Annotated in this window: 52 protein-coding genes and 1 tRNA gene (1 of these 53 cut by a window edge); 27 read left to right on the top strand and 26 right to left on the bottom strand. The window is 55.4% G+C overall.

All coding sequences use genetic code 11. From position 1 onward, the window contains the following. The 8 genes from accC to PCAR_RS18670 all read left to right on the top strand — a co-directional run. Positions 1-1,026, top strand: the 3' portion of a protein-coding gene (gene accC, locus PCAR_RS11680; protein WP_011341879.1) for an acetyl-CoA carboxylase biotin carboxylase subunit. Its footprint begins 312 nt before the window's first position; 1,026 of the gene's 1,338 nt are visible here — the last part of the coding sequence; its start codon lies off the left edge, out of view; the stop codon is at positions 1,024-1,026. A gap of 109 nt (positions 1,027-1,135) precedes the next feature. Further along, positions 1,136-2,647, top strand: a complete 1,512-nt coding sequence (locus PCAR_RS11675; protein WP_158447423.1) for a TolC family protein — start codon at positions 1,136-1,138, stop codon at positions 2,645-2,647. Further along, on the top strand, positions 2,644-3,471 hold the full coding sequence (locus PCAR_RS11670) for a menaquinone biosynthetic enzyme MqnA/MqnD family protein (RefSeq protein WP_011341877.1): 828 nt from the start codon (positions 2,644-2,646) through the stop codon (positions 3,469-3,471). Before PCAR_RS11675 ends, PCAR_RS11670 begins: the two co-directional genes overlap by 4 nt. A gap of 51 nt (positions 3,472-3,522) precedes the next feature. Beyond that, a tRNA-Leu gene (locus tag PCAR_RS11665) sits at positions 3,523-3,609 on the top strand. A gap of 245 nt (positions 3,610-3,854) precedes the next feature. Beyond that, on the top strand, positions 3,855-4,139 hold the full coding sequence (locus tag PCAR_RS11660) for a transposase (protein ID WP_011341876.1): 285 nt from the start codon (positions 3,855-3,857) through the stop codon (positions 4,137-4,139). 31 nt (positions 4,140-4,170) lie between these two features. After that, positions 4,171-4,356, top strand: coding sequence for a hypothetical protein (locus PCAR_RS11655; protein WP_041531365.1), 186 nt, complete (start codon positions 4,171-4,173; stop codon positions 4,354-4,356). Between the two features lie 124 nt (positions 4,357-4,480). Continuing rightward, positions 4,481-5,587, top strand: coding sequence for a Fic family protein (locus tag PCAR_RS11650; protein WP_011341875.1), 1,107 nt, complete (start codon positions 4,481-4,483; stop codon positions 5,585-5,587). 112 nt (positions 5,588-5,699) lie between these two features. Continuing rightward, positions 5,700-5,954: a hypothetical protein gene (locus tag PCAR_RS18670; protein ID WP_148204339.1), complete on the top strand. Its 255-nt coding sequence runs from the start codon at positions 5,700-5,702 to the stop codon at positions 5,952-5,954. A gap of 35 nt (positions 5,955-5,989) precedes the next feature. Here PCAR_RS18670 and PCAR_RS11640 read toward each other — a convergent pair whose 3' ends face one another. After that, positions 5,990-6,544: a site-specific integrase gene (locus PCAR_RS11640; RefSeq protein ID WP_052643413.1), complete on the bottom strand. Its 555-nt coding sequence runs from the start codon at positions 6,542-6,544 to the stop codon at positions 5,990-5,992. 514 nt (positions 6,545-7,058) lie between these two features. On the opposite strand from PCAR_RS11640, the gene PCAR_RS11635 reads away from it, so the two are divergent. After that, positions 7,059-8,228 (top strand): ATP-grasp domain-containing protein, encoded by a 1,170-nt coding sequence (locus PCAR_RS11635; RefSeq protein WP_011341873.1) that lies wholly within the window; start codon positions 7,059-7,061, stop codon positions 8,226-8,228. A gap of 89 nt (positions 8,229-8,317) precedes the next feature. Here PCAR_RS11635 and PCAR_RS11630 read toward each other — a convergent pair whose 3' ends face one another. Both PCAR_RS11630 and PCAR_RS11625 read right to left on the bottom strand, forming a co-directional pair. Then, entirely contained in the window at positions 8,318-9,679 is a 1,362-nt protein-coding gene (locus tag PCAR_RS11630) for a PFL family protein (protein WP_011341872.1), read from the bottom strand. A gap of 11 nt (positions 9,680-9,690) precedes the next feature. Then, positions 9,691-9,969, bottom strand: coding sequence for an ACT domain-containing protein (locus tag PCAR_RS11625; protein WP_011341871.1), 279 nt, complete (start codon positions 9,967-9,969; stop codon positions 9,691-9,693). 414 nt (positions 9,970-10,383) lie between these two features. Here PCAR_RS11625 and PCAR_RS11615 point away from each other — a divergent pair, with 414 nt between their 5' ends. The 4 genes from PCAR_RS11615 to PCAR_RS11600 all read left to right on the top strand — a co-directional run bounded on the left by PCAR_RS11615 (position 10,384) and on the right by PCAR_RS11600 (position 15,148). Next, on the top strand, positions 10,384-12,225 hold the full coding sequence (locus PCAR_RS11615; RefSeq protein ID WP_011341870.1) for a thiamine pyrophosphate-dependent enzyme: 1,842 nt from the start codon (positions 10,384-10,386) through the stop codon (positions 12,223-12,225). After that, on the top strand, positions 12,222-12,728 hold the full coding sequence (locus PCAR_RS11610) for an indolepyruvate oxidoreductase subunit beta (protein WP_011341869.1): 507 nt from the start codon (positions 12,222-12,224) through the stop codon (positions 12,726-12,728). The genes PCAR_RS11615 and PCAR_RS11610 overlap by 4 nt, the downstream gene beginning before the upstream one ends. A gap of 63 nt (positions 12,729-12,791) precedes the next feature. After that, positions 12,792-14,099 (top strand): phenylacetate--CoA ligase family protein, encoded by a 1,308-nt coding sequence (locus PCAR_RS11605; protein ID WP_011341868.1) that lies wholly within the window; start codon positions 12,792-12,794, stop codon positions 14,097-14,099. Positions 14,100-14,389: 290 nt separating this feature from the next. Continuing rightward, positions 14,390-15,148, top strand: a complete 759-nt coding sequence (locus PCAR_RS11600) for a hypothetical protein (protein ID WP_148204338.1) — start codon at positions 14,390-14,392, stop codon at positions 15,146-15,148. A gap of 61 nt (positions 15,149-15,209) precedes the next feature. Here PCAR_RS11600 and PCAR_RS11595 read toward each other — a convergent pair whose 3' ends face one another. From PCAR_RS11595 to PCAR_RS11485, 23 genes are all read right to left on the bottom strand, one after another. Continuing rightward, the gene (locus PCAR_RS11595; RefSeq protein ID WP_052643412.1) at positions 15,210-16,772 is read right to left on the bottom strand and encodes a phospholipase D family protein; all 1,563 of its coding nucleotides are present in this window, start codon (positions 16,770-16,772) and stop codon (positions 15,210-15,212) included. A 53-nt stretch (positions 16,773-16,825) separates the two neighbouring features. After that, positions 16,826-17,668: a GNAT family N-acetyltransferase gene (locus tag PCAR_RS11590; RefSeq protein ID WP_011341865.1), complete on the bottom strand. Its 843-nt coding sequence runs from the start codon at positions 17,666-17,668 to the stop codon at positions 16,826-16,828. Between the two features lie 44 nt (positions 17,669-17,712). After that, entirely contained in the window at positions 17,713-18,222 is a 510-nt protein-coding gene (locus tag PCAR_RS11585; protein WP_011341864.1) for a ferritin-like domain-containing protein, read from the bottom strand. 108 nt (positions 18,223-18,330) lie between these two features. Continuing rightward, the gene (gene nifV / locus PCAR_RS11580; RefSeq protein ID WP_011341863.1) at positions 18,331-19,533 is read right to left on the bottom strand and encodes a homocitrate synthase; all 1,203 of its coding nucleotides are present in this window, start codon (positions 19,531-19,533) and stop codon (positions 18,331-18,333) included. A gap of 386 nt (positions 19,534-19,919) precedes the next feature. Further along, positions 19,920-20,975, bottom strand: a complete 1,056-nt coding sequence (modC, locus tag PCAR_RS11575) for a molybdenum ABC transporter ATP-binding protein (RefSeq protein ID WP_011341862.1) — start codon at positions 20,973-20,975, stop codon at positions 19,920-19,922. Beyond that, positions 20,972-21,661: a molybdate ABC transporter permease subunit gene (modB, locus tag PCAR_RS11570; RefSeq protein ID WP_011341861.1), complete on the bottom strand. Its 690-nt coding sequence runs from the start codon at positions 21,659-21,661 to the stop codon at positions 20,972-20,974. The genes modC and modB overlap by 4 nt, the downstream gene beginning before the upstream one ends. A 26-nt stretch (positions 21,662-21,687) precedes the next feature. Next, positions 21,688-22,581 carry a radical SAM protein gene (locus tag PCAR_RS11565; protein WP_011341860.1) on the bottom strand — a complete coding sequence of 298 codons (894 nt, stop codon included), beginning with the start codon at positions 22,579-22,581 and terminating at the stop codon, positions 21,688-21,690. A gap of 453 nt (positions 22,582-23,034) precedes the next feature. Next, the gene (locus PCAR_RS11560; RefSeq protein WP_011341859.1) at positions 23,035-24,090 is read right to left on the bottom strand and encodes an ATP-binding cassette domain-containing protein; all 1,056 of its coding nucleotides are present in this window, start codon (positions 24,088-24,090) and stop codon (positions 23,035-23,037) included. Then, positions 24,087-24,773, bottom strand: a complete 687-nt coding sequence (locus tag PCAR_RS11555; RefSeq protein WP_011341858.1) for a GTP-binding protein — start codon at positions 24,771-24,773, stop codon at positions 24,087-24,089. Before PCAR_RS11555 ends, PCAR_RS11560 begins: the two co-directional genes overlap by 4 nt. Then, positions 24,770-25,999, bottom strand: coding sequence for an ABC transporter substrate-binding protein (locus tag PCAR_RS11550; protein WP_011341857.1), 1,230 nt, complete (start codon positions 25,997-25,999; stop codon positions 24,770-24,772). The genes PCAR_RS11555 and PCAR_RS11550 overlap by 4 nt, the downstream gene beginning before the upstream one ends. A 169-nt stretch (positions 26,000-26,168) precedes the next feature. Next, positions 26,169-26,516: a NifB/NifX family molybdenum-iron cluster-binding protein gene (locus tag PCAR_RS11545; RefSeq protein WP_011341856.1), complete on the bottom strand. Its 348-nt coding sequence runs from the start codon at positions 26,514-26,516 to the stop codon at positions 26,169-26,171. Positions 26,517-26,759: 243 nt separating this feature from the next. After that, positions 26,760-27,023 carry a ferredoxin III, nif-specific gene (gene fdxB / locus PCAR_RS11540; protein ID WP_011341855.1) on the bottom strand — a complete coding sequence of 88 codons (264 nt, stop codon included), beginning with the start codon at positions 27,021-27,023 and terminating at the stop codon, positions 26,760-26,762. A gap of 87 nt (positions 27,024-27,110) precedes the next feature. Further along, complete coding sequence (gene nifX / locus PCAR_RS11535; RefSeq protein WP_011341854.1) at positions 27,111-27,470, bottom strand: nitrogen fixation protein NifX; 360 nt, start codon at positions 27,468-27,470, stop codon at positions 27,111-27,113. Between the two features lie 130 nt (positions 27,471-27,600). Continuing rightward, entirely contained in the window at positions 27,601-29,064 is a 1,464-nt protein-coding gene (gene nifK, locus PCAR_RS11530) for a nitrogenase molybdenum-iron protein subunit beta (protein WP_011341853.1), read from the bottom strand. A gap of 104 nt (positions 29,065-29,168) precedes the next feature. Then, complete coding sequence (gene nifD, locus PCAR_RS11525; RefSeq protein ID WP_011341852.1) at positions 29,169-30,629, bottom strand: nitrogenase molybdenum-iron protein alpha chain; 1,461 nt, start codon at positions 30,627-30,629, stop codon at positions 29,169-29,171. A 76-nt stretch (positions 30,630-30,705) separates the two neighbouring features. Then, the gene (nifH, locus tag PCAR_RS11520) at positions 30,706-31,572 is read right to left on the bottom strand and encodes a nitrogenase iron protein (RefSeq protein WP_041531819.1); all 867 of its coding nucleotides are present in this window, start codon (positions 31,570-31,572) and stop codon (positions 30,706-30,708) included. A gap of 531 nt (positions 31,573-32,103) precedes the next feature. Continuing rightward, positions 32,104-34,014, bottom strand: a complete 1,911-nt coding sequence (gene speA, locus PCAR_RS11515) for a biosynthetic arginine decarboxylase (RefSeq protein ID WP_011341849.1) — start codon at positions 34,012-34,014, stop codon at positions 32,104-32,106. Between the two features lie 89 nt (positions 34,015-34,103). After that, on the bottom strand, positions 34,104-35,258 hold the full coding sequence (nspC, locus tag PCAR_RS11510; protein WP_011341848.1) for a carboxynorspermidine decarboxylase: 1,155 nt from the start codon (positions 35,256-35,258) through the stop codon (positions 34,104-34,106). A gap of 378 nt (positions 35,259-35,636) precedes the next feature. Next, positions 35,637-36,836 carry a saccharopine dehydrogenase family protein gene (locus tag PCAR_RS11505; RefSeq protein ID WP_011341847.1) on the bottom strand — a complete coding sequence of 400 codons (1,200 nt, stop codon included), beginning with the start codon at positions 36,834-36,836 and terminating at the stop codon, positions 35,637-35,639. A 119-nt stretch (positions 36,837-36,955) separates the two neighbouring features. Further along, positions 36,956-37,510 carry a helix-turn-helix domain-containing protein gene (locus PCAR_RS11500; protein WP_011341846.1) on the bottom strand — a complete coding sequence of 185 codons (555 nt, stop codon included), beginning with the start codon at positions 37,508-37,510 and terminating at the stop codon, positions 36,956-36,958. 330 nt (positions 37,511-37,840) lie between these two features. Next, positions 37,841-38,764 carry an ADP-ribosyl-[dinitrogen reductase] hydrolase gene (draG, locus tag PCAR_RS11495; protein ID WP_011341845.1) on the bottom strand — a complete coding sequence of 308 codons (924 nt, stop codon included), beginning with the start codon at positions 38,762-38,764 and terminating at the stop codon, positions 37,841-37,843. Continuing rightward, positions 38,761-39,561 (bottom strand): NAD(+)--dinitrogen-reductase ADP-D-ribosyltransferase, encoded by an 801-nt coding sequence (locus PCAR_RS11490; RefSeq protein ID WP_011341844.1) that lies wholly within the window; start codon positions 39,559-39,561, stop codon positions 38,761-38,763. Before PCAR_RS11490 ends, draG begins: the two co-directional genes overlap by 4 nt. An 8-nt stretch (positions 39,562-39,569) precedes the next feature. Further along, positions 39,570-40,133, bottom strand: coding sequence for an ANTAR domain-containing response regulator (locus PCAR_RS11485; RefSeq protein WP_011341843.1), 564 nt, complete (start codon positions 40,131-40,133; stop codon positions 39,570-39,572). Between the two features lie 481 nt (positions 40,134-40,614). Between PCAR_RS11485 and PCAR_RS11480 the strand changes: the two genes are divergently transcribed. The 14 genes from PCAR_RS11480 to PCAR_RS11415 all read left to right on the top strand — a co-directional run bounded on the left by PCAR_RS11480 (position 40,615) and on the right by PCAR_RS11415 (position 57,572). Further along, the gene (locus tag PCAR_RS11480; RefSeq protein WP_011341842.1) at positions 40,615-41,331 is read left to right on the top strand and encodes a TVP38/TMEM64 family protein; all 717 of its coding nucleotides are present in this window, start codon (positions 40,615-40,617) and stop codon (positions 41,329-41,331) included. Positions 41,332-41,365: 34 nt separating this feature from the next. Next, a complete protein-coding gene (locus PCAR_RS11475; protein WP_011341841.1) occupies positions 41,366-44,410 on the top strand; it encodes a DUF5714 domain-containing protein in 3,045 nt (1,014 codons plus the stop codon). A gap of 75 nt (positions 44,411-44,485) precedes the next feature. Next, positions 44,486-44,965, top strand: a complete 480-nt coding sequence (gene tsaA / locus PCAR_RS11470; protein ID WP_041531817.1) for a tRNA (N6-threonylcarbamoyladenosine(37)-N6)-methyltransferase TrmO — start codon at positions 44,486-44,488, stop codon at positions 44,963-44,965. A 293-nt stretch (positions 44,966-45,258) separates the two neighbouring features. Then, complete coding sequence (wtpA, locus tag PCAR_RS11465; RefSeq protein ID WP_011341839.1) at positions 45,259-46,242, top strand: tungstate ABC transporter substrate-binding protein WtpA; 984 nt, start codon at positions 45,259-45,261, stop codon at positions 46,240-46,242. Between the two features lie 6 nt (positions 46,243-46,248). Beyond that, the gene (locus tag PCAR_RS11460) at positions 46,249-47,097 is read left to right on the top strand and encodes an ABC transporter permease (protein WP_011341838.1); all 849 of its coding nucleotides are present in this window, start codon (positions 46,249-46,251) and stop codon (positions 47,095-47,097) included. Then, positions 47,094-48,131 (top strand): ABC transporter ATP-binding protein, encoded by a 1,038-nt coding sequence (locus PCAR_RS11455; RefSeq protein WP_011341837.1) that lies wholly within the window; start codon positions 47,094-47,096, stop codon positions 48,129-48,131. The genes PCAR_RS11460 and PCAR_RS11455 overlap by 4 nt, the downstream gene beginning before the upstream one ends. Positions 48,132-48,192: 61 nt before the next feature. Further along, complete coding sequence (wtpA, locus tag PCAR_RS11450) at positions 48,193-49,176, top strand: tungstate ABC transporter substrate-binding protein WtpA (protein WP_011341836.1); 984 nt, start codon at positions 48,193-48,195, stop codon at positions 49,174-49,176. 326 nt (positions 49,177-49,502) lie between these two features. Then, positions 49,503-50,879, top strand: a complete 1,377-nt coding sequence (locus PCAR_RS11445; RefSeq protein ID WP_011341835.1) for an aspartate aminotransferase family protein — start codon at positions 49,503-49,505, stop codon at positions 50,877-50,879. A 2-nt stretch (positions 50,880-50,881) separates the two neighbouring features. Beyond that, positions 50,882-53,563, top strand: coding sequence for an MMPL family transporter (locus PCAR_RS11440; RefSeq protein ID WP_011341834.1), 2,682 nt, complete (start codon positions 50,882-50,884; stop codon positions 53,561-53,563). A gap of 3 nt (positions 53,564-53,566) precedes the next feature. Further along, the gene (locus PCAR_RS11435; protein WP_011341833.1) at positions 53,567-54,379 is read left to right on the top strand and encodes a PhnD/SsuA/transferrin family substrate-binding protein; all 813 of its coding nucleotides are present in this window, start codon (positions 53,567-53,569) and stop codon (positions 54,377-54,379) included. Beyond that, complete coding sequence (locus PCAR_RS11430; RefSeq protein ID WP_011341832.1) at positions 54,376-55,119, top strand: hypothetical protein; 744 nt, start codon at positions 54,376-54,378, stop codon at positions 55,117-55,119. The genes PCAR_RS11435 and PCAR_RS11430 overlap by 4 nt, the downstream gene beginning before the upstream one ends. 172 nt (positions 55,120-55,291) lie before the next feature. Next, positions 55,292-56,302 carry an adenosyl-hopene transferase HpnH gene (gene hpnH, locus PCAR_RS11425; protein ID WP_011341831.1) on the top strand — a complete coding sequence of 337 codons (1,011 nt, stop codon included), beginning with the start codon at positions 55,292-55,294 and terminating at the stop codon, positions 56,300-56,302. Positions 56,303-56,340: 38 nt separating this feature from the next. Next, positions 56,341-57,117 (top strand): nucleoside phosphorylase, encoded by a 777-nt coding sequence (locus PCAR_RS11420; RefSeq protein ID WP_011341830.1) that lies wholly within the window; start codon positions 56,341-56,343, stop codon positions 57,115-57,117. Continuing rightward, a complete protein-coding gene (locus tag PCAR_RS11415; RefSeq protein ID WP_011341829.1) occupies positions 57,114-57,572 on the top strand; it encodes an FKBP-type peptidyl-prolyl cis-trans isomerase in 459 nt (152 codons plus the stop codon). The genes PCAR_RS11420 and PCAR_RS11415 overlap by 4 nt, the downstream gene beginning before the upstream one ends. Positions 57,573-57,671: the final 99 nt, after the last annotated feature.

Raw genomic sequence — 57,671 nt, 5'->3', positions numbered from 1 at the left:
CCGTCTCCGGAAAACATGCGCCTGATGGGCGACAAGATACGAGCGCGGCAGACCGTTACCAAGGCCGGCGTTCCTATTTTACCCGGTACCACCGAAGGTGTCGGAACCATCGATCAGGCTCGCCAGATCGCCGAAGAAATCGGTTACCCGGTGATCATCAAGGCGACGGCCGGTGGTGGTGGCCGCGGAATGAAAGTCGTCCATTCGCCCGCTTCTTTGGCTAATGCATTTGCCGCGGCACGGTCCGAAGCCCAGGCCGGTTTTGGTAATCCGGAAGTCTATATCGAAAAATTCTGCGAAAATCCGCGCCACGTCGAAGTGCAGATTCTGGCCGACAAACATGGCAACGTCGTCCACCTTGGAGAACGTGACTGCTCCATTCAACGTCGTCATCAAAAGCTCCTTGAAGAGGCTCCTTGCCCGGTTCTGACGGAAGAACAACGCAAGCGCATGGGCGACTGTGCCGTTGCCGCGGCCAAGTCTTGCAATTACTCCAGTGTCGGCACCATGGAGTTTTTGCTCGATGGTAACGGTGATTTTTATTTCATGGAAATGAACACCCGTGTTCAGGTCGAGCATCCGGTTACCGAGATGGTTACCGGTGTCGATATCATCAAGGAGCAGATCCGTTCCGCCGCAGGGTTGCCGCTGGCTTACAAACAATCGGATATCCAGATTAAGGGTCACGCCATCGAGTGTCGTATCAATGCCGAGCATCCTTTCAAGTTCATTCCTTCGCCCGGCAAGATCGACGGTTATCACACCCCCGGCGGGCTCGGCGTGCGGGTCGACAGTGCCGTCTACGATCAATACACGGTACTGCCGCATTACGATTCCATGGTTGCCAAACTGATCGTGCATGCCGATAACCGTGATGAAGCCATCCGGCGCATGGCGCGTGCCCTTGACGAATACATTATCGGCGGGATACGCACCACCATCCAATTGCACAAACGCATCATGCAGAACAAAGAATTCAAGGAAGGGGCCGTCAATACCGGATTTATGGAACGTCTGGTATTCTGATTCACGGTTCGGGAATTTAGACGGATATACTGGCGCGGGCCGGGCGGCAAGCCCGGCCTTCGTCGTTTGGAAGTACTTTCGATAGGGAGCTGATATGAGGTGTATTTACATGGCCTTTGTTCTTGTGTTGCTGGCGGGGTTTCCGGTAGCGGCGCAGCCCCCTGCCGATACCTTCTCGCCATCAGGAGCGTCGGTGCCGACACTGACCTTGAACGATGTCTTGCGGATGGCCCTGGAACGCAACCTCGATTTGCAGGCTCAGCAGTACGATACCCGTGCCGGTGACGCCGAAGTCAGCAAAGCCTACGGTCTCTACGATCCCGTTCTCGATCTTGCCTACGCTGAAGGGGAGAGCCGCCAGCGACTTAACCTGCAATTTTACAGCGCTCAGTCCAGGGAACGTTACCGGCAATTCGATCTTGGACTTACTCAGAAAATTCCCACCGGTGCTGATCTGAGTCTCGAATTTACCAATTTACGCTCCGATCAGGATCCTGCTCCGGGCATGAATCCTTCCTACGAAGGGGAACTTACCTTCAGTTTGGTACAGCCCCTGTTGAGGGGTTTTGGTAGTACCGTCACCGAACAGGATATTCTGTTCGCCGTCAAAGACCGGGATATTTCCATAGAAGATCTGCGCGAAAGCGCCTTTCTGGTGCTGGCCGATTCCCGGGATACTTTTTTCGAGGTGTTACGGTTGCGTGATAACGTACGTTATCGTGAGGCATCCGTGGCCCTGGCCGCCAGTCTGCTCAAGGAAAACCGGGCCAGGGTCAAGGCCGGGGTTTTGCCCCGAGTCGATGAGCTGGAGGCCGAATTCGGCCTTAAACAACGGGAACGGGATTTACTGGATGCGCAGCGCGAATACCGGGATGGGCTCGATGGCCTGGCATTGCTGCTCGATCTGAAAGCCCCTATTGCTTTAGTCGATGGGCAGCCCGGGATTCCAGAAATCCACCCTGACCTGTCCGAAGGCTACGCCGAAGCCCTTGCCAAACGCCCCGATGTGCAACGCCGATTGCGCACCATCGAACGTCTGGAACTGCAAAGTCGCATCGCACGCAATGAGCTTCTACCGGCCCTGGATCTGGCCGCCAGCTACGGTCACAAAGGACTCGGGCGGGATTATAGCGATAATCTTCGCGACCTCGGTTCCAATGATTTTCGCAATTGGGAGGTCGGGTTGACCCTTTCCTATCCGCTGGGCAACCGCGAAGCCCGCCACGAATATCGGCGCAGCGAATTCGAACGCAAGGGCCGGGAGGCCCAGCTGGGCCAGTTGAAGAATCAGGTGCATACCGAAGTGCAGGCCGCTATCCGGTTGCTTGGTGTGAGCCGCAAAAAGATCGACGTTTCCGCCAGTCAATTGGCCTTTGCCGAGGAAAAACTACGTACCTTGCTCAAACGCAAGGAGGTCGGGCTGGCCACCACCCGGCAGGTGCTGGAAGGCGAGGAGGATTATGCCTTGGCGCAGACCGATCAGGCGGCTGCCTTATCCGATTACAATAAGGCCGTGACCGAATATTATAAAGTGACCGGACAACTGCTGGACCAGGAACATGTGCGGTTTGTCGATGAATTCAAGAACGAATCACAGCCCCTGCTCCAATACAAGCCATGAGTCTGCGAGTCGGTCACATCGCATACGCCAACTGTGTGCCTTTTTTTCATTATCTCAGCGAATGCGGCTTTGAGGGTGACATTTATCATGGCGTACCATCGGAACTGAATTCCCTGCTGGCCGAAGGCCGCATCGACCTCAGTCCCTCGTCCAGTTTCGAATATGGAAAGAACTGGCGCCGCTACAGTCTGCTGCCCGGCGTTTCGATCAGCTCCTGCGGACCGGTGCAAAGCGTTCTGCTGTTCACATCCCGCCCCTTGCATACCCTCAACGATGTTCCCGTCGCCCTGACCGGCGAATCGGCCACCTCCATCAATCTGCTGCGGCTGCTGTGTCTGGAATTTTACGGCTATCGCCTTTGCGAAAGACATGATGCCGAAAGCACCGTTGAGGAGATTATCGCTACAGGTGGTTCGGGCTTGCTTATCGGCGATCGCGCTCTTAAAGCCGCGCAGCAGACAACTGCAGCCTATGTGTATGATCTAGGGGAACTCTGGTGGCGCCATACCGGCCTGCCATTCGTTTTTGCCCTATGGATAGTGCATCACGATGCCGTCTTACTCAAACGACAGGCCCTGGCGCGTTTCAACCATCAACTGCAAGCGTCCCTTCAGCGCGCGTTATCCGACCTTGAACGACTTGCCCGTTGCAGTCAGGAGGCATCCTGGATGGGGGTGGACAAACTTGCCGCTTATTGGCGAACCATGTCCTACACTTTTACCGATCAGCACCGCCAGGGGTTGGAAATGTATTTCCGGTTGGCGGTTAAACACCAGCTTCTTAAAGAAATACCACGCCTTGACTTTATGGAATGGGTCTTTTGAGTTGACGCGTTGAGGCGAATCCACTAGAATCGGTAGCCGTTTCAAAAACAAGCCCGGGTGGCGGAACTGGTAGACGCAAGGGACTTAAAATCCCTCGGCCGTATGGCTGTACGAGTTCGATTCTCGTCCCGGGTACCAAATGATAACAGGGAGTCAGCCTTTTTGGTTGACTCCCTGTTTCTGTTTTATCTATGCAAAAATTTGTTTAGAGTACCTTTGTTGGTGCCTTAAGTCATCTTATAGGGGGCAGTGTCATTACCCATAAGGAACGTCTGTCCAGCCTACGGCATACGGCATGATGCTTTTGATCCGGATGTCTTGGTTCAGCGTGAATTGGAGAATCGCTCCGTTTGAGTTAGACTATGCGAACGGAGAAATTAACCATGCGAAAACAACGTAAAAATTACACCGGCAATGAGAAGGTTGCTATTCTCAAGCGGCATCTTGTCGATCAGATACCGGTCTCGGATCTGTGTGACGAATATCAGCTTCAACCCACGGTTTTCTACCGTTGGAAGAAGGAATTTTTTGAGAAAGGCGCTGTCGCATTCGAAAAGAGCAACTCTCGCAAAAAGACCTCTGATGAAAAACGGATCGCTCAACTCGAAGCCAAATTGCAGACCAAAAACGAAGTCCTCTCTGAGTTGATGGAAGAGCCTTATTTGTAGGTAGGAATGTTTGTGCCAGGAGCATTTGTCCATGCCCGCACTGGGATTTAAGGGAAAGCAGTTCGTCTACTCCCATCACCAGAGCGCTCCCTTCCGTGAGCTGAAGATGGATGCCGATAAATCCTTCCCTGTGACGAGCCGGGAACCGTTGCTGGATGACGGCCGGATCATGGAAGGTTCGTGGGCGCAGGAATTGGCCAAAACGGGGCTTGTGTAGGTACGTTGCTTCGGCCGAGTGAGGCTGGTCGAGCGGCATGACCGATGCAGGTCCGAGACCGACCATTAAAAACCAGAAGGAAAAAACGCAAGAAATGTCCCGGTTTTCCCGGAGGGAGTGTGACATGGCCGTTCAATATCACTATGGGGAATTTCCTCCCGAAGAACTTGACTGGAAACGCCTTATCCCCGTCATCGGTCCGGCAAGCATGGCGGTGGCGCGGTATGATGGGACCTTATCCGCCGTTCCCAACGCGAGTCTTCTGCTGAGTCCTCTCATTACTCAGGAAGCGGTGCTCTCCTCGCGTATCGAAGGGACGCAGACGACCATGGGCGAGGTTCTCGAGTATGAGGCGGAGGGCGAAAGCAGAGCGATCGAGCCTGGGAAAAAAGCCGATATCCAGGAGGTATTGAATTACCGCCGGGCTCTGAACGCGTCCGTGAAGATGATGGAGGACCTGCCGCTGTGCCAGCGGATTATCAGGGAAGCGCATCGGGTTCTTCTCGATGGCGTAAGAGGGCAGGGAAAAGATCCGGGGGAATACAGGAAAAATCAGAACTGGATTGGTCCCCACGGTTGCACCCTCGAAGAGGCGCGCTTTGTCCCGATATCCCCCGACCGCCTCCCGGATGGCATGTCGGCCTGGGAGCGGCATATCCATGCCGAGGCGCAGGATCATTTGGTACGTCTGGCGATCCTGCATGCCGAGTTCGAGGCACTGCATCCCTTCCACGACGGGAACGGCCGCCTGGGGCGCATGATGGTTCCCCTCTACATGTTCGAGAAGGGACTCATCAGCGGCCCCATGTTTTATATCAGCGCCTATTTCGAGGCTCACCGTGATGAATATTACGACCGTTTGCTGGCGGTCTCCCGGGATGGAGCCTGGACGGACTGGTGCCTTTTCTTCCTGGAGGCGGTTCGTCAGCAGTCGGAAGAGAATCGGCACAAGGCACGTGCGATCCTGGGCCTTTACGAAGGGATGAAGCCGCGGTTCACGGAGATCACCCGATCTCAGCATGCTATCAACGCCTTGGACCGGATTTTCTCTCAACCCATTTTTAGTAGCGGAACTTTCATTGAAGCATCCGGCATTCCCGTGGCTACGGCCAGGCGCATTCTCCGGGAGCTTCGGGAGCATGGTGTGTTGGATGTGTTACTTGAATCGAGCGGGCGCAGGTCGGCCGTCTACGTTTTTCCCGAGCTGTTGAGGATTACCGAGGGACGTTGATTTTGTCGGTCATGTATGTATCACAACGAATTTTGTCGATCACTTTTCACAGAATGTGATCGACAAGACAACTTGTTGTGAATCCGTGAACGACAAATTATGGAGAGGGTGCTTGAGCGAAAAGCAGTTCAGCTTTTTCCATTATCAGGTAGACGTCCAAGCCGGTATACGAAATGTCTTCGGCGGGTCTGAGCCTGAGCGATTCCCTCACAATTTCAGCAAAGCGAAGGTCGAATCCGTCGCCCTGAATGACTTGGGCAACAGCTCCTTTCCCCTTATCGTCACCGGCTTTACTATCCTCGATTATGTCATCGACTTCATCTCCGACCTTCCGACCGTTATTGCCAGTGAAACTGCCAGGCTTTAACAGATAAAAGGGGGTGGCGGATAATTGGCGTTTCATCATAGCTTTCGAGCCAAATCCTCGGCCCGGAGATGCGTATAGCGCTTCAGCATAGTGAGAGTTTTGTGCCCGGTGATTGACGATATCTCCATGGTGTCGAGGGTACCGCGTTCAAAGAGCCTGGAAGTTGCCTCGTGCCTCAAATCGTGAAATCGAAGGTCCGTCAAGCCGCCGCGCTTCACCGTGACTCTCATCCGGTCCGTAATCTGATCTTTTGAAAGTCCGAATACCCGACCTTCTTTGCCAAGTTTCCGGCCTTGCAACCTCAAAATGGCCACCGCTCGACGCGACAGCGGCACCGTCCGGGCATCGCCGTTTTTTGTTTTCGGCAGGTGTGCCGTGCGCTTTTTCAGATCGATTTCCGGCCAGACCAGAGAGGCGATCTCTTCCCGTCGCATGGCTGTTGCCAGCGCGAAAATGATGACAGGTTTCAACTCATCGTGGGCGGCCTTCAGGAGTTTCTCCTCCTCCCCTGGTTCAAGCCTCCTGGTCCGCGCAGTGCCACGAAGGGAAGGGCGGCGTACCGCTTCAACCGGGTTGCGAAGCGATTCCATTCCCCATTCCTGCCGAGCGTGCTTGAAGAGCTGGGAAATCAGGGCCAAATTTAAACGGATGGTATCGGGTTTTGATCCCTCCTTTTCTGCGAATTTTCACTAACCAACGTTTTCCCCGTTTGGTTATGCTAGCCATGTTTCCTCCAGGCCGATTTGTCCCAAATTTGTCCCATTTGGAAAATTAATAGATGTTATTGTTTAAGAAAAACCTTATGCTGTAAACCCTTACAGAATAAATAAATACAATTATTTAGGGACTTAAAATCCCTCGGCCGTATGGCTGTACGAGTTCGATTCTCGTCCCGGGCACCAAAAAATAACAGGGGGTTAGCCGTTTCGGTTGACTCCCTGTTTTTGTTTGAACATGCCTATTTTAGGCCACGGTATCGTCTATTGTACATATGTAGGGTCGATGATTTTTTTGTTTGCGGGAATAGATTTCAGGGGTTAGTCTGGATCGGGTGGAAAAAGAAACAGTTAAAGTAAAATCCCCATACTCCTCAGGAAGGACAGCATGTTTTTCGTTGATAAGCCATACGTTTCGGAATTCGTCAAAAAAACCCTCAGGGAAAATAACTTACCGGTGGTGGGCACTTCTGTAGCGAAGAGTCTGGAACTCGATGCCGGATCGGTCCTGCTTTCGGAAGAGGAGGCGATTGAACGAGCGCGTCGGCAGAACCATCCGATTTTATATGCCACCTCTGAAAATTGCATCGGCTGGATGGCCAGACATCTTTCCTTTACAGATATTCCTGCCAAAATCGAGCTATTCAAAAACAAGGTGAAGTTTCGTGAAATGACGAGGCCGATTTTCCCTGAGTTCTATTTCAGGGAAATTCCCATGGATGATCTTGAGAAGATACGCTTTGAAGATCTGGTGGTACCGTTCATTATCAAACCTGCTGTCGGGTTTTTCAGCATGGGGGTGCACAAGGTTGCAAATCATGGGGAATGGGTTGCCGTTATGGCAGCGATAAAGGCAGAGATGGAAAGAACCCGCGGATTATACCCTGAAGAGGTGATGGATAGCCGTTCGTTTATCATCGAAGAGTGCATCGAGGGTGAGGAGTATGCTATCGATGCCTATTTTGATGCTGATGGAAAGCCCGTTGTATTGGGTATCTTCAAACATGTGTTTTCTTCGGGGTACGATGTCAGCGACCGGGTCTATGTTTCCTCTAAAAGCATCATTGAGGAAAATCTTGTTGGGTTTACGGAGATCCTGGGCAAAATCGGCACAATGGCAGGGGTAAGGAATTTCCCTGTGCATGTCGAAGTCAGACGAACCGATGAGGGGCGCGTGTTGCCCATCGAAGTCAATCCCATGCGCTTCGGTGGCTGGTGCACGACCGCGGATATGACGTTCTGTGCCTATGGATTTAACCCCTATCTATATTATTTTGCCCAGCAGCGGCCTGATTGGGATGCTATTTTGCGGGGAAAAGACGGTAAGCTTTTCAGCATTATCGTGTTGGATAATGCCTCCGGCATCGAGGCAAAGGATATCTCCTGCTTCGATTACGATAGACTTCTTACCCGGTTTGAATGTCCTCTTGAATTGAGGAAAATCGACTACAGGGAATATCCGGTTTTCGGATTTCTGTTCACGCAAACCCGAGAAAGCAATTTTGCCGAACTTGAACGGATTTTGATATCCGATTTAAAGGAATTTATCAGGACCTGACACGCCTTTGTTTGGCATTGTGTCGAAAGCTGCAAAAAGGCTCAGTCCATTTCGACTGAGCCTTTTTACATGCCTGCGCTTATGTGGTGTTAATTGGTCAACGACTGAATCGGCGCCGGTATCTTACCGCCACGGGCGATGAAGGTTTCGGAACTGAAATTGTGTACCGGCATAACCGGGGCGCTGCCGAGCAGGCCGCCGAATTCGACCATGTCTCCCACCTTGGTGCCGGGGGCGGTGATGACGCGCACGGCGGTGGTTTTTTTGTTGATCATGCCGATAGCCATTTCGTCGGCAATGATGGCCGAGATGGTGGCGGGCGATGTATCGCCGGGTACGGCGATCATGTCGAGGCCTACGGAGCAGACACAGGTCATGGCTTCGAGTTTGTCCAGGGACAGGGAGCCTCTCTGGACGGCTTTGATCATGCCCTGATCTTCACTGACGGGGATGAATGCTCCGCTGAGTCCGCCGACGGAGGACGAGGCCATGGCCCCGCCTTTTTTCACGGCATCGTTGAGCAGGGCCAAGGCGGCGGTGGTGCCGTGGGTGCCGCAGCTTTCCAGACCCATGGCTTCGAGGATGGCGGCGACGCTGTCGCCGACCGCCGGGGTAGGCGCCAGCGACAGGTCGAGGACGCCGAACTGGGCATCGAGCCTGCGGGCCACTTCGCGGCCGACCATTTCGCCCATGCGGGTAATTTTGAATGCGGTCTTTTTGATGCACTCGGAGATGTCGCCCAGCGCCGGATTTTGCAGGGCGCGGACCGCGGAATTGACCACGCCGGGACCACTGACGCCTACATTGATGACGCAATCCGGTTCGCCGATGCCATGGAACGCACCGGCCATGAACGGATTGTCCTCGGGAGCGTTGGCAAAGACTACCAGTTTGGCGCACCCCAGTCCGTTGGAATCACGGGTCAGCTCCGCCGTCTGTTTGATGATATGACCCATTTTGGCCACCGCATCCATGTTGATGCCGGCCTTGGTGGTCGCCACATTGACCGAAGAGCAGACCTTCTTGGTGGATGCCAGAGCCTGCGGAATGGAATTGATGAGACTGAGGTCTCCCGGCGTCATGCCTTTTTGCACAAGAGCGCTGAAGCCGCCGATAAAATCGATGCCCGTTTCCTGCGCGGCCCGGTCGAGGGCCTCGGCTACGGAGCTCAGATCCTCTTCCTGGCAGGCCTCGGCCACGATGGCGATGGGAGTGACGGAGATGCGTTTGTTGATGATGGGAATACCGTACAGGTTCTGGATATCCTCGGTAGTGGCAACCAGCTTCTCGGCGCAGCGCATGATGCGGGTATAGACCTGCTCATTGAAAACCTTGATGTCGGGGTGGCTGCAGCCGCGCAGGTTGATGCCCATGGTGACGGTTCTGATATCCAAATGTTCGTTGGTCACCATTTTGATGGTTTCGAGGATTTCCTCCGGATGGATAAGCATGGCTGGTCTCCTCAGATCCTGTGCATGAAACGAAAGGCGTCTTCATGCTGTACGATGACCTGTACACCCAACTCCTTGCCGATATTGGACATGGCTTCCTGGAAGGCTGTCAGGTCAAAGTTTTCGGATGTAACTTCAGCCAGCATGATCATGGTGAACAGATCGTTCATGATGGTCTGGCGGATATCGGCGATATTCACGCTATGCTCGGCCATGATCTGGGTGATGCCCGCCACGATGCCTACTCTGTCCAGACCGATCACTGTAATGACGAAACGACTTGATGACATGGGTTTTCCTTTTCCGGATGATAGCAATAACTATAAGCTTTAACCGTGTTTCCTGTTTGAGCCACGGGATGAAGCGGTATGCGGGCAAGAGGAGTCTCGCCGACAAAACCTCGCAAATGCATAAGTATGGCTACAAAGCGGTTTCAGGTCAAGATCAGGTTCATATCGGAGGGATTTTTATTCTTTTCAAACCTGTTTATGTCAAGTTATGCTCGCATCGTTACATTTCATCTGATATTTTGGGTATCGAAAAGGACCACCGGGTTTCGTTTCCGAAACCTGCTCCGACCGCAGATGATTTCATCCCGCCATGCCTAATCAGTGGTTTGTTGCCCGGCCGGTTGTCTCGCGACCTTCTTGTGAACGCATGGTCCCCTTGTCATTACATAATGCTTGCTTCGCACTGGGAATATTATGACCGATTCAATAAATCAGACTTTGTTGATGGGTAACGAGGCCATCGCCAGAGGACTTCTGGAGGCCGGCTGTTCCGTGGCGGCCGCATATCCCGGGACTCCCTCCACCGAGGCGATGACTGCCCTTATCCGCTTGCAGCCGCAAGCAGATCCGGCTTTACACGTGGAATGGTCGTTGAACGAGAAAATCGCCCTGGAGGTTGCCCTGGCGGCCAGTTATACGGGCAAGCGTTCGGTTGCGATTATGAAACAGGTCGGTTTGAATGTGGCCGCCGATCCATTCATGCGCGCCGCCTATCTGGGCGTTGTCGGCGGTTTACTGCTGGTCGTGGCTGACGATCCCGGCCCTCATAGTTCGCAAAATGAACAGGACTCACGCTTTTTTGCCCAATTTGCCAGGGTGCCGGTGCTCGATCCCTCCAGTCCGGCCGAAGCGCGCGACATGGTATCGTTGGGATACGAACTCTCCGAGCGTTATCGTCTACCGGTCATGTTGCGTCCCACCACACGCATCTGCCATGCACGCCAGAATGTAGGACAGTCCGTACGCCGCGATCTCGAGCGTCAGGCGGATTTTGCCCGCGAACCTTCCCGCTGGGCGGCAACCCCGGCATTTTTACCGGCACTACATCGCGAATTGAATGACAAAATCGATTGCATTGCCCGGGATTCTGAATACGCCCCGCGATTTTTCCCCGGTGATGGTACTTATCCGCGACGCTGTATTGTCGCTTCGGGAATTGCATTTGCCAATGTTTATGACCTGCTGGTAGATATGGATCTGCTGAGAACGGTCGATCTCTATCAGGTGGTGATGCCTTACCCCTTACATGAGCCATTCATCGCCCAACTGCATAGCCGCTATGATGAGGTCTTGATCCTGGAGGAAACCTATTCGGTCATACAGATGCAGCTGGCGCATCCTGGGGCCATCGGCCGCGGTTCCGATCTTTTGCCGGCCCATGGCGAATTGTTGCCCGATACCATGGTCCCGGCCGTGAGTGGTTTTCTCGGTCTGCAGGAGCAGAATGCCGCGCATGATCTGCCGTCCGTTCGCGACAAGCGGCCCGCCTTGTGTGCCGGTTGCGGACACCGGGCGGCGTTTCACGTCATGAAAAAGACATTTCCCAAAGGTATTTTCCCCAGCGACATCGGTTGTTATACCCTGGGTCTGAACCTTGGTGCGGTCGACACGGTCCATTGCATGGGAGCCTGCATCAGCCAGGCGGCCGGGTTTTATCGGGCCTATGCTCAGGATGGCGGAGACATTCCGACCATCGTTGCGACTATCGGCGATTCGACCTTTTTCCATGCCGGTATTCCGGCTTTGATCAATACGGTCATCCAGCAGGCCAGAATCATTGTCGTGGTCCTGGATAACGCCACCACGGCTATGACCGGCCATCAGCCCAGTCCTCATCTTGGTGTGCGGGCGGATGGCCGGCCGACTCCGAAGGTCCTTATCGAAGATCTGGTACGTGCCAGCGGCGTACGGTTTCTGGAAGCATGCGACCCCTATCATACCGATACCCTGGCTTCTTTGCTGCAACAGGCCGATGCCTTCTGTCGCGGTGAAAACGGCGGCCCGGCGGTTATCATCGCACGTCATGCCTGCCTTATGGATAAACAGGCGCAACACCGGCAGCCCCGCTACCATATGACGGTCGGTGCGGAATGCAACGGCTGTCGCTACTGCATCAAAGCTTTTGAATGCCCGGCGCTGGTCTACGACGAACCGAGCGGTCGGGTCTGCATCGACAACGATCTATGTGTCGGCTGCGGCGTTTGCGAGAGAGTCTGTCCCCGCGGCGCTATCCACAATCAAGGGGAATTATCATGAACCGGCAGTTGTTCGTCAGTGGTATCGGTGGGCAGGGCGTTCTGTTTGCTACCCGCATTATCGCGGATGCAGCGGTGCGGGAGGGGCTTCAGGTCCTGACCTCGGAAACCCATGGCATGGCCCAGCGCGGCGGCACCGTTATCTCCATGATCAAAATCGGGGATTTTAAAAGCCCCTTGTTGCGCCATGGACAGGCGGACCTCGGTCTGTTTCTGCATGCCGGCAATCTGCCGGTTCACCGCCACCTGCTCAAATCATCCGGGCGCATGGTGGTGAACAGCTCGGAACAGGGCGATTACGACGCCGTCGATGCCACCGGGCTGGCCCGAAAGCAGGGCAACCCGGTGCTGGCCAACCTGATTCTGTTGGGGCGGGCTGTTCACTGCGCGTCATGGTTCTGTTCTGTTCAAGCGATGGAGCGGACCATTCGAGCCTTGTCTCGGGAACCTTTTGCGGAGGCGAACCTGGCGGCTTTTCGTCTTGGCATTGGGACCGATTGCTGAAAACGCTTTTCCCCCTATGTTTGTAGTATGCAGGGGATGTCGCAACGAAAGAATGAAAACCTTATGACCCAGAATTTCATGCCGGATTTTCAGGACGAGCAAGCTCTGCAGGCCCATCAACTCAAGGGCTTGCAATGGACGGTTAAACACGCTTATCAGGGCTCGGATTTTTATCGTAATCAAATGGATCACGTCGGAATTTCTCCGGCGGATATCTGCAGTCTGGCCGATCTGGAACGGCTGCCCTTTACCACTGCCGACGACCTGCGTGCCGGTTACCCGTTTCCGCTGCGCTGCGTGCCTTTTGAGCAGATCGTGCGGGTGCATGCCAGTTCCGGAACGACAGGTAAACGCAAAGTGTTGTGCTATACCCAGAAGGATCTGGATGACTGGTGTCATTTTTTTGCGCGTTGTTACCAGATGGCCGGCGTGACAGCCGAGGATCGCGTGCAGATTGCGGTCGGCTACGGTGTCTGGACGGCGGGGATGGGGTTCCAGCTGGGGTGCGAAAAGATCGGTGCGCTGGCGGTGCCCATCGGCCCGGGCAATGTCGATCTGCAATGCCAGTTTCTCGTCGATTTTCAGCCGACCGTATTCTGCTGTACCGCTTCCATGGCTTTGCTGATGGCCGAGGAGATCCACCAGCGGGGTATTGCGGATCAGATCAACGTTAAAAAGATCATCTACGGTTCGGAACGCTCCTCGGTGTCCATGCGACAGAAGATTTCACAGCTTTTCGGTGGTGCGGAATTGTTCGATATTACCGGCCTGACCGAACTCTATGGACCCGGTACCGGGATCGAGTGTTCCGATCATGATTGTATTCACTATTGGGGCGATTACTACATCGTGGAGATTGTCGATCCCGAAACCCTGCAACCGGTGCCTGCCGGCGAATGGGGCGAAATGGTCGTCACCACCCTGTGCAAGGAAGCCGCTCCCCTTATCCGCTATCGCACGCGCGACATTACCCGTCTTATTCCCGGACGTTGTTCCTGCGGTTGTGTCCTGCCCCGACATTCGCGGATTCTGGGGCGTTCCGACGATACCTTCATTTTTCGCGGCGTAAATATCTACCCCTCCAGCATCGACAGCGTGATTTCCGCTTTCGACGGCCTGGGTTCCGAATATCAGATTCACCTGTCGCGGGATGAGCAACGAGGTCGCGATTCCCTGAAACTGGTGGTGGAACGCGCACAGCACGGCCGTGGCGACACGGACGCAGTGCTTATCGAAAAACTCCTTCACCAGGTGAAAAAGCAACTTCTCGTCACTCCCGAGGTTGAACTGGTCGCTTACGGCTGTTTGCCTCGTTCTCAAGGTAAGAGCAAGCGCGTGTTCGATGCGCGCATCACGGATCCCATCGTCTGATCCCTTCCTTTCGATGTTTTTCCCGAAGATGTTTCCGGGGGAACTTTTCTTTTAAGTTCCCCCTTTACACTCGGCCGAAGTACCTCACAATAAAAATATATACGTACTTTTGGCGACCGATACGTTCTTTTCAACCCTTGTCGGCCGCTGCTTGCCTTGTTAATGAAAGGTGCTGTGCCATGCCTCGTTGCCGGTCCTTTCTATGTCGCCTGCTCGCGTTTTGTCTGGCTTGCTTGTGGATGATCATGCCGGGTGGATGTGCGTCTGGACCTTTCGGAAATGATCCGGCCTTGAATTTGCCGGCCTATGATCTGCATGTACGCCTGCAACATCAGAAAATAGCCCTTCTGGCCTACTCCGGAGATCAGTCCAGGGTTTTGGATTTGCCGGTGGAAAGTCGCACCGGTGGTGCATTGTACGGAGCCGGTGAAGGTTTCGTGACGGTACTCGGTGGTTTTGGCGGCGGTTCATGCGAAGGGGCGGGATGCGGGGTTGTGGTTTTGTTTATACTCGGTCTTGCCGTGGTCGGCGGGGTGGTCGGCGCCGTGACCGGTGCTATCTCAGCACCGTCCAAACAACAGTTCCGGCATATGGACAAAACCCTTTTCGCTGCGCTCAATAATGAAATGCATAAAGATCTTGCCCGCAAAATCGAAGCGGAATCCTTGGCGGATCAAAGGGTCGATCTGCGTATCGTCACCGCAACGGATCCTGCACACGAACACCAAGCCGGTTACCCGGCCATCCGGCAACTCGGTTACGACAGTGTTCTGGATCTGCAGATCACCCGAATCGAATTTAAAGGCGCTGCAGGCAAAGATCCCGAGTTGATCCTCAATCTGGAAGTTGAAGCCAGGCTTGTCGAGTTTAACGGCTCGGCCGAACCCTACCAGCGCACCTTTACCTATGCCAGCCATCCTGCGCCTTTTTCCTGGTGGATATCGGGAGATGGCCTCAAGACGCAGAGGGCTTTAGGTAACGGTATCACGGCCTTGGCTCGGCAGATTTTTCAGGGGATCTTTATCCGGTTTGGACCTGTACGGCAGTAGATTTTCGTTGTAGGCGAGTCGATCCGGGGCTGAGCCTTTATAAAAACCGCACGATTGCGTATTATAGCAGATCCTCCGGAGCGAATACGGCCATCAGGGCGTTTTTGAGATGTTGCCACCATGTGGTCAACGGCTCCTGGTGGTAGGTGCGTTTTTTGCCATCCTCTTCCGTTTGCCACACCAGTCTTTGTCTGTTTTTTCCCCATGGCTCCAATTGCAGTCGATAACTGTTTTGCGGTTGCGTGTAGCGTGCGAACAACGCGGCCAGTTGTTTTGCAAGCTCCGGGCTTTCCACCAGGATGCCGATTTCAGAATTCAGGGTGGCGGATCGCGGATCGTGATTGAAAGAGCCGACGAAAACCATTTTTCGATCGATGACGTAGGCCTTGGCATGCATGCAGGCCTGGGAGGCGCCTGCGAAGGCGGAACGTTTTTTTCGTTGGGTAAACGGTGGGGGAAATGTCGGTTTGAATTCGTACAAATCGACCTGTTCCGTCAATAAGCGCCGACGGTAACGGTTGTAGCCGGCCTGTACGATCTTAAGGTCGGTGGCGGCGTAGGAATTGGTCAGTACTTTCACCCGGATGCCGTTTTGTCTGAGGTGGCGAAACAGACCCATGCCTTGTTTGCCGGGGATGAAGTAGGGTGAGATGATCAGCAGTTCGGATTCGGCTTTTTGAAACAGGCCGTAAATGCGATCGAAATCCAGACTTGCACAATCCGGTTGGTCGGGAACGAGTTTACAGGGGAAATCTGCCAGCAGGCGGCCTTTGGCCCATGTCAAGGGTACCTCCGTGACCTCGCTGTCGGCAAGATGCTGCAGGTAGGCATGCACATCGGTGCGCTGTTTGTGCTTTTTCAGAATCTGGCGCAAATCCCGAAGTGGTTTTTCGTCGGCGGGTCGTTCGGTCAGGGCCGATACCGGTAACGATTGTTTGTAATTCCAGTAGGAGTCAAAACTTGTGGAAAGTTGAGGTACCACGGGCCCGATAGCCAACAGATCGATATCGCGCAAGTCGAGGCGCGGGTGAACCTCAAAATATTCATCACCGAGATTACGCCCGCCGATGATGGCCACCGTATTATCCACAACGAAGAGTTTGTTGTGCATCCGCCGCTGAACCCGGCTGAAATCCCAAAGCGCCTCGAACATGCGGCCCAGAAGCAACGAGTGACGGTATAAAAAGGGATTGATAATTCGCAGTTCTACATTGGGATGGGTGTCAAGACTGTCCAGCGGGGTGCCGCTTTGTTCGTAATGCAGATCGTCGATGAGGATACGCACCCGCACGCCGCGATCCGCGGCGGCCAGCAGGTGGTCGATAAGGATCAGACCGCTGAGGTCGCTACGCAGGATATAATACTGCAGGTCGATGGTTTTTTGGGCCTGATCCACCAAATCCAGACGCGTCGACAGGGCTTCCAGGCCGCTGTCGATAAGCCTGAATCCCGACAGACCGGCGTGTTCGGCCACGATCGGAGCGTACTGCTTTGCCAGGCGGGTATCGGCGGCAGTGTGCAGCGCCCGCGTGAAGGGGCGGTCGATGACAGATGGATCGATGATCGTACATCCGCTCAGCAGCGATACATAGAGGCCAAGCAGACAGGTAAGATAAGGTCTCATCGCCAATAGTATAGCGCACCCCTCCTATTTTGCAGGGGGATAGCGCGTATCGATCAGCCGAGGCTGCCGAGGCTGGCGAGGGACACGGCCTTTTCCGGCGAAGTGGTGGGGCGCCCAGCGGCAACCATCAAAGCGCAGTCGCCGCTGCGCGTAAAGCCGCATTCTTCCAGCATCGCACCGGCTCCCGAGGATTCCAGGATATCCACGTACAATGTGCCGCCGCCACTGGCCCGTGTAGCCGCAAGAATGATAGCGACATGCTCCTTGGCCGTATCTTCCATGGCGAGCCAGGGACCAAGTACCTTGACGGCACCGTAATTTTGCACCAGGGCGATGCTTTTACCTGCCTGGATGATCTCCCCACCGGTGGCAAGGTATTGCAGTACCAGGCGACGATCCGTGTTCCAGGCTTGCTGGTCGGCTTTTAACAGCGTGTCGAGGTCCGTGTCGAGAGAAGGCGTGTAATTATGGTAATGCGCAGGAATGTACATCTGCCAGCGTTCCACCCTGTCGCATTCCTGAAAACCTCGTGATGCGTAAAGAGGTTTGCCTTGATCCGAGGCGGTAAGCCAGATACTGTCGATGCCGGTTTGACGGATTTTTTCGCAGACCCGGTCAAAGAGGTGCCGGCCAAGACCTTTGCCGCGCATTTCGGGGGCGATAATCAGATTGCCGATCCAGGCGAAATCGGGGTAAGGGACAGCCGTAACGAATCCGCAAGTCTGATCATCCTGTCGCAAGGCAAAGGCCCACCCGGCCAGAGGTCCCCTGAAAAGAGCGGTTTCCGGCGGAAGAACCTGCCATCCTTCATCCTGTGCCCAGAAAAAGAAAGCACCCCAATCATGAATTGCAGGCCGTAGGATGGTCAGCGGTGCCTTGATAACGGTGTCGGCCACGAGTTTTGTCCTTTTCTCTGACACGCTTTTTCGGCTGGAAGCGGTCAGCCGATCTGGCGACCAAACTGATAGAATTCTTCCCGATTGCTGAACTCGGCATCCGCCAGAAATTCGTTGGGTGCGTTGACGAATTCATAGAATTCTTCGACCATGGAGCAGTCGTATTGCTCCTGGTCGATCAATTGCTGTAACAGGTTTTTCATGGCACTGCTCGATGCGAGCTTCTTCAGTTCGAGATAAAAGTCGGCAGTCGTCGATTCCAGTTCCAGAATGGTGCGTACGGATGCTTCGAGATCCTCCCGGTTTTCGCCGCAGGGCATTGCCAGCAAGCTCTTCAGGAGCGACTCCGCCAGGTTACGCAGGGTCTGGGAGTCATCGGTGGGACAGGCACTGCTGCCGGTTAAAGCATTCAGCGTGTGATAGCGGGTCTGATGATCGACGGCCAGGTCGGTGATGAGCGCTCGCAGGCTGGAAACCCTGGTCTGGCGGGCGAGGTCGCTGTAAAGGTCGGAAACGTTTTTCTCCAGTTTCTTAGCTACGGTAAAAGCGTTCATGTTTCACTCCTTGCCGATAGATGTTATCGATGGTCCTCCTTGTCGCCAGATCATGCCGGCAGTCACATGCCGGATATCATTATGGATCGGCGTTTTGGGCAGCCCTGGTCAGGCCTCGGCTGCTTTTTTCAAAACAGGAGCAGATTGTTCGGGTATCGCTTCACCGGTTGGCTGAGAAGCTTGCGCCAGTGATCGATACAACCCCTCCAGTTCGGCATCCTCAACGGGGCGTTTTCGTCGCTGCGAGATGGCCCGGATACGCCGCAATAGAGTGGACAGACAGATGTCGCCGGGGTCGAGGCCAAGGCCTTTCACGCGAGCTGCAAGACCGTGTCTGCCCGTATGCTTACCCAGTACCAGCAAGCGACTCGATCCCACCTCGTGGGGTTCGAACGGTTCATAGTTACGGGGATCTTTCAGGACTCCATCCACATGCAATCCCGATTCATGGGCAAAAACGCGTTCTCCGACCACTGGTTTCCAGGCGGGTACCGGTCGGTTACTGGCCGCACCGACATAACGCGAAATTTCCACAAAACGACTGGTGTCGATGGGACATTTTACGCCGCAGGCATGTTTGAGCCCCATGACCACTTCTTCAAGAGCGGCATTGCCGGCCCGTTCGCCGAGTCCGTTGACCGTGGTGTTGATAAAACGGGCACCGGCGCGAACCCCGGCTATGGCATTGGCGGTGGCCATACCGAGGTCGTTATGCGTATGCACCTCGATATCCAGGTCAACGCGTTGAGTCAGGTAGCGTATTTTTTCGAAGGTAACGAAGGGATCGAGCAGCCCGAGGGTGTCGCAGAAACGAAACCGGTCGGCTCCCATGCTGCGTGCCAGTTCCATCAACTCAACCAAAAAGTCGAGATCGGCACGACTGGCGTCTTCGCCGCCGATGGAAACGTACAGATCATGTTGCTTGGCAAAACCGAGGGCCCGTTTGAGCTGCTCACGTACCCAATGACGGTCTTTACGCAGTTTGTGGCGGATATGGAGATCGGAAACCGACAGGGATATATCGACGGCATTGACGCCGCACTGCAAAGAAGCTCGGATGTCGTCCACCAGGGCGCGGTTCCAGGTGATTAATCTGGCATGCAGCCCCAGGTCGACCAGAGCTTTGACGCTGCGTTGCTCTTCACGCCCCATGGCCGGGATGCCACATTCGAGTTCCTGTACGCCGATGTCGTCCAGCATGCGTGCGATGGTCTTTTTTTCTTCCAGGGAAAAGACCACGCCGGCTGTCTGTTCGCCGTCCCGCAGAGTGGTGTCGTCAATAATAATGTCGGGCAGCTTATCGGTATGCATGGCGCCTCGTTTCTGTTCAGGGTGGAGATAACGTCAATGTCAGTGGCATCATTGCCTGTTCCGGCGCCGTTGCTGGAAGGATATTTATTGTCGTTGCAACGGCTATACCATTTTGTAAGTTGCTGAATTCTGGTGATAAGTGGCGTCTTTTGGAAGGTTTTTGCCAATAAATGAGGCAGCGGGAATGTTATTCAGATGCTTTTTGAAGCAGCCATGGAAATCAGTGTTTACAATCGCAGGAGTTTTTTATTGCAGAGCAAGCGGAGTACATAGAAAGATTCGACAGGTGTTGCCGGGAGAAGGGCACTTTAGCTCTAAGGCCATGATCGGAGTGGTTGAAGTCCTTTGCGATCTCCGCGTGCTCTGCGGTGAGAATTAGCCGCATTTTAGTACACCCGACGGAAAGCATCGGCCTTGATGGAGGCAAAAATTTCCGTGCCCGGCGCTATGCCGAGTTCCTCAACGGCCGGTTGTACGATGGTTGCCACCAGGCGTTGCCCTTTGCAGTTCAGTTCAATGCCGACGCGCTGGTCGAGGTCGAACAGGTTGCTGACCGTACCTTGCAGAAGGTTGCGGGCGCTGATCGATTCGGGGTGCCGCCGAAACAAAACGATGTCCTTGGAGGCCAGGGTAAACAAGGCTTCGTTGTCGGCGGCGTTGTGGGTCAGGACCAAGGTGTTGTCGCCCCAGGGATATGCCCATAAATGATCCCTTGGGGTAGGCTCCTGCAGGGCAAAAAAATTCAGATAGCCCAGAGGACAGTCTTTCATTCTCAGGCGGGCCAGGGTTTCAGGGGAGGTCTGAGAGACCAGGTTGCCCTTTTCGAAAACCAGCACCTCATCGACCAGCATGCGCATTTCGTTCATGGAGTGGGATACGTACACCAGGGGGATATCGTATCGTTCCAAAACATCTTTAAGATAGGGGATGATCTGGTATTTAAGTTTTTCATCCAGGCCGCTCAACGGTTCATCCATCAGCAGCAGATGAGGATTGGCGAGCACCCCTCTGGCCAGGGCCACCCGTTGGCGTTCTCCACCGGAAAGGTCGTTTGCGGAGCGCTTCAGCAGATGGCTGATATCGAGTACCCGGCATAATTCGTCAGGGTCGATCGTTCTGTCCATAGCGGGGATGCGCCGGTAGCCGTACAGCAGGTTGCCTTCGACATTCAGATGCGGGAACAAATGGCTGTGTTGAAACACCACGGCGATGCGGCGCTTTTGAGGTGGTACACAGATACGTCGGACGGAATCAAACAGAACCCGCTCAGCAAAACGCAGGACTCCGGAATCGGGGCTTACCAATCCGGCCAACAGGTTGACCAGGGTTGATTTGCCGCTGCCTGAGCGACCAAAGATTCCGAGCCTTTTGCTGTCGGTGTGGAAGGCGACATCAAATTCAAAGCCGTCGAATTTCTTTTGCAGTGCCAGGTTGAGGTTCATGCTTTGCTCCTGCGTGCCAGGGCTTTGATCAAGGTTTCGCTGCACAGCAGAACCCCGAGGGATAATCCGATCGACAGCAGGCACAATGCCAGCGCCCCGTGATCGCCACCGGGGGTGTTGACGTAATCGTAGATGGCCAGCGGGATAGTCTGGGTCAGGCCGGGAATGTTGCCGGCCAGTACGATGGTGGCGCCGAACTCGCCCAGGCTGCGTGCGAACATCAGCGTTGCGCCGGCCAGGACCGCACGGCCCGACAACGGTAGCACGATGGTCAAAAGAATGTCGTACCAGGGGGCGCCGAGGGTTCGGGCGGCATGGAGCAGCTTTTCGTCGATATCCTCCAGCCCGATGCGGATGGCCCGTACCAGCAGGGGGAAACCGACTACCAGTGAGGCGATGACCGCAGCCCACCAGGTAAAGATGATGCGGATGCCGGCAGAGCGCATAAAGGCACCGAGGGGACCGTTTTCTCCCAGCAACAACAGCAGCAGATAGCCGACCACCACCGGCGGCAGAACCATAGGCAGGTGCAGCACCCCTTCCAGCAGTGCCTTGCCGCGAAAGCGCCCGTAAGCCAGCAGGCTTGCCGCGAGGAAGCCTGCCGGGAGCGCCAGCAGCGTCGCGGTCAAGGCAACTTTGGCGGAAAGCAGCACAGCCTGGTAATCGGTGGCGGTCAGATCAAACATGTCGGTAGCGTAATCCCTGATAATTATTAGTTGAAAAAGCTTGATGTAACAGATTCAGGGGCTGCGTCCAGGATCGACACATCGATGTCCTGCCCGAGAACACCGGCAGCATCGGCACGGCACTGTTTGCAGTGGCGGGACTGCGGCAGAATTTTCTCGGCGAGGTCTCGCACCACGGCCATCTGTGCATCGCTCGGTACCGGATTGTCGCGGAAAGCGCCCTGGGCGATAAGCGGCAGAATATTCATGATGCTGGCACCGAGTTTTTTGGCGATCTTGGCCAGAGGCAGGGTTTCATGATCATTCACGCCCGGGATGTAGACGTTATTGACCTTAACCAGCATGCCGGCACGGGCCGCAGCCTGGATACCGGCCATCTGGGCATCGATCAGGGCGGATGCTCCCTTTTGCCCACGCATTACCGTGCCGTTGACGTTGACCCACTGGTAAACCTTGGCACCGGTTTCCGGAGTGATGGCATTCATGGTTACGGTGATACTGCCAACGCCGATTTCGAGCAAAGTCTCCAAACGCTGGGGCAGCACCAGACCGTTGGTGGAGAGGCACAGTTGCAGGTCGGGATACGCTTCCTTAACCAATCTAAGGGTTTCGAAGGTTTTTTCATTGGCAAGCGGGTCGCCGGGACCGGCGATGCCGACAACCTTTAATTTGGAACCGACGTCCGGGTGTGCCAGCAGAGCCTTGACCCGATGCAGCGCCTGACTCGGGGAGAGCACCCGGCTGGTAACGCCGGGACGGTTTTCGTTGGCGCAATCGAAGCGGCGTTCGCAGAACCCGCAGCTGATATTGCACCCCGGTGCCACAGGCAGGTGAATGCGGGCATTATTTTGATGCCCGGCACCGAAGCATGGGTGGCCGGCAGCAGGGCGATTGTTTCCGGAGCAAGGTTTGGCAGACATGGTACATCTCCTTTCGACTTCGCCAAGGTTTCCAGGTGAAACTGGCGAAAAAAGATAAAAAAAGGCCCAGGCGGGAAATCCCACCGGGCCTCGTTGCCGTTTCTCAGCCAGGCACGCCATTGTGCCCCGTTGCTGTCGGGATAGTTCTATTGCATCGCCTGTGCCAAACAAAAAAAAGCCCAGAAACACAGGCTTTTCGGTTGAGACCCTGCCTGCGCGGAGCGCAATCGGACAAAGGTTGTCTAAAAAGCAGGCAGTCGCAAGACGTGGGGTAAAACGGTGTTGGAAGATGGGGAAAGGAGTTGAAAAGCAGTGACTGGTGACTGGTGACTGGTGATTGGTGACTGGTGATTGGTGACTGGTGATTGGTGATTGGTGATTGGTGATTGGTGATTGGTCGAAGCTTCTATTCCATCTGCTTTGGTTTGGAAAGGAGGTGGTTCTGCTTTTGCCTTATTCCATAGCGGACTGCTGGGCGTTGCACAGGCAATCCGATAGAAAATCTTCCAGATCGAAATCGAGGCGCTGTCCGTGGCGTACCCGGTCGCGCAGTTCGGCAAATTTGCGATCGAAGCTGTTCAGTTTGTGCAGCAGGGCTCGTTCGGCGTCGCTGGTGTCGATAATATCGGCAATCCCGCCATTGCGGATGACCAGGCGGCGTTGTCCCAGCAACGCCAGTAAGGGGTCGTGGGTGGCCAACAGCACGATTTTTTCCTGTTTGACCAGCAGATCCAGAGCCTGGCGGCGATCGACGCCGGCATTTTCGATTTCGTCGATGAGCACGATGGGGGATGCACTGAGGCACGCAACATCGGCGATCATCAGCGCTCGAGACTGTCCGCCGGAAAGGGCCGTGACCGGGGTGTCGAGTTGAAAAGGCTCTCCCGCCAGCAGCACGGCGGTGGAAAAGATCTGTTCGACAGCGGAGTCGATGTCATCCACCAGGCGGCTTTCGGCGTGCAGGGAAAGAAATTCGCGAACGGAGACGTCCATGACGAAATTCATGTTCTGGGACAACTGTGCGACCAGACGTTGCTCACCGCCAAGCCAAAGGCTGTCATCGGGTGATTGGCCGTCCAGAAGCACCCGCCGTGCCGAGGGGGTATCGCCCTGGGCCAGGCATTCGACATCGGCCAGTAAACGGCTTTTGCCGGATCCGGTGGGACCGACGACACTTACCACGTCGCCGGGACGCAGTTCCAGCCGGATATTCTCAGGATGTCCGTCCTTATCCCGACCGCCGCACAAGGTAATGTTTTGCACCGAGGGAGCACCGTCGGTGCGGAGTTTTTCCATCTGGGCGATAAAGGCTTGAAGACGCGGTGCCAGTTCCTCGCGCGACAGTCCCAGGTTGTCGAGACGTTCCTGGGATATGGAGGCAAAAAATGTATCTACCGCGTCATGTCTGGAGGCACTGGGTAACCCTAACAAGGTGAAGAAATCTTTGGCATAAGGGTGCTGCGTCAACAGCTGAGCGATGGTGGTGTGGATCAACGAATCGTTTGTCATGAGAAATCCATGGTTTTGATGTTGCCGATCTGACAATCGGGGCCGATCCGAGTTTCGCCGAGACAATAGGAACAGAGCGCTGCCGGCATGGAAAAGCGCAGCCGTACGCCCTCCAGCGCGTGGGTATCGGGCGCGGTGCGCAGATGTCTGTGCAGCATCAGGCTGCCTTGCCCGGTAAGACCGTTGACCGGCAGAACCGCTCCGCGAGGGTTGACCTGCTTAACGCGAAAGGCGAAGACCTCGCGCTCGGCCTGGGAAACGACATCCCCCTTGGTGATGACGACCACATCGGCGGTTTTGAGCATCGGGCCGATTTTTGCCGGGGTGTGTACCCCGCTCAGATTGTCTACCACACATACGGCCAGCACATCGCGAATATGCGGCGAACAGCGATTGCACAAGCCGGCGCTTTCGCAGATCAATAGATCGAATCCATTGCGCTGCCCCCAGCGTACCCCTTCTTCGATGTTGGCGACAAAAAAGTGATCGGGACACAACCCGCCGGCCAGGCCGAGTTTGACAGGGATGCCGGCTTTGTCATAACGAAGTTCGTCCTCGCTGGACAGGCAGTCGAATTTGATCACCCCCAGTTTCAGGTCGTCCTTCGATAACTCCTGTGCAAGACGCAGAATCACCGAGGTTTTACCGCAGGATGGCGGCCCGGCTACGGTTACCAGTTTCATGGTTGCCCCTTGCGAACGGCCGGAAGGAAGATCTCATCGATGGCTGCGTTGACTTCGGCCAGGTCGTTGTGACGTAAATAATCCCAGCCCAGCCACTTGAGCCGGGCGCCCGGTGGCAGGGTGTTGGTGACATCGGGGTGCGGCGATGGGAACCAAGCTCCGGCAAAGACTTTGGCCAGTTCGGCGCCGGTAAGAAAGTCGGTAACGGTTTTGAGCTGGGCCGCGCGCTGTTTTTTCACCAACATGGTAACCGGGCTGATCAATCCGCCTTCTTCGGGCCAGATGATACGCACCTTATCGGGACGGGCGATTTTATGCGCAAAGAAATCAGGCATGACATACAGCGCTGCGCCCTCGGGGCGGTCGGCCCCGGCTTCCTTGACCATCTGTGCCGGATGTTGTCCACGCAGCACGTTATGGGCCAGGGCTGTCATAGCGGAAGTGCCGTGGTCCTTGAAAAAGGGCAATAAAACGGCGTGGCAGAAAAACTGGGAGTCGCCGCGCAGGGTGATACTGCGACGCCACATGGGATCGAGCAGGTCGGACCATCGGGTGGGCAGAGGGCGGTCGCCGACCCGCTCCAGATCCGCCACAATAATCAACGGATTGACCGTCAGCATGGTGAACTGGCCAAGCGGATCCAGGATGTCGGTATCGTCAAAAGCGGTGTTTAAACTGGACGGAAAAACATCGGTAAAATAGCCTTCATCGATGAAGCGTTTGCGGAACCGACGATAGAAAAAAGCATTGAAATCGGAAGAGACGATGATGTCCGGAAGTTCATCGAGGCTTTCGATCTGATCGACAAACTTGTAGTAGGACAGCTCCTGGTTGACGTTGCCTTCCACCGCATAGGTTACAGGGGCAGAGGCATGGCTATGGTAGTCCTGGAAAAAACGTGTTGCGGCTTTGGCAAAGGGGACTTTCAGGCCGCAAGGGAGTAATCCCAGCAGACTTAATCGGCTGCCGTCGGTGATTTCGTGCAGACCGGGAGCTTCCAGCGGGGTTTTCTGTTGCAGGGCCTGGTGGAGGCTGTTTAAAAACAGGTCAAGGGCAATGCCGCGAGTGCGCAGAGCGGTGCCGAGGGTTAAAAAAGGCGCCAGCAGGCGCATGGCATCTTCCCCGACCAGTTCTTCGAGTCCGTAAGCGGCGAATACGCTGAGGCATTCAGGATAGGCTTCCACCAATTCAGCGATGCGCATTTCAGGATGAATCTTCGATGACATGATAACTCTCCGGGGAAAAGGTAAGCAAGCTGGCCGAAACGCGTGGCGTATTTTGAATGCGGCGCTTATTCGAGCCCGGTCGGGCAGCAGATGGTCACAGCGCAGGGGGGATCTTTTTAGAACCGTCGGCATTTAAACATACCGGCAGAGTCTCTGAGAGGAAAAACCTTCAGGCGGCCGGATGATCCGACAGTTGTTTAACGGCCAAGGGCAGAGCCGTTGCTACGGGACCGCTGATCTCGACATGCGCGATACCGACTTCGGCAAGTGCGTTTCGCGGGGTGTCGCCGATACGTACGCTGACCACGGCATCACAACCGCGTAAGGCGTCGGCAATGCCTTTAAACCGCGACTCGTGAAATTTATGTGTGGGGTCGGCGTTGCAGTATTTTTCGACACCGACAAAATCATCCTGACGGATGCCATCGTCATCCACTTCGTAAATGTAAAAAGCATTAGCCTGTCCGAAGTGCAGGTCGACGGTGTAACCATCTATGGAGGCGACGGCGAGGCGCATGATTGGATACTCCTTGGTTCATACGGCTAAAAATGTTGATCCAAATCGGGATCGCTATCAGTTGCGAAACATTTATGCGGTGGAGGCTGACACCTTGGGGAACAGCGCAACCGCAGGGATCCATCCCGATGCCCTCAAATCCCGGTAAAGTCTGTCCGAAAAGGGTACATTGCGGCAATGGTTTTCGAGTCTTCCGGGTGAAGAAAAAGCCGCCGGGCCGCGGGCGTCCCGACGGCTATCACATCATACTTCCAGCGGTTTGAAAGAAAAGGCCTTTTTGGGGCAGGTTACGCCGCAGGAGGCGCAACCGATACAGTTGCCGGGGTTTTCAACAAACATGAACATACGCGCGGAATCTTCTTCATCGATTTCCTTGAAACCGAGGACTTTGCGCGAGCATCCTTTATAGCAGCGTCCGCAGCCCAGGCACTTTTCGTCATCGATGTTGTCGACAAAAGTGGGGGTCCAGTCACTGCCGTCTCTGGTTTTACCGGTATAATAAGCCATTATTAATTCTCCTTCACGTACTTATCATTTTGTGAATAATTATTCAAGCGGTCATCAACACTCTGCGAGGGCATGTAACGCTTTGTTTTACTTGTTCATGGCCCGGCGCAGCCAGGGGGGAGGATTGTTTTTCAAAACCTGTTGAAGTTTATCGACAACATCCTCGATTTTTTCCTCACCCTTGCTTTTCACCGGGTGAATCTTGTTTGCCACCAGGCGGGCAGCTGCGGGACCGCCAATCTGGGTTACATAAATGATTGTACAGTCACCGAGCACTTTGAGCCGGGCATTAATCTTATCGTCAACATTGTCGTCGGTGGCTTCAATTTCTTCCAAGCCAGAAAAACTCGCCTGGTCGGACGCGATTTCCCAGACGGCAAATTGGTTTGCCTGAGCGAAATGCTGGTCGATAGTTTCATTGTCCGATGTGGCAAATGCGATCTTCATGACGACACCTTTCTGGCTTTGAGCGAAGATAATGCAACGTGTTTCAAGTTTTAGAGTTTCATCTTCCGGGATTTTCTGATCCGTATCGGACGGCCAGGGGGAATGTTTTTCCCCCTCGGCCGCATGGATACTAACGCATCATTTCAAAGAACGCATCGTCAGAGGTGCGATCAACCTCTTCCAACATGGTGTTGGCAACGGAAGTCAGGATGTTCATTGTCCCCTGATAACCGATGTACGGTACGCGGTGCAGGTTGACCCGGTCGAGGATCGGGAAGCCGAGGCGGATATGGGGGATGTTGGCATCGCGTGCGATAAACTTGCCGTGGGTGCTACCGATCAGGCCATCGACGGGATCGGTCATGACCAGGCTGCGCAGGTGCCACAGGTCCTTGTTCATCCAGAGTTTGCAGCCTTCTCCGTAGACAGATTCGTCAAGCAGCGCCTGCAGGTACTTGGCAACTTTTTTATTACCGCGGCTGCAGATGACGTGGTAAGGCTTCGCACCCATTTCGAGCAGGAAGGAAATCATACCGGCCAAAAAGTCCGGGTCGCCCCAAATGGCGAACTTTTTGTTGTGCAGGTACTGATGCGCATCGGTCATGGCATCTACCAGCCGGCCGCGTTCGGCCTTGAGAGAGGCCGGTACTTCCTTGCCGAACAGTTCGCTGAGCTTCATCAGGAAGGCGTCGGTATTGGCCACGCCGATGGGGGAGGGCATGACCTCCACGGGAGCTTCGGTTTCGCTCTTGAACCACTTGATGGTTTCCTTGGTGGCGTGCAGCTGCATCGAAAGGGTGGCATGAGCGTTCAACGAGTCTGCGGCGTCTTCCAGGGGGGTGCCACCGGGGTAGGTCCGGTAGGTGCCGTCCAGGGGGGAATCGAAGGTTTCGGAGATATCTGCCAGTAAATTTACAGGAATCCCGAACTCTTCGCAGATGCGCTTGTACTCGCGGTAATTGCCGGTGTTGGCGTCAAAACCGGGAATCAGGTTAAGCTTGCCGTTGTCCTTGCCTTCCACCTTTTTGTCCGTGGCCAGGTACGACACAACAGACTTGAGCATCGAATCGTAGCCATTGATATGGGTGCCGTTGAAGCTCGGGGTGTTGGCGTAAGGGATCGGGTAGTCCTGAGGGACGATGCCGGCATTGCGGGCGTTGATGATGAAAGCATTCAGGTCATCACCAATGATCTCAGGCATACACGAGGTGAAAATGGCCATCATTTTCGGCTTATACAGTTTCAGGGCGTTTTCCAGACCTTCGTGCAGGTTGTTCTGTCCGCCGAAAACCGCGCCGTCTTCGGTCATGGAGTCGGCAACGGCAGCAGCCGGCTCACGGAAGTGACGGGTAAGGGCACTGCGGTAATACGAAGCGCAGCCTTGGGAGCCGTGCACGAAAGGCAGGGTGCCTTCAAAACCGTGGGCTACCAGTTCCGCCCCAAGAGGTTGACAGGCATGGGCCGGGTTGATAACAACTGCCTCGCGGGCGAGGTTTTTTTCACAGTATTCCTCGGTATTTATCCATTCTTCTACCCGAGCCACCTCTTCAGGGGTGATGTCGGTTACTTTTTTAACTGCGCATTCTTCACTCATGGCGAATACTCCTATTCAAAAAAGGTAGGTAGTGAGTAGTGAGGTAGTGAGAGCAAATGAAGCGGCCTATCTCACTATCTCTCTATCTCCCTTCTAGCGTTTCCTTAAAACGGTGCCTTTACCAGGCCCCAAGTCGGGCTGTTGATGGCCATATCGATGTCCCGGGCGAAGATCGGGAAACCTTCATAACCATGGTAAGGACCGGAATAATCCCAGCTGTGCATCTGGCGGAAGGGGATGCCGGCTTTCTGGAAAACATATTTTTCCTTAACACCGCTGCCCACCAGATCGACCTTCATTTCCTTGGCCCAGGTTTCCAACTCGATTTCGGAAGCGTCATCAAAAATCAGGGTGCCTTTGGCCATTTCCTCGTAGGTACGATCGTAGTCATCGTTGTGGGCGAATTCGTAGCCGGTGCCGACGATTTCCAGACCGAGATCTTCGTAGGCGCCGATGGTGTGACGGGGGCGCAGGCCGCCGACGAACAGCATGGCGCGCTTACCTTCGAGGCGAGGACGGTATTCGTCGACAATCGCTTGCATCTTCGGGGTGTACTTGGCGATGATCTTCTCGGCGTTGTCCTGGATCTTCTGGTCAAAGCGAGCGGCAATGGCGCGCAGGCTGGCAGCGATCTTGGTGGGGCCGAAGAAGTTGAATTCCATCCAGGGGATACCCCATTTCTCTTCCATGACCTTGGCCATGTAGTTCATGGAACGGTAGCAGTGGATGAGGTTCAATTTTACCTGGTGGGTAGCCGCGATATGCTCGATCTGGCCGTCGCCGGTCCAGATGGCTTTGACATTGAGGCCCAGTTCATCCAGGATCTTTTTGGAGGCCCAGGCGTCGCCGCCGATGTTGTAGTCACCGATCAGGGCGATATCGTAATCGGTCGGCTCGTCGGCGAATTCACGGGTACCGATAACGTAGTCGCGGATACTGTCGTTGGAGATGTGATGACCCAAAGACTGGCTGACGCCACGGAAACCCTCGCAGTTACAGGGGATAACCGGCAGGTCCAGATCCTTTGAGGATTTTTTGGCAACGGCGTTGATGTCGTCGCCGATCAGGCCGACCGGGCATTCGGACAGTACGGAGATGCCTTTGGCCAAGGGGAAAAGCTCTTTAACCTCTTCACAGATCTTGGCGAGCTTTTTATCGCCGCCGTAGACGACGTCTTTTTCCTGGAAGTCCGAGGTGAACTGCATGGCGCTGAAAACATCGACGCCCTGGTGACCGTCTACCAGGTTACGACGGGTACCCCAGCTGTAGTAACCGCAACCTACCGGACCGTGAGAGATGTGGGCCATGTCGCGAATCGGACCCCAAACAACACCTTTGGCGCCGGCATAGGCGCAACCGCGGGCACTCATGACGCCGGGAACGGTCTTGCGGTTGGACTTGACGGTACAGCCTTCGACGCCGGGGTCGTTGGCGGACATGTGGGGTTCGCGTTTTTTACGGGCTTTTTCCGGGTAGAGCTCAAGCGTCTTCTCAATCAGCTCTTCCGTCGCCTTTTTTTCGATGCCCTCAATGGGAGCCTTGACGGCTGAATTTTCGTTTTCCATGGGTAACTCCTGTGATAATGGCTGAAAAGGGGTGGCGGTCCGGCCGGGGACCGCCGTTCCCATTGGTAATGTTCGATTAGGAAGCCGACTCAGCCTTGCCGATGATGGTTTCGTCGTCTTCTTCGATAATGCCAAACTCGAGCAGCAGGTCTTCCAGTTCGTCCATGGTCAGAGGAGTGGGGACGACCAGCATTTCGTTTTCGCTGATTTTGCGGGCCAGTTCACGGTACTCGTTAGCCTGGGGATGGTCGGGGGAGTACTCGATAACCGTCATGCGGCGCAGTTCGGCACGCTGTACCTGGTTGTCGCGGGGCACGAAGTGGATCATCTGGGTACCGAGTTTGGCAGCCAGCGCTTCGATCAGTTCAGCTTCCTTGTCGGTGTTACGGGAGTTGCAGATCAGACCGCCGAGGCGCACGCTACCGGAGGAAGCGTATTTAACGATACCTTTGCAGATGTTGTTGGCGGCGTACATGGCCATCATTTCGCCGGAAACGACGATGTAGATTTCCTGGGCCTTGTTTTCGCGGATCGGCATGGCGAATCCGCCGCAGACAACGTCGCCGAGAACGTCGTAGAAGACGAAGTCGAGATCCGGGGTGTAGGCGCCTTCTTCTTCCAGGAAGTTGATGGCAGTGATAACACCGCGGCCGGCACAGCCGACGCCAGGCTCGGGGCCACCGGATTCAACGCATTTGACATCGCCGTAACCGGTTCTAAGTACATCTTCCAGCTCCAGGTCCTCAACGGTGCCCAGCTCGCGGACTTTGTCCATGACGGTGTCCTGAGCTTTGGCGTGCAGCATCAGGCGGGTGGAGTCGGCTTTGGGGTCGCAGCCGATGATCATGATTTTCTTGCCCAGGGATGCCAAGCCGGCGACGGTATTCTGGGTCGTGGTGGATTTGCCGATGCCGCCCTTGCCGTAGATTGCGAGCTGTCTCAGTTTCTTTGCCATGATGAAGCCTCCATTTTGTTTGGGTTGTGGCAGATGCGGGGCGGGTGTTACTGCCGGCGTAACCCTTGGACGTCGGATAGACCGTCCCGCTTTATAGCCTGATAAATAAAAAACCCCATCCGGAAGAAATCTCTTCCTGAATGGGGCGTCGTTGCCGTAAGCCTGACACGCCGTTGTGTCATGTGCTTTCGGATTTGTTATATTGCAGGGGGCGTGCCAAGAATAAAATGCCCAAAATTGCGACTTTTGGCCTTTCTGGTGGATAATAAATGCTGCCTTTTTGGGGGAGGTGGTTAAACCTTGTGCAAAACGGCAAGTCGGCCCCTTTCAAAAAAAAACCATGTTTGTATGACGTTTGGATTTGTAACCCAGTAAATAAGTCAATTTAAAACATGCCGGATTCTTGTCATTGGTTATTTGTTATTTTGGAATCCAGACCTCCATGACAAGGTATAAAAAAACCCCGCTGTGTCTGCACATGCGGGGTTTCGTATGATATGGCTATGGGGTTCTTCAGGATCAGATGCTTCCCAGATAGGTATATGAGACGAGCGCTTTGTCGAGCAGTTCGAGGAAATGACTGGTCTCCTCGAAGGATATTTTGCGCGAGGCGACGCCCTTTTCCAGGGTGTCGCGCACATGTTTAAGTATCTCAGGGCCTTTATACTGGACGTATTTGAGGCTCTCCCAGGTGGCGTCCCCGTTGATCACCGTGTCGATCTTGTAATTGGTCTTGCGGTTGAAGGAGACGTGCACAGCGTTGGTGTCGCCGAACAGGTTGTGCAGGTCGCCGAGGATTTCCTGGTAGGCGCCGATCAGGAAAAAGCCGACATAGTAGTCTTCGCCTGCCTCGATTTTGTGGATCGGCAGGTAATCGGTGCGACCGTTTTCACCCACGAAGCTGGTGATCTCGCCATCGGAATCGCAGGTGATATCGGCGATGGAAGCCATGATGTCGGGTTTTTCGTTGAGTCGCTGAATCGGCACGATGGGAAACAGCTGATCGATGGCCCAGGAGTCGGGCAGCGATTGAAACAGCGAAAAGTTCGCAAAATAGGTCTGGCGCAGACTCAGCTGAAATTCCTGAAACTCGTCCGGAACCGATTTAAGCCGTTCCACGATGCCGCTGATCTTGATAAAGATCTTGCTGCACAGCCATTCGGCAAGGGCGCGGTCGTGCAGATTCAGATAGCCGAGGTTGAAAAGGCTAACCGCTTCCTGAATCAGTTGAATGGTGTCGTGGTAATCGACACGCAGGGAATGCCGGTCGAGGCTTTTGTAGATGTCGACCAGCTTACGCACCGTGGGAGATAATTCGTCGGCATTCTCCAGAATTTCATCGAACTCGGGCAAAGCGTTCTGCGTATTGGTGTTGAGTATGTTGGTCACCAGCACCGAATAATGCGCCACCGTGGCGCGGCCCGATTCGGAAATGATATTGGGGCAGCTTACGCCAGCTTCATCACAGATATTTTTGACCTGATAGACGACATCGTTGGCGTATTCGTCGATGGTGTAGTTGGCGCTTGAAAAGTCACTCGACTTGGAACCGTCGTAATCGACTCCCATGCCGCCGCCGATGTCCATATATTCAAGTCCTACCCCCATTTTACGCATTTCGACATAGATACGCGTACCTTCGATAAGGGCATTTTTGATCTTGTCGATCTTGGTGATCTGGCTGCCGATATGGAAGTGCAGTAATTTTACCGTGTCGAGCATGTCGTGTTCTTTGAGGATCTCCACCGCGGCCAGCAGTTCGGAAATCTTGAGGCCGAATTTGGCTTCATCGCCGCCGGAGGTGGCCCATTTGCCCGTGCCCTTGGAGGAAAGCTTCACGCGGATGCCGAGTTTGGGCACGATGCCGGACTGCCTGGACAGGGCAATGACCTTTTCCAGTTCGAAAAGTTTTTCGACCACGATGGTGATATCGTAACCGATACGCGTGGCGTAAAGGACCATTTCAATGAAATCGTTGTCCTTGTACCCGTTGCAGATAATCGGCAGCTTTTCGCCGGTCGCGAAAGAAATGGCTGCCACCAGCTCCGGTTTGGACCCGACTTCCAATCCCATGTGGTGTTTCTTGCCGTAATGGGCGATGGCCTCGACCACCTGGCGTTGCTGGTTGACTTTGATGGGAAAGAAGGTCTGATAGCTGGCCGGATATTCGTATTCGGCGATGGCGTTTTTGAAGGCGCGGTTGATCGCGGCGATGCGTCCCTGCAGAACATCCATGAAACGCAGCAGAATCGGCGGCTTGATGTTGCGCTTGATCAGGTCGTCTACCAGAGCCCGCAAGTCAATGGAATATTTTGAACTCGGCGAGGGGTGGACGCACATATGTCCTTTTTTATTGATCGAAAAGAAATCGTCCCCCCAGTTGGGCAGGTTGTATATTTTGGCAGAGTCTCTGGTTGACCAGCGTTTCATAGGCGTCACCACTTAGAGTAATGGATTATTGTCTCGGGACAGTCGCTAAACTGTTTTTCAAAATCAAATATTGCATGATCGATCCGGCATCAGGCCAGTCGGTTCCTGAAATCTTCATAATCGAAATGGCGCAAGACTTCCAGCTCTCCCGTATCCGGCTCGTAGGTGCAGATAGACGGGTGATGGATACCGTTGAAAGTGGTGGTCTTGACCATGGTGTAATGGGCCATATCCAGAAACGCCAGGCGCTGCCCTGCGTGCAAAGGTTCTTCGAAGGACCAGTCTCCGATGACATCGCCGGCCAGGCATGACGGTCCGCCGAGGCGGTAGGTGCAGGGCTTTGCACCGGCGTCGAAGCCGCCGTAGATATCGGGTCGGTAAGGCATTTCCAGCACATCCGGCATGTGACAGGTCGCCGAAACATCGAGGATGGCGGTGTCGACCCGGTTATGTACTACATCCAGCACCTCGCTGACCAGCAGGCCGGTACCGATGGCGATGGCTTCTCCGGGCTCGAGGTAGACCTGGACGCCGTATTTGCCCTGGAAGTATTTGATCAGCTCAACCAGACTGTCGATATCATACCCTTCGCGGGTAATATGGTGACCGCCGCCGAAATTAAACCATTTCATTTGCGGCAAAAAGCTGCCGAATTTTTCTTCGACGACCGCCGCGGTGCGGGCCAGCGGTTCATAAAGCTGTTCGCACAGGGTGTGAAAGTGCAGCCCTTCGACCCCGTCCAGTGACTTGCCCTCGAATTCCGCACGAGGAATGCCGAGGCGCGAACCCGGTGCACAGGGATCGTAGAGAGCCGTGTGCCCCTCGGAGTGTTCCGGGTTGATGCGCAATCCGATGGAAACCCGGCCTTTTTCCTTTTCCCACAGGGGCCGAAAGCGCTCCAGTTGGGCGAACGAGTTGAACACCAGGTGGTTGGAGATGCCCAGTAATTCGACAACGTCGCTTTCCTTGAAGGCAGCGGCAAAGCTGTGCACCTCGCGACCGAATTCCTCGCGGCCGAGTCGCGCTTCCCACGGAGAGCTGGCACAGACCCCATGCAGGGTCTGGCGAATCAGAGGGAAGGTTTTCCATAGCGCGAAAGCCTTGAGGGCCAGCAGGATCTTGGCGCCGCTGCGCTTTTGAACCTGATCGAGGATCTCCAGGTTGTGGCGCAACCGTCCAAGGTCAACCACGTAAGCCGGGGAGGGGGCAAGCTCAAGGATTTTGGGGATGTCGATACCGGTCACAATGGCCTCGCTATCAATAGTTTTTGCTGTTTTCAACATTAACTTCAAAAACTAACTTCAAAACCGCGGGGGCGCGTCCCCGCACGACGCCTTACTCTCTTTTTACACCAAAAGAGAGTAAGCAGAGAAAGGTGCCCCGCTCCTGGCCCGCCTGCGGCGGGTTCCCTGCGCTACGCAACCGCCGGGCGGGCGGAAGGGTTCGCTACGCTCAGTCTTCCGCCTTTTTCGTCCGCCGGTCGCTTCGCTCCGGCTGCGTCACGAGGGGACAGGATGATTCCACATCGGCAATATGTAAGTAACAATCACCAGTCACCAGTAACTAATCACCAATTACTAATCATTCGCTTTTGGGGTTTCGCGTTCCTCAAGCCTCGGGCTTTACAGCTCCGGCCATTCCCCGCCGTCGATGACCTGGGTGGGCAGGCCCATGGGGGCGAGTACGTCGAGGAAAAGTTCCGGGTCGAACTGTTCCATGTTGAAGACCCCTTCGCCGCGCCATTTGCCGGTCAGCATCATCATGGCGCCGACCGTTGCCGGTACGCCGGTGGTGTAGCTGATGGCCTGGGAATTGACTTCCTTGTAGCAGGCCTCATGGTCGCAGATGTTGTAGATGTAAACCTGCTTGCGCTTGCCGTCCTTGATGCCGCGGGCGATGACGCCGATGCAGGTGCGACCTTTAGTCAAAGGGCCGAGGCTGCCGGGATCGGGCAGCACGGCTTTGAGAAACTGCAGCGGTACGATCTTCTGTCCCTGGTACTCGACTTCGTCGATGCGGGTCATGCCGATATTCTGCAATACCTCAAGGTGCTTGAGGTAATTGTCGGAGAAGGTCATCCAGAACTGGGCTTTTTTGATGGTCGGAATGTGCTTGACCAGCGACTCCATCTCCTCATGATACATGCGGTAGATATTCATCGGCCCTATACCGTCCGGGAATTCGAAGCTGTGCTTGGTGCTCAATGCCGGGGTTTCGATCCAGTTGCCGTTTTCCCAGTGGCGGCAGGGCGCGGTAACCTCGCGGATATTGATCTCCGGATTGAAATTGGTGGCAAACGGCTGGCCATGGCTGCCGGCGTTGGCATCGATAATATCGATTTCGTGAATCTCATCCAGATACTTTTTTGCCGCCAGCGCGGTGTAGACGTTGGTTACGCCCGGGTCGAAGCCGCTGCCGAGCAGAGCCATCAGGCCTTTTTCCTTAAACCGGTCATGATAGGCCCACTGCCAGCTGTACTCGAACTTGGCTGTGTCGATGGGCTCGTAATTGGCGGTGTCAAGATAATCGACCCCCGTTTCCAGACAGGCATCCATGATAGTCAGATCCTGATAGGGCAGGGCTACGTTGAGAACCAGTTGGGGCTTTTCCTGTTGGATCAGTGCCACCAGTTCGGGGACATTGTCCGCATCTACCTTGGCTGTTTTGATGGGGAAATCGGGGATCTCCGCGGCAATGGCATCACACTTGGACTGAGTCCGGGAAGCCAGCGTGATAGCGCTGAACACATCTTTTGCCTGGGCGCATTTATGGGTCACGACACGTCCTACGCCACCTGCACCAATAATCAGCACTTTGCTCATGGTTTTAATCCTTTTTGGTTTAAGAGTCTGTAGCCACTCAGCGGGTAAAAAGTATAAACCCGTGGGTTATGATGATGTTCTTGTCGTCAAAGTCAGCCCGGACAGCAAGGTGCAGCCCGTTACTTACCTTTGTAGTCGAAGGTCGGCGGAGTCACCACCCACAGAATCCTGGCCGGGCCTTTGCCGATATTCCTGACCGAATGCCGCCGATCCGAGGTGAAGAAAAAACATTCGTTTTTTTTCACCGTGTAGACCTTGTCGTCCAGTTGTACCTGAATACGCCCGAGCAACACGTAGCCGAACTCTTCGCCTTCGTGGAAATCCTGCTCCTCCATCTCGGCACCAGGCTCGAGGGTCACCAGGGCCGGATCCATTTCCCGGTTCTGGGCCCCGGGGACGAGCAGTTCCACCTTGATGTCGTCACCGTCGTTGGTGGGCTGAACACGGGCATCGGTGCCGAACACCACCTCCGTATCGACGGGGTCGGTGAAGAACTCCTGCATGCTGACACCGAAGACATCGAGGATGTCCTTCAGTGTGGCAATGGAAGGGCAGGCTGTATCGTTTTCCAGCTGGGAGATATACCCCTTGGTCAGATCCGCACGGTTGCCGAGCTCTTCCTGGGTCAGCGAGTTGATCATTCTGAGTCTTTTTAATTTTTCGCCGATGTTCAAGTTGCGCTCCATGGTCAAAAGTCCTGGGATCTGAAAATCAGGCGCTGATAATAGGGTTTTTGGCCGGTTTGTCAATAAAAAAGTTTAGGTATTATAAACCAATTGAATACTGGCGCGTTCGATATTTATACCGAACCTATTGTCCGGATATCATCAGGTGGCCGTATTTACATGTTTTTTCAGTGTGTTTTGCTATACAAGTGGTCTTGCAGAGTATAACAAAAAGAGCGGTTCGTAAGAGTGGAGAGGGGATCCGGGCACATTTTTGAGGGGAGGGGAAGGTAGGGTGGTTGCTGGTAAAGCGTAAAAAGGCGGGACGGTCGATTCCGCCTAGCCCTCGGCGGCTTGCAGCCTTTTTCCCAAAGGGGATAAGCGTACCAGGCGTTCGGCAAGGGCGGTGACCTCGGTTTTGACTTTTGGATTGAGTTTTTTCAACCAGTTTCGCGGCCATGGCTTGTCGGCGTAAAATGCCCCGGCAATCATACCGACGATGGCACCGGTGGTGTCGGCGTCGCCACCCTGGTTGACGACTCCGATGAGACATTCCTCGAAATCCCCGGTGCTGAAAAAATAGTGAAAAACGGTTTGCAGGGTTTCCACCACATAAGCCGAGGCCAGACCACGATAGTGCTTGCAGTGAAATTTGGGATGTTCGGCACAGAGTTGACGGACGGTGGCGTGCAGTTTGGGCCGGTCGTCACCCTGCAGGGCCTGTTGAACCAGTTTTCCGACGGCGATGCAGCCGGCGTCGGATAGGGGGTGGTTATGGGTGAGGTGAGCCTGCTGGATACTGTATTGCTCAAGCAAAGCTTCGTCGCCCAGGGTGAAGAGTGCAACGGGCAGCATGCGCATGGCAGCGCCGTTACCGCCATCCCAGTCGCTGTATGCTTTTTCCGTCTGGCCCTTCATGATGAAATCGCTGATGCCGCGGCGACAGGTGGCGCCGACGTCGATCGGTTTGCTGCGCAGCCAGCCGGCAAAGTGTTCGGCGATGCCGTGCAGGTGCCAGCCGCTTGCCTCGTCGATGGCGCGGGCGATGCAAAGACTCATTTCCGTATCGTCGGTGACCTGGCCCGGTTTGAGGTTGAGCCAGCCGCCGCCGATCATGCGCCGATGGATTTTGTGCCGAAACTTGATTTCCGAGGGCGTGAGGAATTCGGTGGTGGCTCCCAGGGCGTCCCCGATAGCCAGTCCCAGAAAGGCATTCTGGGCGCGGCGGATGAGATGTTCCAGGGGCGTGTGATGGTCACTCATCGAAAGCCTCCAGTCACGACTTCAACTTCGTATTCACCACCGATGACAAGATTCTCTTCTTCGCCGCGTAACAGCGCCGAGGAAAACAGGCCATTGAAAAAGAGAATTTTGCTGGCCGGAACCTTCACCGCCAGAACCTTGGAACCGAACTCCCAGGCGCGTTCGAAGTCGCTGGTAAAGGAATTCAGGTTGTTGAGGCGCAGCACGCAGTGGTGAGGATCAATTTGTTCCAGTAAAGGGTGTTCGGAGAAATCGTAAATACCGCGGAACAGGTCGAAATGGGTTTGTCCGGGAAAGCGGCGTTGCAATTCATATTGGGCAAACTCGAACAGCAGATCGAACTGGGCCTGAATGGCGCTGGTACGGGCGCTGCCGCGCATGCGGTCGACCAGGTAGGCCAGATAGGCTTCCGAATGCACATCGGAGATGGCCTGGCCATGGTAGGTCGGGGTGAGGCCGAAACGACTTTCGACCCAACCTTTCAGTACCGCACCTTCGCGACCGTTGGAGTCGAACATCCAGCCGCGCAGAAACCGCAGATAACTGTTTTTAAGGCTTTTCCGGCCACCAACGGTTTTCTGCTGACTCCACTGATGCAACTGAAAGGTGACATCCATGTAGTCGTGGAAGGTCGCTGTGCGACGTTCCGCATCCGGTTCGTTGTCCAGTCGTTCAAAAAAGGAATGATGACAGCGACGCACCCCTTGCAGCTCCAACGGCTTGGGGTGCCGGTTGAAGTGCCGGGATGCAATGGCCCAGGGCGGCAGGGAACAGTAGTTTGTACAACATGATTGCACGGCGGCCTTTACTCCAGGGTCAACAGGATGGCTTCCGCCACCTCCTTGAGAGTTTTACGCTTGTTCATAGCCATGCGCTGTATTTTGCGGTAGGCATCCTGTTCGGACATGCCTTGCTGAATCAATGCGCCTTTGGCTTTTTCGATGATTTTGCGTGATTCCAGGGTGTCTTTGAGTTTGGCCACTTCCTGACGAAGGCTGGTGACTTCGATGAAATGGTGGATGGCCAGGTCGACCGCCGGGAACAGCTGGTCTTCACGGAACGGTTCCACAACATAGTTGCTGATTCCTGCCAAGCGGGCTTTTTCGATGGTTTCGTGGTCTGCACGGGTCGTCAGCAGTACGATGGGGGTGGGGCACTTTTTGCTTATTTTTTCAGCAGCGGTGATGCCATCCATGACCGGCATGACATAGTCCATGAGGATGAGAAGGGGTTTATGGGCTTGCGCCATGTCGATAGCCTGTTGACCGTTTTCGGCTTCCAATATGTCCGTAAATCCGTATTTTATCAGGGCTTCCGCCACCCGACGGCGAATTTCAGGTTTGTCGTCTACGACCAGAACGCTTTTCACGGAGATAGCCTCCAAGGGAATGAAAGTTGAGATGGCTTCATCGAACACCCGTTACGTTTGCACATTCGATGCCTATTACCTGGTTTAATTGAGACAAGTGTCCTGACTACCGACTCGGAGTCCCTGGTGGTATGCTTTTGCTATGCTTTATTTTAGTTACGGAACAACTGCGGAGAAGATGTTCCCCCATGGCGGGAAATCTGGGACAGGGATGAAATCCGGCAGGAATTTTTTCTTTCATGCCGTTGGTGTGCAGCCATGAACCTTGATCGTATCGGGAGGATGGCTATGCTCGGCGATCTGGTGTGAAGGCCCGGTTTTTTCCATACGGGCACATTTGCCCGGCCTGGGTGTTTACGTCTGAAGGTTGATCAGGAACTGAACGATGCTGTTCAAATATCGTTCACCGCCCTTTTTGCAGGACTCCCATCCCTGGGGTGTCATGCCAGCATATTTTTGTGCTCAACGACGAGGAGTTTACATGCCCAGATCACCGATTGATCGTGTGCAGATTAAAACCGCGCATGTAAAAGGCGCTCTTTTGCTGTTGTTGATCCTGCTGTTGCTGGTGCTGCTGCGTTGCCTGGATGCAGAGACTTTGTTGCAACAGGCCTTGTCTGGTATCGACAGCGTGGGGAGATGGGGCTTTTTGCTGTTTGTCGCCTTGTATGTGCTGGCGACGGTTTTTCTGATCCCGGGTTTGCTGCTTACCCTGGGGGCGGGTGTGCTTTTTGGCGTGGTGAAGGGTACCCTTTTGGTTTCCGTCGCTTCGATTCTCGGTGCCGTCTGCGCTTTTCTGCTCGGACGATCCGCAGCCCGGGAACGCATCGCAACACGTATTGCGAAGAATCCCCGGTTCGATGCCATCGACCGGGCTGTGGCCCGCGAAGGTTGGAAAATTGTCCTGCTGACCCGGCTTTCGCCGGTTTTTCCCTTCAACCTGCTCAACTATGCTTACGGCCTGACGCGTATTTCCCTGAGGCACTATTTCTGGGCGTCCTGGGTCGGGATGTTGCCGGGCACCGTCATGTATGTTTATCTAGGCTCTCTGGCCGGCGACCTGGCTCGCCTGGGGGCCGGACGGACCACACACAGTGCCGGGGAATGGGCGCTTTACCTGGTGGGGCTCGTCGCCACCGTGGCGGTAACCTTGTATGTAACCCGCCTGGCCCGGGCCGCTTTGCGAGATAAAGTCTGATTTTCCGTTCGATTTATGCGAAAGGTGTTTTTGCATGGAGTTCACGCTTCAGCATTGGCAGCGTCTTCAGTGGCGGGACATGCCCCTTTACCTCAACCCGGAGCAGCCATCCTGGTTTGTGCCTAATGCAACCGGTGACCGGGTTTTATGTGCCTTGCGCCAGGATGCATCGGTTGCCATGGAAACTGCAGCGAGGTGTTTTTTGCAGCGCCTGCCTCAAGGTGATGCCGCCGTGTATCCCGGGCGCAGCCACTTTCTGAAAACCGAGTCGTTGCGGGAGCTCTGGTTCCACATCACCAATCGTTGCAATATGAACTGTCGGCACTGCATGTTCGGGTCCGGTCCCGGCGATGCTGCCGAACTTGATGCCGAGCGTATTGTCACGTTGGCACGCCAGGCGTCAAATCTGGGTTGTCGCGTGTTTGCCTTGACCGGCGGCGAACCTCTGGTGCATCGCCGGTTCGACTATATTGCCCGGGAACTTTTGGCCTTGCCCGACAGTCGTCTGGTGGTGTTGACCAATGGCTTGTTGCTGAGCCGGCTATTGCCGTGTCTTTTAAATGATCGTCAGCGGCTGCATCTGCAGATCAGTGTTGACGGTCTGCGCGAGGGGCACGACCGGTTGCGAGGCGCAGGCAGTTTTGACCGGCTTATGGGGCAGCTGGACTGGTTGCAAAGACGAGATCTCCCCTTCACTTTATCTATGTGCGTGACGGCCGACAATGTAGGCGATATGCCGGGGATGGTCGCTCTCGCGGCCGAATATGGCGGGAAAAATGTCCATTTCATGTGGTATTTCGTGCGTGGACGCGGCCACGACGGCGCGGTGGCGGACAACGAGCAGCTTTTCGCTCATTTGATAAAGGCGGAAGAGGCCGCCCTGCGATACGGCGTGACCATCGATAATCTGCAGGCACTCAAGACGCAAATCTTCGCTCCCCCCGGCACCGTGCATGACGGTTCCAATAATGCCTGGGAGTCGCTGGCTGTGGGTCCGGATGGACAGCTCTATCCTTCGGCAGCATTGGTTGGGGTGCCGGAACTGTCCACCCCGATTTCCGCTGATCTGGCCACCGCCTGGCGCGACAGTGCGGTGCTCGATGAAATCCGCCGTGCTTCGGCTACCGAATTGTCTACTCCCTGGCGGTTTTTGCTTGGTGGCGGTGACCTTGATCACAGTTATCTGGCCAGCGGGCGTTTCGTCGGAGGCGACCCCTATCTGCCTCTGTACGAAAATCTGGCCTGCTGGTTGATTCAGCAGCAGGCGTCTAAGCAGGCCGATGAAGGGGCTGCCGCGCTGCGTCTTAAAATGGGGGATATTCTCGAAAGTTGCGGTGCGCACGGTTCGGTCGCGTTGCTGCATTCCAACTGCCTGCTGGCGTTGGCCGGCCAGGACAGCCACACGGCAGTCAAAGATTATTATCGCGGTGCGGCCACCGAGGACCGCGAGGAGATTCTCAACCCTGTCTGCTATGAGGAAGGCCTTATCGCCCATATCCCCGAGGCATATCGTTTTCGCGGCTATGGTTGCGGCAGCCCGGTGCTCGACGCTCAACTGCAACCGGGGGAAACCGTGGTCGATCTCGGTTCCGGGCGCGGTGTGGAATGTTTCATCGCTGCCCGCCAGGTTGGTGCCGGAGGTAAAGTGTTCGGGGTCGACATGCTCGACCCGATGTTGTCGGCGGCCCGTCGCGGCGCCGAGGCGGTCGCGGCGAATCTCGGTTATCAAAACCTGGAGTTTCGTCAGGGGTACCTGGAGCAGTTGCCCCTGGACGATGATTCCGTGGATGTGGTGCTGTCGAACTGTGTGATGAATCTGTCGCCCGACAAACGACGCGCGTTTGCCGAAATTCTGAGAGCTTTGCGCCCCGGAGGGCGGTTGGTCATTTCTGACGTGGTTTGTGAAGAGGAGCCGGATGCGGCTATTCGCAATGATGAAACCCTGCGTGGCGAGTGCATCGGTGGAGCGCTCACCCAACGGGATCTGGTAGGCATCCTTGCAGAAGCGGGGTTTGTCGCGGTGCGCCTGATCAAACGTTTTCCCTACCGGGTGGTGGCCGGGCATCCTTTCTTCTCTCTGACCTACCAGGCGGTCAAGGCGGCGCCGCCCGAAGTGGTCCGGGTGCTTTGGCGAGGGCCTCTTTCGGCGTTCGGGCCGGATGGTGCCGTGCTGGTGCCCGGCGCTGTCGCCACTCTCGATCGGCAGCAGGCCGATCTGGTGGGAGAGGGGGCTTTTCAGCTCGATGAGCATGGAACGGTGGTCAATCTCGACCTTGGTGAGAGTTGCTGCTGCAGTTTGCCTCCGGAGACCCGGTCTACGGCATCGGAGCAGGGCGTCGCGCGCTATGTGTCCGGCTGCATGGTCTGCGGCGCGCCCTTACGCTATCTCGACGAAGACCGCCGGCATTCCTGCCACTTTTGCGGAGAGACGCATACAACGCGAGCACTTTGCACCAACGGGCATTTCGTCTGCGATGCTTGCCATGCCCGGGATGCTCGTGGGATCATCGAAAGTATGTGCCTGCACACCAAGGCCGTCGATATGCTGGATCTGTTTGAAAAGATCACCGCCTACCCGGGCTTTCCCGACAACGGCCCGGAGTATCATGCCCTGGTGCCCGGCGTGATCCTGGCCACGGCGCGGAATCGTGGTCTGCAGGTCAGTCGCGAGACTTTGCTGGCCGGTATCCGCCGCGGGGGGCAGGTTGCCGGCGGCAGTTGCGCCTTCTGGGGCGTATGTGGTGCCGCGACCGGTGTCGGTGTGGCTTTCAGTCTGCTTTTAGAGGCCAATCCGTTAAAAGCAGAGGCCCGACAAGCGGTGCAGACCGTGGTGCAGCAGGTCCTGGCTGAAATAAGTTCCCTGCGGGCTGCGCGCTGCTGTCGGCGGGACAGTTTTCTGGCCCTGCGCAAGACGGCACAGCTGTCCGGGGATTTGCTGCCCATCGCCCTGCTGGCCCAAGCCGCTATCGGTTGTCCCGCCCGTCGCAACAAAGAAGGTTGCCTGGGCGCAAGCTGTCCGTTGTCGAAGAAATTTAACCTGGTTTCCGGGGGGCACATTGCAGAGGAGACCTCGGGGTGAAAAATGTGTTATTTTCAGGAGAGCTGTAACCGTTACATCACAACATATCTATATCGAAAGAAATCGGAGACCATCATGGATATTCGTTTGAGCCCCATCGGTACCATTCGCACCCCTTTTTCGGAAAGACAAGGCACGCCTGTGCAACCTTCCGCCTCTCACGGCACACCGGGGTGTATCGAACTCAACGAGGATCTGATTCCCGGGCTTGCCGATCTGGATGGTTTTTCGCACCTTATACTGATTTATCATTTCGATCGCAGTAACGGCTACGATCTCGAAGTGACGCCTTTCATGGATACCCGGCCGCGCGGCCTGTTTTCCACCCGTGCTCCCAAACGCCCCAATCCCATTGGTCTGTCCGTCGTCAAGCTGTTACGCGTCGAGGGGGCGGTGCTGCATATCGAAAATGTCGATGTCCTCGACGGAACCCCTCTGCTCGATATCAAGCCCTATGTCCCCCAGTTGGATCAGGCTCCCGAGGTGCGTATCGGGTGGATGGCCGACAAGCTTGAGCTGGCGACGGTGGCTACTGCCGATGAACGCTTCAAGTAAGATGCGTGTGGATTGACATGCTTCCGTTTCATCTCGTGACGATCCATTGGCAAAATCCGTTTTTAACGCTTGCCCTGTGTGTTTTTCCCAAACGGTAGGACCGCTTACTCCCGCTTTGTGACATTTCGTCATGCATTATGTTTTTACGTTTATAACGTGTTTGACATCCGGGTAGGCGATTCGTTATATTTTCCCGGAGATAGCGCCCATGTTAAATCCGTTCGTTCCCTCGGGAGGACTGATTTTTTCCGGTGCTTGTATGTCATTTGGGGAGTATCAAAAGGAGAAGAACAATGATGAGAAACTGGGTTCGTCGTGGTTGTTTCATGGTTTGTCTGTTGCTGGTGTTGTCGGTGCCGATGATGGCTTTGGCTGCTCCTTCCGGCAAACTGATTATTTTTCATGCCGGTAGTCTTTCGGTGCCTTTTGCAGCTATGGAAAAGGCTTTTGAGGCCAAGTATCCCGGTGTCGACGTGTTGCGTGAAGCCGGCGGCAGCACCAAGATGGCTCGCCTGATCTCGGAAGCCGGAAAACCTGCCGACATTATGGCTTCCGCCGATTATACCGTCATTGACAAAACCCTGATCCCGGGCAATGCGGTTGTGAATGTCCGTTTTGCCACCAATCAGTTGGTGCTTTGCTATACCGATAAAAGCAAATTTGCCGATGAGATCAACGCCAAAAACTGGCCGGAAATCCTGCAACGTCAGGGTGTTATCTGGGGTCATTCCGAACCCAATCTTGACCCCTGCGGTTATCGCAGTCTGATGGTTTTGCAGCTGGCGGAAAAATTCTACAATCAACCGGGGCTGTCTGACAAATTGCTGGCCAACCGTCCGCAGGCGAATGTTCGCCCTAAGGCGGTGGAATTGATCACGTTGCTGCAGAACGGCGATATGGATTATGCCTGGGAGTACCGCTCCGTAGCTGTTCAGCACGGTCTTAAATTCATAACCCTGGATGATCATATCAATCTCGGCAATTACCAGTTGGACGATTTCTATAAGCAGGCCAAGGTTCAGGTGACCGGCAAAAAACCCGGTACGTTCCTTACTCGTACCGGCCAATCCGTAACTTACGGCGTGACTCTTATCAACGATGCCCCCAACAAGGAAGCGGCTGAGGCCTTCCTGGCGTACCTGCTCGATCCCAACGGTGGCTTGAAAATTCTGGAAGAAATGGGCCAGCCGCCGTTTGTACCGGCGCGTGTTCCGACCGCGGCCATGCAGGCAAAGCTGCCTGCTTCCGTACAGCCGTTGGTTGAGGTCAAGGAGTAAATCTGCGTGGCTATGCAGATAAATGGAGGTAATGCGGGGGCTGCGGGTGAATCTGCCGGTAAAAGGCGGGTGTCTCTCGGCAGCCCCTTTCTTTATGTAACCTTTTTCTGCAGTACGGCGGTGCTGCTGTTTATCGTCATGCCGTTGTTTCAGATGGTGTCCCAACCGTCGTTGGCTTCACTGTGGGAGACCATCCATGATCCGGAGGTGTTGTCTTCCATCTGGTTGTCGGTCTATACCGCGTTGATTGCGGCACTGATCGCCTTCGCGGTTGGTACACCGCTGGCTTACCTGTTGGCTCGCTACGACTTTTTCGGCAAAAAACTGATCGAGAGTATTATCGATCTGCCCATCATGATTCCGCATCCGGTGGTCGGTATCGCCATTCTCAGCCTGCTGGGCCGGGGGCATCCTCTCGGCCAGTTGATGGGCAAGATCGGTTTGCGCATCATGGGCAGCGTCACCGGCATCATCGTGGTGCTGACCTTTGTCGGCTTGCCGTTTTATCTCAACGCCGCCAAATCCGGTTTCGAAAGTGTGCCGGTGCGGCTCGAAAAGGTTTCCCGCAGTCTTGGCGCCGGGCGCGCTGCCACATTCTTCCGTGTTACCTTTCCCCTCAGCTGGCGGCATATGCTCGGCGGCGTGATCATGTGTGCGGCCCGGGCAGTGAGCGAATTCGGAGCGGTGGTCATCGTCGCGTATCACCCCATGATCGCACCGGTGCTGATGTATGAGCGCTTTACCGCCTACGGTCTCAAGTATTCCCAGCCTGTCGGCGTGTGGCTTATTCTGGTGTGTCTGACACTCTTCATGTTGTTGCGTCTGGTGTCTTTGCCGAGCAAGGTGGAACGATGATCAATCTTGACCAATTGACAGTTAAATTGCCGGGGTTTGCCGTACAGGATGTTTCGCTGCAGGTGGCGCCCGGCGAATTCTTCGCATTGCTCGGCCCGACCGGTTCGGGGAAAACCGTGATTCTGGAATCGATCGCCGGTCTGGTACATGTCACGGCCGGCGGCATCCGGGTGGACGGCAAGGACATTACACGTTTGCCGCCGGAGCAGCGGCGCATCGGAATCGTATATCAGGATTACGCGCTGTTTCCTCATCTGACGGTGATGGACAATATCTGTTACGGGTTGCGTTATTTCGATCTGGATATGCAGCAGGCCCGCCAGAGGATCGACCATCTCGTGGAATTGCTCGGGCTGCAAAATATTATTCATCGCCGGCCTTTGCATCTCAGCGGCGGCGAAAAACAGCGCGTCTGCCTGGCGCGGGCTTTGAGCGTCAACCCTTCGGTGTTGCTCCTCGATGAACCGTTGTCGGCGCTCGATCCCAATTTTCGTGAAGAAATACGCCGTGTTCTGAAAAAACTTCATGGCGAATTGGGCATTACCTTCATGATGGTCACCCACGATTTCAGTGAAGCTCTGTATCTGGCCGATCGGGTCGGGGTGATTCGCAACGGGCGCATGGAGCAGGTCGGTTCCACCGAGGATATCTTTTTGCGTCCGGCCAATCCGTTTGTGGCCGAATTCGTCGGCATGAAAAATATCTTTGCTGCCCGTGTTGCCGATCAAGGGATCGAGTTCGGCGGTCTGAGTTGCCCGCTGCCGGAACCGGCTATCTGCAGGCAGGGGGTGTTGGCATTACGCCCGGAAGATATCGTTTTGCAACGCGAGAACGGATTTTCCGATGGTTATGTGCACTATGCCGGCGTGATCGAGCAGATCGTTCCGGCCGGACTCTGGCATGAGATCAGCGTCCGCTGCCGCGAGGCTTGTTTCAAGACTATCATGGATCGAAAGACCCTGATGTCGCACAGTTATAACGAGGGTGATGCCGTCTATCTCGGGTTCCAGACCGATGCGGTGCGAGTGTTTTAATTTCGTTATTCGTCCATTGTCATTTGTTATTGGTTTTGTTCCTTATGAAAGGGGTCGTTGTATGTTGAAGAGGGGACGGAGAATATTGAGGATTGTCAGTGTGGCGCTGCTTTGCATCATGCAGGCAGGAGTGGTGTTTGCTGCTCCCACGGGAAAACTCATCATCTTTCACGCCGGCAGTCTGACGGTACCGTTTGCGGCTATGGAAAAAGCCTTTGAGGCGCGGTATCCCGAGGTCGATGTGCAGCGCGAATCGGGGGGCAGTACACGTATGGCGCGGCTGATTTCCGAAGTCGGCAAGCCGGCCGACCTGATGGCGTCCGCCGATTTTCAGGTGATCGATCACAGTCTGATTCCGGCTCTGGCCGATTTTAATATCCGTTTCGCCACCAATGAGCTGGTGCTGACCTATTCGGAACACAGCAAGTTCGCCGATCAGATCAATCAGGACAACTGGTTCGAGGTTCTCGGACGGCCCGGGGTTGTCTGGGGACACTCCGATCCGAATATCGATCCGGGCGGATACCGCAGCCTCATGGCCATTCAGCTGGCGGAAAAATACTACCGGCAACCCGGTCTCTACCAACGGCTGTTGGCCAACCGGCCCAAGGAGAACCTGCGCGACAAATCCGTCAGCCTCACTTCCATGGTGCAAAATGGCGATATGGATTATGCCTGGGCATATCGATCCATCGCCTTGCAGCATCACCTGAAGTTCGTGACCCTGGATGAACATGTCAATCTGGCCAAGCTGGCTCATGACGATTTTTACGGCGAGGTCAGTGTGCGCGTGACGGGGGAGCGACCGGGCACCTTTATCGATCGCAAAGGACGCTTTGTCGCTTACGGCACCACGATGCTCAAGGATGCCCCCAACCGCGAAGCCGCCGAAGCTTTTTTGGCGTATCTGCTCGATCCGCAGGGCGGACAGAAAATCCTTCAGCAGTACGGCCAACCGCCATTCAAACCCGCTTTTGTGCCGACGCGCGCCATGTACGGGACTCTGCCTGATGGGATAAAAGCATTGGTTGAGGTGCGTCGTTAGCGATTCACAGGTGAAGTTTTTAACCGACATGACGGTCGGGACGAGACTCCGGTGCTGCTTGCCGGAGTCTTGTTGTTTAAACGATGTGTCTTTCGCTGACCCTGCGATGGATAGTTTCATTTTGCCATGGACATGATCGGCCTTACTGACCTAAAATGATCCGTTCATAATCTGCAAGAGATCTTTCCGGCACAAGTCTTCCCGGTATGTTATTCCCAACGGTTTTTCCCGCCCGCGCGGCGGTTCTGTGTTTGGGGAGTAAACCGAAAGTGCGCGAACCGGACGGATGTCATATAACAACCTCAAGACAATAGCGAGTCAGGACCATGGATATTCTATCATCGGTAAGGGAACGTCACGCAGAAACCTATGATCTCCACAAACGGTACATCAACCCCCAGTTTGTCAGGGTGCTTGAGGTTATCGGTTTCAAACGCAATTATGTCAGCAGCAAAGGCGCCCGTCTCATCGATACCGAAGGGCGCGAAGTGCTCGATTTTCTGGCCGGTTTCGGCGTCTTTAATATCGGGCGCAATCATCCGCTGGTGGCCCAGGTGCTGCACCAGATCCTCGACTCCGACCCGGCCAGCATGGTGCAGATGGATCTCGGCGGGATTTCCGGCATGCTGGCTGAAGCCCTGACCCAAATCACTCCGGGTGATCTGGATGCGGTATTCTTTACCAACTCCGGCACCGAGAGTGTCGAGGGGGCCCTGAAGTTCGCCCGCCAGGCGACCCGTCGTCACAAGGTGGTGCACTGCCATCATGCGTTTCACGGCTTGACCCTGGGCGCATTGTCGGTCAACGGTAACCGCGAATTTCGCGAGTTCAACGAACCGCTGCTGCCCGGTTGCATACAGGTGCCCTTCAACGATCTCGAAGCTTTGGAGCGCGAACTGTCCAGCGGCGACGTCGCCGCCTTCATCGTTGAACCGATTCAGGGCAAAGGGGTTTTTGTGCCCGATGACGATTATCTGCCCGGTGCCCGTCAACTGTGCGACAAGTACGGCACCCTCTTGATCGCCGATGAAGTTCAAACCGGCTTCGGGCGTACCGGAAAAATGTTCGCTGTCGACCATTGGGGCGTCGTACCGGACATCATGGCGGTGTCCAAGGCCCTGTCGGGCGGTTTCGTACCGATCGGAGCGGTGATTACCAAGCGTTCCATTCATTCCAAAATATTCGACAGCATGGAGCGTTGTTTCGCTCATTCCAACACCTTCGGTCAGAACGATCTGGCCATGGCCGCCGGTCTCGCCACCATCGAAGTGTTGCAGAGTGAAAAGCTTGTGGAGCAAGCGGCCGAAATCGGCGATTACATTATCGCCGGCATGACCGAGAAGGCCCAGCGCTACGAAATGCTGCATGAAATCCGCGGCAAAGGACTGATGGTCGGCATGCAGTTCGGGGTACCCAGATCTCTGACTTTGAAGACAGGATGGAAGCTGGTGCATAAGATGAACGACGATCTGTTCGGGCAGATGATTACCATGCCGCTGATGGAAAAATTCAACATCCTGACCCAAGTGGCCGGTCATGGCCTGGATACGGTCAAGATCCTGCCGCCGTTGATGATCGGGCGCAAGGAAGCCGATATGTTCCTCGATGCCATGGAAGCCGTTCTCAAAGATGTTCACCGTTTTCCCGGTGCGGCCTGGACCACGACCAAAAATCTGGCCATGCGCACGCTTAAGAGCGCCTGATCATGTTTTCCCGCATACAGGAAAAATGCCTGACCGGTCTCTGGCGTTTCATATCCCGCGCACCGCGCACCATTGTCTGGTGCGCGGTACTGTTGGCCGCCGTCGCGGCTCTGGTTTCTGTGCTTTTTTTACGTCTGGACAGCGATCAGGATAAACTGGTTTCGCAGGATTTACCCTATCAGCAGCGTTATCTCGAGGTACTCAGGAACTTTGGTGATCAGGAGTATCTTTACGTGGTCGTGCAGGCGGATGAAGGCGCATCGGGCAAACGCAGTGCGGAACGGTTTGCCGAGGCTCTGGCTACCCGCCTGGGGGCCTATCCCGATCAGATTCAGGAAATTCACTACCGTATAACCGCCCAGGACCTCGGGCCGGGTGCCCTCTATTTCGCTTCCCTCGATGAAGCGCAAGGTTTGACCGATATGGTCGGGGCGATCGGTCCTTTGGCTACGGACTGGCTGCACAGCGGCAAACTGCCCGATCTGATTGAGCGGGTCAGCGGCTTGTTCGGCGGCGGCAGGCAGGATGGCGAGACGGCCGATCCGAGTCTGTTGGGCCCGGCGCTTGAAGGTCTCGACGGTTTCGTTACCCGTATTGATCAGACACTGGCCGGTGAGCCTGCCGAAGGCCCGGTATTCGATGTGGCGGATCGCGGTGTGCATTATTTCTTTACCGCCAACGAGCGTTTGCTGATCATGCGTTTGCTGCCGGTCAAGGATTACAGCACCATGGACGTTATCGCCGGTCCACTGGCTACGGTTCGTGAAGCCCTGCAGCAGACCCGTGCGGAATTTCCCGCCATACAGGCCGGGCTGACCGGCCGCCCGGTGCTGCAGGCCGATGAAATGGTCACCACCAACCGCGATATGATGCGCGCTTCGATTCTTTCGGTGATCCTTGTCGGATTGTTGTTTACGTTGGTGTTGCATGGCTGGTTGCGCCCGGTGCTGGTTATTTTCTGTCTGGTTCTGGCCTTGGCCATGACTTTCGGTTTTACCACCGTAACCCTTGGCGTACTCAATCTATTATCCATTGTGTTCGCTCTGGTGCTGGTCGGTATCGGGGTCGATTTCGGGGTACATGTGGTCATGCGTTACGTGGAAGAGCGCAAGGCCGGCAACGATGTCGAAGACGCGGTGCGAATTTCTCTGATGCATACGGGCCCCGGGGTCATTCTTGGCGCGATCACTTCGGTCTGCGCCTTTTACGCCGTGGTCTGGTCCGATTTTACCGGTCTGGCCGAACTTGGACTTATCGGGGGTACCGGTATCCTGCTGTGCCTGGTGGTGATGTTGACGGTACTGCCGGCCTTGTTGCTTATGGCCGGTCGGCGTAATCTTTTTCCCAAGTCGATGCCGCAGATCACCACCGTGCCCCTGATTGGACGATTGTCGGCCCGTCCCGGTCGTCTGCTGACGGTGGTTGTCCTGGTGACCCTGCTGTTGCTGCCGGGGCTTTTCAAAGTGCGCTTCAATTACAATCTGTTGGAGCTGCAGGCCGAGGGATTGGAATCGGTGCGTTATGAAAAACGCATGATCGAAGATTCCGACGAGTCGACCTGGTATGCCGTTTCGGTGGCGAACGATGTCACTCAACTCAACCGTCTGCGTGAGCAATTCAAGGCCCTGGATACGGTGGGCAAAACGGAAAGTCTCAGCGATTATCTGCCGCAAAATCAGCAACGTAAAGCGGCGTTGTTCAGACAGGCCGCCGCTCGCCTCGGCAATCTGCCGACGGCACCTGGAGCTGCGGGCCCGGTGGATGCACAGCGCATGCTGGATGCTCTGGATAGTTTGTCGGGGGCTCTGGACAACCTGGCGGAGAAACTTTTTGCCGCCGGTGCCGGTGACGAGCTGGCCCAGCTTGACGCCCTTATCGAGAAGCTCGATTCCGCCTACGCCAGGCTTGCAGATAATCGGGCGTTGGCTGCGCGTTTGACGCCATTGCAGACCCAGCTGCAGGCCGATGTTTCAAAAGGCCTGCGCCAGTTGCAGATCTGGCTTTCGGCTTCCCCCGTCGGCATGGACGAACTGCCGGCGTTTCTGCGGGGTTTGTATGTCGGTCGTGACGGTGCCATGCAGATCAAAGTTGTGCCCAGCCAGGACATCTGGAAGTTCAAAAATCTGCGTACCTTTGTCGCGGATCTGCGCAAAGTGGACGCACAGGTCACCGGGGTACCCATCAGCGTGTTTGAATCGGCTCGTCTGATGAAGCATACCTTTGTGTTTTCCGCGCTGCTTACTCTTGTTCTGGTCAGTCTGTTGTTATGGTTCAATGCCCGCAGTATGCGGTATATTCTGCTGGCCTTGTTGCCCCTTTCGGTGGGCATGATCTGGCTGTTGTCGCTGATGGGCTGGCTGGGACTCAATTTCAATCTTGCCAACTTCTTCGCGATCCCCATCCTGATTGCTATCGGAGTCGATGGCGGGGTGCATTTTCTCGCACGCTGGAAGGAACTTGGCAACGGTTGTCTGTTTCAGACCAGTACACCCATGGCTGTCACATTGAGTTTCGCTACCACCATGATCGGTTTCGGAGGACTGCTGTTTGCCCATCATCGCGGTCTGGCGAGTCTCGGTTGGGTTATGGTGCTGGGCTCGCTGACAGGCATGTTAAGCTGTCTGCTGGTACTGCCGGCGGTGCTCAAAGTCATCCGTTATGGGGCAAACCACGATAAGGAGTAAGTCATGTTGCGAAACATGCTTTTGGTACTTTTGTCGCTGACCGTCCTCATCTGTCCGGCCTACGGTATAGATTCTTTCGATTTCGTCATTATCCAGCCCGGCCAGCCCGGCACTTCCGAGGATGCTCAACCGGTCATGGATGCGTTTGCCTCCTATGTGCAAGGCAAGCTTGGTCAGGATGTGACCGTGCACGGGCATTATTTCAATCAGATTGAGCAGGCGGAAGCTTTTCTGGCAAGTAACAGACCCGGTTGGGGCATTGTTCAGTTGGGGTATTACCTGGCGCATGTCGATAACACCTGCATGACGCCGCTGGCCTCGACGCTGCCCGGCGGTGCCGATAGCGATATCTGGCGACTGGTGGTTGCCAAGGACGGACCGGAACAATGGCAGGCGTTGCAAGGATCCGTTTCCGGTACCATGCTGTTTGAACCGTCCATCGCCGCCCGTTTGCTGTTCGGTAAGTCAGAGGCGGAGCTGCCCTTTGCTCTGGCGGGGACTTCGCGCCCGCTGCGCGCTTTGCGTGGCGTGTTGCGCGGCAAAGGCGGCGCCGTCGTGCTGGATAAGCCCCAATACGACGCGGTGCAGGCTTTGTCCCTGGCTTCCAAACTGAAGGTGCTGACGACTTCGGAACGACTGCCGACTTCGGCGGTGGTCGCTTTCGGTCCCCCGGACGATCTTCACAAGCGGTTACGTACCGTTCTGGAAAACATGCAGCACGATGCCGCAGCCAGCGACCTGCTGCAGTTGTTGCAGACCGAAGGTTTCGGCCCGGTCGATGCGCGTCTTGATGCGTTGCAGGAAAAAGACCTATGAAGGTTGTGATATTTATGCTTTTTGGGGTAGTATGCACGCTTTGCGGCTGCATGGCGCCTCTGGATAAAATTCCGGATCAACCTGGCGTGGTGCCTGAAGATTCGCCGGAAAGCGTTGTTTTGTGGGCGCCGTGCGATACCGCTCAGGCCGATGCATGGCGTCTTGCGGCTGCGACGGATGCCGTCGCAGCATTGCACGGTGCCGCTTGCTATGCTTATCTGATCGAGCGTGCCGGTGGCGGTTCAACGGATGCTGCAGCCGGCAGACAGCTGGCCGAACAGGCCGCAGGCGCGTTTCCCCGAAGTGCCGAAGCGCATTATCTTTTCGGTTATCTGGCCGGACTGGAAGCCCAATTCAGTCCGTTACGGGCCCTGTCGCTGGTGCCGGTTATCGAGCGCGAGGCGCTGGCGGCGTTGGCTTTGAACCCGGCTCTCGATGAGGCCGGTCCCGCTCGTATGCTGGGGGATCTCTATCTGCGTGCACCGGAGTTTCCCGTGAGTGTCGGTGACCCGGCCCTGGCTGTCGAGTACTTTGCGCAGGCCGTGGAATTGGTACCACAGCGGGCCGATAATCGAGCGGGATTGATCGCAGCGCTGCTTGAGGATGAACAAGTTACCGGCGCCTGCCTGCAGTTACGGGAATACTGGCAGGATCGGATGCCCGCAGACGACCCTTCAGGTGAATGGCAACGGGGGCTTGAGTTACAGCAGCAGCTGTGCGACAGTCTACCGGGTGACTGAGGACCGCTCGAATGCGGTCCCGAGAATATGAGTGATTTTGGTTGGCGCAGGGTGCCGCTCCGGTCGTGTCAGGATGCTGCCCTGCGTCGCTGTATTTCGATTATCCGCGAAGGGGCGAAGATCCATACGCGATCCGATGCCCTCTTTGAATATTCGTTGCAAGGAGATCGTTTTGGGAGTTCCTTTTATTCAAAAGGCGCGCATTGGCGCTTATATCTGCAAGCAGTTGGTGAAAGGCAATCGCCGTTTTCCCTTGGTTCTGATGCTGGAGCCTCTTTTTCAATGCAATTTACGCTGCAAGGGGTGCGGCAAGATTTCGCATCCGCCCGAGGTGATGAAGCGGCGCCTGACAGTCGAGGAATGCGTGGCCAAGGCCGAAGAATGCGGAGCCCCCATCGTTTCGCTGCCGGGTGGCGAACCTTTGATGCACCCCGAAATTCATGTGATTGCCCGTGAGTTGATCGCCCGCAAGCGTTTCGTCTATCTGTGTACCAATGCATTGTTGGTGGAAAAACGTTTGCAGGACTTTGAACCGTCCCCTTACCTGACCTTCAACGTGCATCTCGATGGTTTGCGGGATAAACACGATGCCCTGGTTAATCGCAAGGGAGTTTTCGATCAGGCCGTGCAATCCATCCGGAGGCTGGTTTCGGAAGGGTACAGGGTCACCACCAATACTACCTTTTTCGGAGATGAAACTCCGGAAAGCGCCGCAGCGTTGTTCGATTTTCTCATGTCTCTCGGCGTCGAGGGCATGACCATCGCTCCCGCATTTAACTACGAAAGCGCCGAAGAACAGGATAATTTTCTGGGTCGCGAGGGGAGCTACAAACTGTTTCAGGCGGTATTGCCACAGGCCAAAGCCCGCGGTTGGCGCTTCAATCATAGTAGCCTTTATCTCGATTTTCTTGCCGGCGGTCAAACCTATGCGTGTTCGCCGTGGGGTACCCCGGCAGCCAATATCTTCGGCTGGCAACGTCCCTGTTATCTGCTCAATGACGGCTATGTCGATACCTTCGATGCGCTGATCAAAGAAACCGACTGGGATAGCTATGGAACCGGGCGGGATGCACGCTGTGCCGATTGTATGGTACACTGCGGGTTCGAGACGAGTGCTGTGGTCGATGCGGCCACTCATCCGTTCAAGGCCTTTCGGGTTTTTATGCGCGGGGCCGGTAACTGAGACATGCCGCAACCGATGTCTGTTCCGTGGAGGAGACCATGATCTCGTCGGATAAGCGCAGCGGGATTTTTCGTCCCGGTATGGTCGTGGCTCTGCCCGGTGAAGCCAAAGCCATGCTCGGCAGATTTCGCTGGCAGCGTCAGGGCGAGTTCGATGTCGGTACCGCAGTCGGGTTGTTCGGCGCCGATACTCTGTGGGTGCGATGTGGCATGGGGTCTGAGCGCGCCGCCAGGGCCGCCGCTTTTTTGATCGAGCGCGGTGTAACCCATGTCGGGATCGCCGGCGTGTCCGGCGCTTTGGCTCCCGAGCTGCAGAGCGGCCAGCTTGTGCTCGCCAGTGAAGTGGTCGACGAACACGGCCAGCGGTGGACGGTCGATACGGCATTGCATAAGATGTTGATGGACTGTCTGGGGAGCGAGGTTCGCAGCGGGCGTACCTTGACCACGGCAGCACCTTTGCTGAACGTTGAACAAAAAATATTCTGGCGAGAGCGTCGCAAAGCCTTGGCCGTCGATATGGAAAGTGCCGCCGTAGCGCGGGTGGCATCGGAAGCCGGCCGGTTGTTTTTTGTGTTGCGGGCCATTTGCGACGAGGCGGCCCGGCCGGTGTCTGCTGCGTTATTTGATTTGGTGGATGAATTCGGGCGTCCCAGGCCCCTGCGTCTTGTCAGGACGTTATGTTGCCAACCCTCCCTTGTACCCGAGTTGCTGCATATGCAGAGGGATTTTGGTCGAGCATTGGGCGCTTTACGTAACGGTTGGCAGGCATGCGGTCGTTTGCATTCGCTATACGATGAACGGGAGAGAAGGGTATGACTGAGCAAGTCAAGGATGGAGATGTCGTGCGGGTTCGCTATACCGGCCGCTATCAGGACGGTGAGGTTTTCGATTCCACAGACGGGCGCGCACCGTTTACCTTCGTGGTTGGCTCCGGTGCTGTGGTCAAAGGGTTCGATGAAGCGGTTATCGGGATGCGCGCCGGTGAACGCACGCAGGTTACCATCGGTCCGGACAAGGCTTACGGACCGCATAAGGAAGAGTATGTGCTGTCCATCCCCCGCAGTAGTATGCCCGCTCAAATGAGCGTTTCTACCGGCATGCAGCTCAAGTTGCCTCTGCAGGGCGGCAAAGCCATGACGGCCACCGTCACCAAAGTTACCAGAGAGCTGATTCGCCTCGATGGCAATCATCCCATGGCGGGAAAAACTCTGGTTTTCGATATAGAAATCGTTGCTACCGGCCTGAAGCCTACCGATCTATTCGGAGGGTAGCTAACTTAGCGGTTCTCGGCGTAACGGATTCAGGCCAGGTCGAGAGCTGACCCGGAGTTTTCACAATGTTATCTTCATGAAAGCCGGGCCAAATACGCA

It is taken from the genome of Syntrophotalea carbinolica DSM 2380 (assembly GCF_000012885.1).
In the GTDB taxonomy this organism is placed as follows: Bacteria; Desulfobacterota; Desulfuromonadia; order Desulfuromonadales; family Syntrophotaleaceae; genus Syntrophotalea; species Syntrophotalea carbinolica.
Note: the sequence above shows the minus strand (reverse complement) of the source record. Positions and strands in the feature narration are given on the sequence as shown.

Bases quoted from the DNA above. Each gene is read 5' to 3' on its own strand.
- PCAR_RS11475 (WP_011341841.1), top strand. From the start codon at position 41,366: ATGGAGTTCACGCTTCAGCATTGGCAGCGTCTTCAGTGGCGGGACATG.
- PCAR_RS11650 (WP_011341875.1), top strand. From the start codon at position 4,481: ATGGCCGTTCAATATCACTATGGGGAATTTCCTCCCGAAGAACTTGAC.
- PCAR_RS11605 (WP_011341868.1), top strand. From the start codon at position 12,792: ATGACCCAGAATTTCATGCCGGATTTTCAGGACGAGCAAGCTCTGCAG.
- fdxB (WP_011341855.1), bottom strand. From the start codon at position 27,023: ATGGCTTATTATACCGGTAAAACCAGAGACGGCAGTGACTGGACCCCC.
- PCAR_RS11655 (WP_041531365.1), top strand. From the start codon at position 4,171: ATGCCCGCACTGGGATTTAAGGGAAAGCAGTTCGTCTACTCCCATCAC.
- PCAR_RS11585 (WP_011341864.1), bottom strand. From the start codon at position 18,222: ATGAACGCTTTTACCGTAGCTAAGAAACTGGAGAAAAACGTTTCCGAC.
- PCAR_RS11435 (WP_011341833.1), top strand. From the start codon at position 53,567: ATGTTGCGAAACATGCTTTTGGTACTTTTGTCGCTGACCGTCCTCATC.
- PCAR_RS11550 (WP_011341857.1), bottom strand. From the start codon at position 25,999: ATGTCATCGAAGATTCATCCTGAAATGCGCATCGCTGAATTGGTGGAA.
- PCAR_RS11555 (WP_011341858.1), bottom strand. From the start codon at position 24,773: ATGAAACTGGTAACCGTAGCCGGGCCGCCATCCTGCGGTAAAACCTCG.
- nifX (WP_011341854.1), bottom strand. From the start codon at position 27,470: ATGAAGATCGCATTTGCCACATCGGACAATGAAACTATCGACCAGCAT.
- nifK (WP_011341853.1), bottom strand. From the start codon at position 29,064: ATGAGTGAAGAATGCGCAGTTAAAAAAGTAACCGACATCACCCCTGAA.
- PCAR_RS11455 (WP_011341837.1), top strand. From the start codon at position 47,094: ATGATCAATCTTGACCAATTGACAGTTAAATTGCCGGGGTTTGCCGTA.
- PCAR_RS11545 (WP_011341856.1), bottom strand. From the start codon at position 26,516: ATGCGCCTCGCCGTCGCCTCCATAGATGGTTACACCGTCGACCTGCAC.
- PCAR_RS11660 (WP_011341876.1), top strand. From the start codon at position 3,855: ATGCGAAAACAACGTAAAAATTACACCGGCAATGAGAAGGTTGCTATT.
- PCAR_RS11445 (WP_011341835.1), top strand. From the start codon at position 49,503: ATGGATATTCTATCATCGGTAAGGGAACGTCACGCAGAAACCTATGAT.
- nifD (WP_011341852.1), bottom strand. From the start codon at position 30,629: ATGGAAAACGAAAATTCAGCCGTCAAGGCTCCCATTGAGGGCATCGAA.
- nifV (WP_011341863.1), bottom strand. From the start codon at position 19,533: ATGCATACCGATAAGCTGCCCGACATTATTATTGACGACACCACTCTG.
- PCAR_RS11640 (WP_052643413.1), bottom strand. From the start codon at position 6,544: ATGGAATCGCTTCGCAACCCGGTTGAAGCGGTACGCCGCCCTTCCCTT.
- PCAR_RS11480 (WP_011341842.1), top strand. From the start codon at position 40,615: ATGCCCAGATCACCGATTGATCGTGTGCAGATTAAAACCGCGCATGTA.
- wtpA (WP_011341839.1), top strand. From the start codon at position 45,259: ATGATGAGAAACTGGGTTCGTCGTGGTTGTTTCATGGTTTGTCTGTTG.
- tsaA (WP_041531817.1), top strand. From the start codon at position 44,486: ATGGATATTCGTTTGAGCCCCATCGGTACCATTCGCACCCCTTTTTCG.
- PCAR_RS11670 (WP_011341877.1), top strand. From the start codon at position 2,644: ATGAGTCTGCGAGTCGGTCACATCGCATACGCCAACTGTGTGCCTTTT.
- PCAR_RS11615 (WP_011341870.1), top strand. From the start codon at position 10,384: ATGACCGATTCAATAAATCAGACTTTGTTGATGGGTAACGAGGCCATC.
- modB (WP_011341861.1), bottom strand. From the start codon at position 21,661: ATGTTTGATCTGACCGCCACCGATTACCAGGCTGTGCTGCTTTCCGCC.
- speA (WP_011341849.1), bottom strand. From the start codon at position 34,014: ATGAAACGCTGGTCAACCAGAGACTCTGCCAAAATATACAACCTGCCC.
- PCAR_RS11415 (WP_011341829.1), top strand. From the start codon at position 57,114: ATGACTGAGCAAGTCAAGGATGGAGATGTCGTGCGGGTTCGCTATACC.
- PCAR_RS11430 (WP_011341832.1), top strand. From the start codon at position 54,376: ATGAAGGTTGTGATATTTATGCTTTTTGGGGTAGTATGCACGCTTTGC.
- PCAR_RS11635 (WP_011341873.1), top strand. From the start codon at position 7,059: ATGTTTTTCGTTGATAAGCCATACGTTTCGGAATTCGTCAAAAAAACC.
- PCAR_RS11630 (WP_011341872.1), bottom strand. From the start codon at position 9,679: ATGCTTATCCATCCGGAGGAAATCCTCGAAACCATCAAAATGGTGACC.
- wtpA (WP_011341836.1), top strand. From the start codon at position 48,193: ATGTTGAAGAGGGGACGGAGAATATTGAGGATTGTCAGTGTGGCGCTG.
- PCAR_RS11595 (WP_052643412.1), bottom strand. From the start codon at position 16,772: ATGAGACCTTATCTTACCTGTCTGCTTGGCCTCTATGTATCGCTGCTG.
- modC (WP_011341862.1), bottom strand. From the start codon at position 20,975: ATGAACCTCAACCTGGCACTGCAAAAGAAATTCGACGGCTTTGAATTT.
- PCAR_RS11625 (WP_011341871.1), bottom strand. From the start codon at position 9,969: ATGTCATCAAGTCGTTTCGTCATTACAGTGATCGGTCTGGACAGAGTA.
- PCAR_RS11560 (WP_011341859.1), bottom strand. From the start codon at position 24,090: ATGACAAACGATTCGTTGATCCACACCACCATCGCTCAGCTGTTGACG.
- PCAR_RS11440 (WP_011341834.1), top strand. From the start codon at position 50,882: ATGTTTTCCCGCATACAGGAAAAATGCCTGACCGGTCTCTGGCGTTTC.
- PCAR_RS11675 (WP_158447423.1), top strand. From the start codon at position 1,136: ATGGCCTTTGTTCTTGTGTTGCTGGCGGGGTTTCCGGTAGCGGCGCAG.
- PCAR_RS11565 (WP_011341860.1), bottom strand. From the start codon at position 22,581: ATGTCTGCCAAACCTTGCTCCGGAAACAATCGCCCTGCTGCCGGCCAC.
- PCAR_RS11610 (WP_011341869.1), top strand. From the start codon at position 12,222: ATGAACCGGCAGTTGTTCGTCAGTGGTATCGGTGGGCAGGGCGTTCTG.
- PCAR_RS11505 (WP_011341847.1), bottom strand. From the start codon at position 36,836: ATGAGCAAAGTGCTGATTATTGGTGCAGGTGGCGTAGGACGTGTCGTG.
- draG (WP_011341845.1), bottom strand. From the start codon at position 38,764: ATGAGTGACCATCACACGCCCCTGGAACATCTCATCCGCCGCGCCCAG.
- PCAR_RS11420 (WP_011341830.1), top strand. From the start codon at position 56,341: ATGATCTCGTCGGATAAGCGCAGCGGGATTTTTCGTCCCGGTATGGTC.